We start from the raw sequence: 55,556 nt of genomic DNA, 5'->3' as shown, positions 1-55,556 counted from the left end.
GTCGCAGTCTTCGTTATAATCGCCTGCTTGCTGTGCCCCGCGCTTGCCTATATGCGCCCGGGGCGCCTGACAAACCTCGGCTTCACGAAGCCTGAAAGGATCACCATGTTCGAAAACCTGACCGACCGCCTGTCACAGACGCTGCGCCATGTCACCGGCAAGGCCAAGCTGACCGAAGACAACATCAAGGATACCCTGCGTGAAGTGCGCATGGCATTGCTCGAGGCCGATGTCGCCCTGCCGGTGGTCAAGGATTTCGTCAACAAGGTCAAGGAACGTGCGGTCGGCACCGAGGTGTCTCGCAGCCTGACGCCGGGCCAGGCATTCGTGAAGATCGTCCAGGCAGAGCTCGAAGGCCTGATGGGCGCGGCCAACGAAGACCTCGCGCTCAACGCCGCTCCACCCGCCGTGGTGCTGATGGCCGGCTTGCAGGGTGCCGGTAAGACCACCACCGCCGGCAAGCTGGCGCGCTTCCTCAAGGAGCGCAAGAAGAAGAGCGTGATGGTCGTCTCGGCCGACGTCTACCGCCCGGCGGCGATCAAGCAGTTGGAGACCCTGGCCGGCGACATCGGCGTGACCTTCTTCCCGTCGGACATCAGTCAGAAGCCGGTGGCCATCGCCGAAGCGGCGATCCGTGAAGCCAAGCTCAAGTTCATCGATGTGGTCATCGTCGATACCGCCGGTCGTCTGCACGTCGACGCCGAGATGATGACCGAGATCAAGGACCTGCACGCTGCGGTCAAGCCGATCGAGACCCTGTTCGTGGTCGACGCCATGACCGGTCAGGATGCGGCCAACACGGCCAAGGCCTTCGGCGACGCGCTGCCATTGACCGGCGTGATCCTGACCAAGGTCGACGGCGATGCCCGCGGCGGTGCCGCGCTGTCGGTGCGCGCCATCACCGGCAAACCGATCAAGTTCATCGGTATGGGCGAGAAGAGCGAAGCGCTCGAGCCGTTCCACCCGGACCGCATCGCCTCGCGGATCCTCGGCATGGGCGACGTGCTCAGCCTGATCGAGCAGGCCGAGCAGACCATCGACAAGGCCAAGGCCGACAAGCTGGCCAAGAAGCTGAAGAAGGGCAAGGGCTTCGACCTCGAAGATTTCCGCGACCAGTTGCAACAGATGAAGAACATGGGTGGCCTCGGCGGCCTGATGGACAAGCTGCCGAGCATCGGTGGGGTCAACCTGGCGCAGATGGGCAACGCCCAGGGCGCGGCCGAGAAGCAGTTCAAGCAGATGGAGGCGATCATCAACTCCATGACGCCGGCCGAGCGCCGCGACCCGGAAATGATCAGCGGTTCGCGCAAGCGTCGTATCGCCCTTGGTTCCGGCACCCAGGTGCAGGACATCGGCCGCCTGATCAAGCAGCACAAACAGATGCAGAAGATGATGAAGAAATTCTCCGCCAAGGGCGGCATGGCCAAGATGATGCGTGGCCTTGGCGGAATGATGCCGGGCGGCGGCATGCCGAAGCTGTAAACCCTATTCAGGAGGCCTTGCCTTAAGGGGACGGCCTCCGGAACCCCGCCACCGGCGGGAATACTGCTGCCTTGACTGGCAGCGCAACTGGCGAATCTGAACGGCGGGTCAAGGCCCGACGTAAAAAGGCATTTGCAAAAGTCCGTATATTCCCTGAGAATATGCGGCCTTTTGGGCACCCGTGCCCACTGTGCATTACAGATTTGCAGCACCGACTACAGGAACGATGTTCACATGGTAACCATCCGTCTTGCCCGTGGCGGCTCCAAAAAGCGCCCATTCTACCACCTGACCGTGACCAACAGCCGTAACGCCCGTGATGGCCGTTTCGTCGAGCGTATCGGTTTCTTCAACCCGATCGCTGCTGGCGGCGAAGTTCGCCTGTCCGTTGATCAGGAACGCGCCAACTACTGGCTGAGCCAGGGTGCACAGCCGTCTGAGCGTGTTGCTCAGCTGCTGAAGGACGCTGCCAAGGCTGCCGCCTGAGCAGTATGAACGCGACGCCAGAAAAGGCTGACGACCTGATCGTTGTTGGCAAGATTTTTTCGGTTCACGGCGTTCGCGGCGAGGTGAAGGTGTATTCCTTTACCGATCCGATTGAAAACCTGTTGGATTACCCCCGCTGGATGCTTCGGCACGAAGGCGTGGTAAAGCAGGTCGAGCTGGTCAGCGGTCGTTCCTCGCAAAAGGGATTGGTCGTGAAGCTCAAGGGCCTCGACGATCGTGACGAAGCACGTCTTCTGAGCGGTTACGAGATCTGCATCTCGCGGAGCCTTTTGCCCAACCTGCCTGTCGACGAGTACTACTGGTACCAGTTGGTAGGTTTGAAGGTCATCAATCAAGACGAACATCTGTTCGGCAAGATCGATCATCTGTTGGAGACCGGCGCGAACGATGTAATGGTGGTCAGGCCCTGCGCAGGCAGCCTGGATGACCGCGAGCGCTTGTTGCCCTATACGGAGCAATGCGTGCTGGCAGTCGACCTGGAAGCAGGCGTGATGCGGGTCGAATGGGACGCGGACTTCTAACCGATGGGTAACCTTCGAGTCGAGGTCGTCACGCTGTTCCCCGAGATGTTCTCGGCCATCACTGAGTACGGCATTACCAGCCGTGCGGTGAAACAGGGGTTGCTGCAAGTGACCTGCTGGAACCCGCGGGACTACACCACGGATCGTCACCATACGGTGGATGATCGGCCTTTTGGCGGTGGTCCGGGCATGGTGATGAAGATCAAGCCTCTGGAAGACGCCCTGGCCAGTGCCAGGCAGGCGACCGGAGCAGCGGCGAAGGTGATCTACCTTTCGCCACAAGGCCGCAAGCTGACCCAGCAGGCGGTCAAAGGCCTGGCGCAACAGGAATCGTTGATCCTGATCGCCGGTCGTTATGAAGGCATCGACGAGCGCTTTATCGAGGCTCATGTCGATGAAGAGTGGTCGATTGGCGACTATGTGCTGTCCGGTGGCGAGCTGCCGGCCATGGTGCTGATCGATGCGGTTACGCGGCTGCTGCCCGGAGCTTTAGGGCATGTGGACTCGGCGGAGGAAGACTCCTTCACCGACGGTCTGCTCGATTGCCCGCATTACACCCGACCGGAGGTGTATGCGGATCAGCGTGTTCCCGACGTGTTGCTCAGTGGCAACCATGCACACATCCGGCGTTGGCGTTTACAGCAGTCCCTTGGGCGGACCTATGAACGACGCGCCGATCTTCTGGAAAGTCGCTCACTTTCTGGAGAAGAGAAGAAGCTGCTCGAGGAGTACCTCCGCGAGCGGGACGATAGTTAACGTATCGATGGTAGATCAGACGATTTACCTTAGGAGCACAGCATGACCAACAAAATCATTCAGCAGATCGAAGCTGAGCAGATGAGCAAAGAGATCCCGGCCTTCGCCCCGGGCGACACCATCGTCGTCCAGGTGAAAGTGAAGGAAGGTGAGCGTTCTCGTCTGCAGGCCTTCGAAGGCGTCGTCATTGCCAAGCGTAACCGTGGTCTGAACAGCGCCTTCACCGTGCGCAAGATCTCCAGCGGCGTTGGCGTTGAGCGTACTTTCCAGACCTACAGCCCGCAGATCGACAGCCTGTCCGTGAAACGTCGTGGTGACGTGCGTAAGGCCAAGCTGTACTACCTGCGCGACCTGTCCGGCAAAGCCGCTCGCATCAAGGAAAAACTGTCCTGAGTGCAGTTTGACCGGCGGCTATCGTCGCTATGCGAAAGAAAGCAGCCTTCGGGCTGCTTTTTTGCTTTCCAGAACCTTGCCTTTGCGATGTGAGCTCCATGACCCCACGAGACCAGGAAATCCAGCGCCGCACCGAACTGTCGGTGACCCGCGTGACCAAGGCTGTCTTCCCGTCCACCACCAACCACCACAACACGCTGTTCGGCGGCACCGCGCTGGCCTGGATGGACGAAGTATCATTCATCGCCGCCACGCGCTTCTGCCGTCTGCCGCTGGTGACCGTGTCCACCGACCGTATCGACTTCAAGCATCCGATCGCCGCCGGCTCCATCGTCGAACTGGTTGGTACTGTGTCCAAGGTGGGCAACACCAGTCTGCAGGTCGAGGTGGATGTGTTCGTCGAGAACATGTACCTCGATGGCCGTGAGCGGGCCATCCATGGTGTGTTCAGTTTCGTCGCCATCGATGAGGACAAGAGGCCCGTGCCGGTGTTGCCGGAGGCCTGAAGGGCCGCTACAGACAACCTGTCACGCCCTATGAAACACTAGGCTCATCCACCCTATCCAGCGACTGCGCATGCCCGCTCTTGACCACCCCCTGATCGACCAGTTCCTCGATGCCCTCTGGCTGGAAAAAGGCCTCTCGGACAACACCCGCGTGTCCTACCGCAGCGATCTGGCGCTGTTCAATGGCTGGCTGCAGGAGCATGGCGTGGCGTTGCCCGATGCCGGCCGTGAGCTGATACTCGACCACTTGGCGTGGCGCCTGGACCAAGGCTACAAACCGCGTTCGACGGCGCGTTTTCTTTCCGGGTTGCGTGGTTTCTACCGTTACCTGTTGCGCGAGAAGCTGATCGGCGTCGACCCGACCCTGCAGGTAGAAATGCCGCAATTGGGGCGTCCGCTGCCCAAGTCGCTGTCAGAGGCCGATGTCGAAGCGTTGCTGCAGGCGCCTGACTTGGGCGAGGCCATCGGTCAACGCGACCGGGCCATGCTCGAGGTGCTGTACGCCTGTGGCCTGCGGGTGACCGAGTTGGTCAGCCTGACTCTCGACCAGGTCAACTTGCGCCAAGGCGTGCTGCGGGTGATGGGCAAGGGCAGCAAGGAGCGTCTGGTGCCCATGGGCGAGGAGGCGGTGCTCTGGTTGGAGCGTTATCTGCGTGATGGGCGTTCCGAGCTGCTCAACGGCCGTCCCAGCGATGTGCTGTTTCCCAGCCAGCGTGGCGAGCAAATGACCCGTCAGACCTTCTGGCACCGCATCAAGCATCAGGCCCAGGTGGCCGGGATCGACAAGTCGTTGTCGCCGCACACTCTGCGCCATGCCTTCGCCACGCACCTGCTCAACCATGGCGCCGATCTGCGGGTGGTGCAGATGCTGCTGGGCCACAGCGACCTGTCCACGACCCAGATCTACACCCATGTGGCCCGGGCACGCCTGCAACAACTGCATGCCCAGCACCATCCGCGTGGATGAGCGAAATTCATCGTCCGTCACCTGACGCGCTCGGAGTCGGCCAGGGCCAGCCGGTTGTGGTAGGCTTGAGCGGTTTGCACCAAGGGCCACATGGTCGCCGCGTATTCCCCGCGCATGACACCCCCGTGGCCCGCGTCCGCCTTCAGGAGAACCCATGCGCGTGACCCAGATTTTTGCCGCCGCCGCACTGGCGCTGGTCAGTACTTTTGCCGCCGCGGCAACCACCGATGGCGCCGAGCAGGCGATCCGCAAGACCTTGCAATCGCTGGAACTGCAGGTCCCTGTGGAAAGCGTCGCCAGCAGCCCGCTCAATGGCCTCTACGAAGTCAAGCTCCAGGGCGGTCGTGTGTTGTATGCCAGTGCCGACGGTCAGTTCGTCATGCAGGGCTACCTGTTCCAGATCCAGGATGGCAAGCCAGTCAACCTGACCGAGAAGACCGAGCGTCAGGGCATCGCCAAGCTCATCAACGGCATTCCAGCTGCCGAGATGGTGGTTTATCCTGCCAAGGGTGAGGCCAAGTCGCACATCACCGTGTTCACCGACACCACCTGCCCGTACTGCCACAAGCTGCACGCCGAAGTGCCCGAACTCAACCGCCGTGGTATCGAAGTGCGCTATGTCGCCTTCCCGCGCCAGGGGCTCGGCTCGCCGGGTGACGAGCAGTTGCAGGCGGTCTGGTGCTCCAGCGACCGCCGTGCGGCGCTGGACAAGATGATCGATGGCAAGGAAATCAAGGCCGCCAAGTGCGCCAATCCGGTCAGCAAGCAATTCCAGCTGGGCCAGTCGATCGGCGTCAACGGCACCCCGGCGATCGTCCTGGACGACGGCCAGGTGATTCCGGGCTACCAGCCGGCGCCGCAAGTGGCCAAGCTGGCGTTGGCCGCGAATGGTAACGCAGCCAAGTAATTCAATCAGTACGCCGTCGCCATGGGGAGACGGCTGTTTTCACGGTCGGCAAGCTGCCGGCCGTTCAATGGGGAGTTCACAGTGAAACCGGTCAAAGTAGGCATCTGTGGGTTGGGGACCGTCGGTGGCGGAACCTTCAATGTACTTCAGCGCAACGCCGAGGAGATCGCCCGCCGTGCCGGGCGTGGTATTGAAGTGGCACAGATTGCCATGCGCTCGCAAAACCCGAACTGCCAGATTACCGGTACCCCCATTACCGCTGATGTCTTCGAGGTCGCGAGCAACCCAGAGATCGATATCGTAATTGAACTGATCGGTGGCTACACCATCGCCCGGGACTTGGTGCTCAAGGCCATCGAGAACGGCAAGCACGTGGTCACCGCCAACAAGGCGCTGATCGCCGTGCACGGCAACGAGATTTTCGCCAAGGCCCGCGAGCAGGGCGTGATCGTCGCTTTCGAAGCCGCCGTGGCCGGCGGTATCCCGGTGATCAAGGCCATCCGCGAGGGCCTCTCGGCCAACCGCATCAATTGGGTGGCCGGTATCATCAACGGCACCGGAAACTTCATCCTCACCGAGATGCGCGAGAAGGGCCGTGCCTTCCCGGACGTGCTGGCCGAGGCCCAGGCCCTGGGCTATGCCGAAGCCGACCCGACCTTCGACGTCGAAGGCATCGATGCGGCGCACAAGTTGACCATCCTAGCCTCGATCGCCTTTGGCGTGCCGTTGCAGTTCGACAAGGCCTACACCGAAGGCATCACCCAGTTGACCACCGCTGACGTCAACTATGCCGAAGCCCTGGGCTACCGCATCAAGCACCTGGGCGTGGCCCGCAGCACCGCCAATGGCATCGAGTTGCGTGTGCACCCAACCCTGATCCCGGCCGACCGTTTGATCGCCAACGTCAATGGCGTGATGAACGCGGTGATGGTCAATGGCGATGCCGCCGGTTCCACCCTGTTCTACGGTGCCGGCGCCGGCATGGAGCCGACCGCCTCGTCGGTGGTGGCTGACCTGGTCGACGTGGTCCGCGCCATGACCTCGGACCCGGGGAACCGCGTGCCGCACCTGGCCTTCCAGCCCGATTCGTTGTCGGCCCACCCGATCCTGCCGATCGAAGCTTGCGAGAGCGCCTACTACCTGCGGATCCAGGCCAAGGATCACCCAGGCGTGCTAGCCCAGGTGGCAAGCATTTTGTCGGAGCGCGGCATCAACATCGAATCGATCATGCAGAAGGAAGCGGAAGAGCAGGATGGCCTGGTGCCGATGATCCTGTTGACCCACCGTGTGATCGAACAACGTATCGATGACGCCATCGTTGCCTTGGAAGCCCTGCAGGACGTGGTGGGCAAGGTCGTGCGCATCCGCGTCGAACAGCTGTCCTGAGCGGCAAGTTTCAAGCTTCAAGCGGCAAGCTGGATCGGGACCGTAGCGGTCTCTAGCTCGCCGCTCAAATTTGAACCGATAATCCCGCGGCATGCAGGCAAGTCGCCAGCTACCGGATTTACGCCACACGGCTTTTTCTTGTAACTTGCAGCTTGCAGCTTGCAGCTCAAACCGAAGGTTTGGAAAAATGCGTTATATCAGCACCCGCGGCCAGGCACCGGCCCTGAATTTCGAAGATGTCCTGCTGGCCGGCCTGGCCAGCGATGGCGGCCTGTACGTGCCGGAAAACCTGCCACGCTTCACCCAGGAAGAAATCGCCTCTTGGGCCGGCCTGCCGTATCACGAACTGGCCTTCCGGGTGATGCGCCCGTTCGTTACCGGGAGCATCGCCGACGCCGATTTCAAGAAGATCCTCGAGGAAACCTACGGCGAGTTCGCCCACGCCGCGGTCGCTCCGTTGCGCCAGCTGAACAGCAACGAATGGGTCCTGGAGCTGTTCCACGGTCCGACCCTGGCGTTCAAGGACTTCGCCCTGCAACTGCTCGGCCGCCTACTCGACCACATCCTGGCCAAGCGCGGCGAGCGCGTAGTGATCATCGGCGCGACCAGCGGTGACACCGGTTCCGCAGCCATCGAAGGCTGCCGCCGTTGCGACAACGTCGACATCTTCATCCTGCACCCGCACCAGCGCGTGTCGGAAGTGCAGCGTCGGCAGATGACCACTATCTTCGGCGACAACATCCATAACATCGCCATCGAAGGCAACTTCGATGACTGCCAGGAGATGGTCAAGGCCAGCTTCGCCGACCAGGGCTTCCTCAAGGGCACTCGCCTGGTGGCGGTCAACTCGATCAACTGGGCGCGGATCATGGCCCAGATTGTCTACTACTTCCATGCCGCGCTGCAGTTGGGCGGCCCGGCCCGCTCGGTGGCCTTCTCGGTGCCGACCGGCAACTTCGGCGACATCTTCGCCGGCTACCTGGCACGCAACATGGGCCTGCCGGTCAGCCAGCTGATCGTTGCGACCAACCGCAACGACATCCTGCACCGCTTCATGAGTGGTAACCAGTACGTCAAGGAAACCCTGCACGCGACCCTGTCGCCGTCGATGGACATCATGGTTTCGTCGAACTTCGAACGCCTGCTGTTCGACCTGCACGGGCGCAGCGGCGCCGCGATTGCCGAGCTGATGGACAGCTTCAAGCAAGGCGGTGGTTTCAGCGTCGAGCAGGACCGCTGGACAGAAGCGCGCAAGCTGTTCGATTCCCTGGCGGTGGATGATGCGCAGACTTGCGAAACCATCGCAGAAGTCTTTGCCAGCACCGGCGAAGTGCTCGACCCGCACACCGCGATCGGCGTCAAGGCCGCCCGTGAATGCCGTCGCAGCCTGGACATGCCGATGGTGGTGCTGGGCACCGCGCATCCGGTCAAGTTCCCTGAGGCGGTGGAAAAGGCCGGTGTCGGCAAGGCCCTGGAGCTGCCGGCCCACCTGAGCGACCTGTTCAGCCGTGAAGAGCGCTACACAGTGCTGGCCAACGACCTGAAAGCTGTCCAGGCCTTTGTCAGCCAGCATGGCAATCGCGGCAAGCCGCTGTAAGAAATATGTCGTGTGGAAGAAGCCCGTCCTGTGACGCAATGCTGTTCACTTAAGCTGGAGTGCCTACAGGTGGGGGAGCTACGCAGCCCCATCGCGACACAAGGCCGCTCCCACAGAGGGCTTGCAAGCCGCGCGTTTACGTATCGGCAGCCTCTTGTGGGAGCGGCCTTGTGTCGCGATGGGGCGCGCAGCGGCCCAGCATTACGTCCTGTGACGGGCTTTTTCGTTTGTGCTTGTTGTGTTTTCCGCTGGTTCTTTCGGATTTTTCCTCTGTGAGCCTGTTCGGCGCTCTCCTAAAGTGATGCGCTTTGCCCAGCAGGGCGCGTCTGTTCCGGGGAGATGTTCATGCAGCGGCTCAGCATCCTGATTCATCAAGAGCGCCCCTTTCACCTGATGCTCATGCACCAAGCATTCAATGCCCTGGGCGTTTTCGACGTGCAGGTGTCCGACACCCTGGCACGCACCCGGGAGCTGCTGGTGCGCAAGGCGCGTATCGATCTGCTGGTGCTCGACCACGCCATGCGGCCGGAGGAGGGGCGGGCATTGCTCGAGCTCCTGGCGGCGCAGCAACGGGTGCGGGCGCTTCTTTTTGTCGGTCGGCCGCACGCGAGGGGCTGCGACCTGGGCCAGGAGGCGCGCGGTTTGCGCATGTGGGTGCTGGGCGAGTTGGCTTGGCCTTTGTCGGTCCTCGCCCTGCGGCGCAGGTTGCAGCTCTTTCGCAGTGGTCGTGACAGCACAGATCTGGCAGACAGGAAAACTGTCATATCGGTCGAGCATGCTCACTGAAAGGGCGCGCTGCGACGAACTTTCCGCTGCGTCCGATGGTCAGTTTTGCATCTCCCCAAGCCAAGCGAGTGGTAAGCCGGATGGAAAGAATCTGCAGATTGCTCAATGATGCCTTGACCCCCTACCAGGCCCGGTTGGACGACGAGAATGCCAATGGGCGCCTGTCGCTGCAGGTGTATGACAACCAGGGCAGCCTGGTTCTGAAGCGAGCGGTGATGCCTGGACAACTGCTGGACCAGCGCCTGCTCATTGACCTGGTGGACGGCTTGCACCGTGACTTGCAGATCGCCGAAGGGCGGCTCCAGCCTTGCGTGATCGCCGCGCAGCGGCACCAACAACAGGCTCAGGGAACCTTTGCCTGAGCGCTCCGTCAGACCCGTAAGGACAGTCGTGCGGCGCTTTGCTCCGGTGTTGGCTGGCTGTCGTGCGAGGTTCGTCAGGACTTTCGTTTAGCCCCGGGCGTTCTCCCCAGCGTCCGGGGTTTCTTTTGCCCGTTTCATGGCTGGGGGTGTGTGCGCTGCTTCGTCGAAGAATTGCCGCGCAGCCTCTAGGTAGCCGCTGCGCAGCTCCGGGGCCAGCCAATGGGCGTAGAGGCCGGGCAGGGTGTGGCGACGCAGGGAGCGCAGCAGTTGGTTGATATGACCGATGGCTTCGCGTCCCTGTGGGGTGTCGGAGCAGCCTACGTGGAAGAACTGGTAGCGGGCGACACCCTGGATGGGATGGAAGGCATAGTCCTCGACCGAGCCCCCTTGCTGCTGGATCAGGTAACGCACCTCAGGCCAGTAGCCGAGCACCAGTTGCAAGCGGCCCAACTGCTGCATCTGCAGCAGGCTGGCCACGGCGTCATTGCCGTAGTGCCGTCTGAGAGAGCTGTCCGGCAGGGCGCGCAGGATGTCATCGACCTGGGTGCTGTAGCTGCGTTCGGCGACTATCCCGAGCTTGAGCCGGGTTTGTGCCAGGAGCCCCTTGAGGTCCACCTGTTGTCCATCCAGGTAAGGTTCGAGCATGGCCTGGTCCTGCTTGCGCACCACCAGTCCGCTGCTCAGCACACCGAGGAAGGGCTCCGAGAAATGCACGTAGCGGTCTCGTTCGGGCGTCCATAGCAAGGTGGGATCGCAGGTGAAGCTCGGCTCCTGGAGAATCTGGATGCCACGGGCCCGGTTGACCCGGATGATGCTGGCGTCGTACTGCGGCATGTTGTCGATCAGCATGGGCAGCATGCGGTCGATCACGCCCTGGCCCTTTTCCGAGCCTTCGAAGATGGTGAAAGGCGGCAGGTCGCGTAGCAGCCAGAACAGGCGCTCCTTGGCCTCCGTGGGCGGGCTCAGCAATGCAGGCAGCATGCCGCAGAGCATCGCCATGGCACAGCGGTATCGACCTCTGGAGCGGACGCGCATGGGGAGCGTTCTGGCCAGCGCGGGTCAGACCGCACCCGACTCGCGCAGGCGGGCAATGGCGGCAGCGTCATAGCCCAAGGCGGAGAGCAGGGGCTCGGTGTGCTCGCCCAGCGCCGGACCGACCCATTCGGTAGAGCCGGGCGTCTGCGAGAGCTTGGGCACGATGCCGGGCATCTTGAAGGGCTTGCCATCCGGCAGCTTGGCCTGGAGGAACATTTCCCGGGCCAGGAACTGGGGGTCGTTGAACATGTCTTCGGCCGAATAGATACGGCTGGCGGGCACCTGCGCGTCGTTGAGCACCTGCATCAGTTGCTCCAGCGGCAAACCGTTGGCCCAGCGGTCGATCACGCCGTAGATCTCGTCCCGGCGCAGGTCGCGGCCATCGTTGGTGGCCAGGGAAGGATCGTTGGCCAGGTCGTCGCGACCAATGGCCTGCATGAAGCGCTTGAAGATGGCATCGCCATTGGCGCCGATCTGCACATGCCGGCCATCGGCGCTGGTGTGGATGGAGGAAGGGGTGATGCCCGGCATGATGTTGCCCGTGCGCTCACGGATGAAGCCGAACACGTCGAACTCCGGGACCATGCTTTCCATCATGGCGAAGATCGCCTCGTAGAGGGCCACGTCCACAACCTGCCCTTCGCCGCCATTGACTTCGCGGTGGCGTAGCGCCATCAACGCGCCGATCACCCCCCACAGCGCGGCAATGGAGTCACCGATGGAGATTCCGGTACGCACTGGCGGACGGTCTTCGAAACCGGTGATGTAGCGCAGTCCGCCCATGGATTCGCCGACTGCGCCGAAACCCGGCTGGTCCTTCATCGGCCCGGTCTGACCGAAGCCGGACAGGCGTACCATGACCAAGCGGGGGTTGAGTTCATGCAGCAGGTCCCAACCCAGGCCGAGTTTCTCCAGCACGCCGGGGCGGAAGTTCTCGATCAGGATGTCGGCGTCAGCCAGCAGCCGCTTGAGGATCTCGCGGCCCTCCGGGTGCTTGAGGTTGAGGGTGAGCGACTGCTTGTTGCGTGCCTGCACGAACCACCATAGCGAAGTCCCCTCGTACAGCTTGCGCCACTTGCGCAGCGGGTCGCCGCCGTCGGGCGATTCGACCTTGACCACCTGGGCGCCGAACTCGGCGCAGATGCGGGAGGCAAAGGGACCGGCGATCAGGGTGCCGAGTTCGATGACTTTCAGGCCGGCGAGGGGTTTGCTGGGCGTAGGCATGGGGCGTCCGTGGCAACTGGGCAGAGCGACAGGTTTTATCATAGGTCGTCAATGGCAGATACTGCCGCGACGCAAGGAAGCCAGGATCGGTTAGACTGTGCGACTTTTCTTGCGCAAGAAGTCCGTCCCATGGCCCAGCCGTCCACTACCTACAAATTCGAACTGAACCTGACCGACCTCGATCGCGGTGTTTACGAAAGCATCAAGCAGACCATCGCCCGTCACCCTTCGGAAACCGAAGAACGCATGGCCGTGCGGTTGCTGGCCTATGCCCTCTGGTACAACGAGCGCCTGGCTTTCGGTCGGGGCCTGTCGGATGTGGACGAGGCGGCCCTGTGGGAAAAGAGCCTGGATGACCGCATCCTGCACTGGATCGAGGTGGGGCAGCCGGATGCCGAGCGTCTGACCTGGTGTTCGCGCCGCACCGAGCGTACCAGCTTGCTGGCCTATGGCAGCCTGCGGGTCTGGCAGAACAAGGTAGTCGATGCGGTCAAGGGCCTGAAGAACCTCAATATCGCGGCGGTGCCGCAGGATGTGCTGGAAACCCTGGCCACCGACATGCCGCGGGCGATCAAGTGGGACGTGATGATCAGCGAAGGTACGGTCTTCGTCACCGATGACCGTGGCCAGCACGAAGTGCAGCTCGAATGGCTGCTCGGCGAGCGCGGCTGACCTGAATCCTCCTGATTGTCGAAGACCACCATGCGCATCGAACCCCGTCCCCTGCCGCCGACTCTGCCATTTCTCGGCAACCTGCCACCTTTGCTGACGCGTCTGTACGCCGCCCGTGGCGTCCAGTCCGAAGCCGAACTGGACAAAAGCCTGGCCCGCCTGCTGCCGTTCCAGGAGCTCAAGGGCATCGACGCGGCGGTCGACCTGCTGGTCGACGCGCTGGACCAGCGCCAGCGCATCCTCATCGTCGGTGACTTCGATGCCGATGGTGCCACCGCCAGCACCGTCGGGGTCCTTGGCCTGCGCTTGTTGGGCGCGGCCCATGTCGATTACCTAGTGCCCAACCGCTTCGAGTACGGCTATGGCCTGACCCCCGAGATCGTTCAGGTTGCCCTGGGCCGCGAACCTCAGTTGCTGGTCACGGTGGATAACGGTATCTCCAGCGTCGAGGGTGTCGCCGCAGCCAAGGCCGCCGGGCTCAAGGTGCTGGTTACCGACCACCACCTGCCGGGCGAGCAATTGCCGCAGGCGGACGCCATCGTCAATCCGAACCAGCCGGGTTGTGGCTTCCCGAGCAAGTCCCTGGCCGGGGTCGGGGTGATTTTCTATGTACTCATGGCCCTGCGAGCGCGTTTGCGCAGCCTGGGTCGTTACGAGACCCGCCCACAGCCGAACATCGGTGAGCTGCTTGACCTGGTGGCGCTGGGCAGTGTCGCTGACGTGGTGCCGTTGGATGCCAACAACCGGATCCTTGTGCACCAGGGCCTCGAGCGTATCCGCGCCGGGCGCGCGCGTCCTGGGCTCAAGGCGATCCTGGAAGTGGCCCGGCGCGATCATGCTCGCATCACCTCCACTGACCTGGGGTTCATTCTTGGTCCACGGCTGAACGCGGCAGGGCGCCTGGACGACATGAGCCTGGGCATCGAGTGCCTGCTGTGCGATGACCCGGCTCTGGCCCGGGAAATGGCGACGCAGCTCGATGAATTGAACCAGGACCGCAAGTCCATTGAACAGGGCATGCAGCGCGAAGCCTTGGCCCAGCTCAAGGACCTGCCGCTGGAGTCCATGCCCTATGGCCTATGCCTGTTCGAAGCGGATTGGCACCAGGGCGTGATCGGCATCCTGGCATCGCGTTTGAAAGAGCGTTACCACCGCCCGACCATTGCCTTCGCCGATGCCGGTGATGGCATGCTCAAGGGCTCGGCGCGTTCGGTCCCGGGCTTTCATATCCGTGATGCCTTGGATGCCGTGGCCGCACGCCACCCTCAATTGATAAGCAAGTTCGGTGGCCACGCCATGGCCGCCGGCCTGTCGTTGCCAGCTGACAACTTCCCGGCCTTCGCCCAGGCCTTCGACGAGGAAGTACGGCGTCAGTTGCGCGAGGAGGACCTGACCGGCCGCCTGCTGTCCGACGGCAGCCTGGCGGTCGAGGAGTTTCACCTGGAGCTGGCCAGGGCCTTGCGTCACGCCGGCCCTTGGGGCCAGCACTTCCCTGAACCCCTGTTCCACGGCCTGTTCCAGCTGGTCGAACAGCGGGTGGTCGGCGAGCGCCACCTGAAGGTGGTACTCAAGAGCGAATGTGGCTCGGTGAAGCTGGACGGCATTGCCTTCGGCATCGACCGCGAGGTTTGGCCGAACCCTACGGTGCGCTGGGTCGAACTGGCCTACAAGCTTGATGTCAACGAGTTCCGTGGGCAGGAAAGCGTGCAACTGATGATCGCTCACATGGAAGCGCGCTGACCGAGGCAGGGCAAACTGGTCTAGGCTCAAGAGGACCGGTACTGGACCACGGGCATGCATGAGTGTCCAGGCCGGACCACCATTGGAGTCCCTGGGAGGTGCCCTCATGAGCCTGCTGCTTGAGCCTTACACCCTGCGTCAGCTGACCTTGCCCAACCGTATTGCCGTATCACCAATGTGCCAGTATTCGAGTGTCGATGGCCTGGCCAATGACTGGCACCTGGTGCACTTGGGCAGCCGCGCCGTTGGTGGGGCTGGCCTGGTGTTCACCGAAGCCACTGCCGTGACCGCCGATGGCCGCATCACCGCCGAGGACTTGGGCCTGTGGGACGATGCCCAGATCCCGCCGTTGCAGCGCATTACCCGTTTTATCACCGCCCAAGGCGCCGTTCCCGGCATCCAACTGGCCCATGCCGGTCGCAAGGCCAGTACCCACAGGCCTTGGCTGGGCAAGCATGGCAGCGTCAAAGTCGAGGAGGGTGGCTGGCAGCCGGTGGGGCCGTCGAAGATTGCCTTCGATCCGGAGCATACCGTTCCCCATGAGCTGGATGAAGGCGAGATCGAGGGCATCATCCAGGCTTTCGTGGCCTCTGCGCAGCGCGCGCTGACGGCCGGGTTCAAGGTGGTCGAGGTGCACGCCGCCCATGGTTACCTGCTACATCAGTTCCTTTCGCCCCTGAGCAACCAGCGCCGCGACCGTTATGGCAGCTGTTTCGAAAACCGCATCCGCCTGACCTTGCAGGTCACCGAGGCGGTCCGTGAGGTCTGGCCTGAGGATCTGCCGTTGTTCGTGCGAGTGTCGGCCACCGACTGGGTCGAGGATGGCTGGAACCCGGACGAAACAGTGGAACTGGCGCGGCGCCTGAAGGCCCTCGGCGCGGACCTCATCGATGTGTCTTCCGGCGGTACCTCGGTGCATGCCGAGATTCCCACCGGGCCGGGGTACCAGACGCGCTTCGCCGAGCGCGTGCGCAAGGAGTCCGGGATCGCCACCGGCACCGTTGGCATGATCACCGAGCCGGCCCAGGCCGAACACATCCTGCGTACCGGTCAGGCCGATGTCATCCTGCTGGCTCGTGAGCTGTTGCGCGACCCGTATTGGCCGCTGCACGCCGATGACGACCTGGGTGGCAACAGGGCCACTTGGCCGGCGCAGTACCAGCGGGCGACCAGCCGCGAGAACCCGATTCATGAGTCGGACCTGCGTGATTGAAGGCGCTCGGCGGTAGGCAGCCTGGGTGAGGACGTCGCACACTCACTGATTGATGCTCTTGTCTGCCAGCTCGGCCTTTACGGCTACGCTGGCATGCAGGGCAGGTTAGAGGCTCAGGCCGCGGGAAACATCTGGATGCAAGTGCATTAAGCATGGGTTCAGGCAATGGTCCTAATCTGGGGTTTTCTTTCCCTATGAGGAGGTGTGCAATGAACACCCGAGGTCTGCTCGACCAGTTGCTCAAGTCCGGCCAGGAACTGCTGCAGAACCCACAAAGCAAAGGCGCCGCAGGCAAGGCCTCCGGCCTGGGCGAGTTGCTGGGTGGTGGCAAGAGCGCTGGTGGCCTTGGCAGCTTGCTTTCCGGTGCAGGTGGCGGGGCGCTGGCGGCTGGCGCCATGGGCTTGCTGTTGGGCAACAAGAAGGCGCGCAAGTATGGCGGCAAGGCGCTCACCTATGGTGGCCTGGCTGCGCTTGGTGTGTTGGCGTACAAGGCCTATGGCAACTGGCAGGCCCGCCAGGGCGGCAATGCCCCGACCGAGCCGCAGACCCTGGACCGCCTCCCCACTGCCCAGGTCGAGCAGCACAGCCAGGCCATCCTCAAGGCGCTGGTGGCCGCGGCCAAGTCCGACGGGCATATCGACGAGCGTGAGCGTGAACTGATCGAAGGCGAGTTCGTCAAGCTGGACAATGACAGCGAACTGCAACATTGGCTGCACGCCGAACTGAACAAACCGTTGGATCCGGCCGATGTCGCCCGCGCCGCGCAGACCCCGGAAATGGCGGCGGAGATGTACATCGCCAGCGTGATGCTGGTCGATCAGGAGAACTTCATGGAGCGGGCCTATCTGGACGAGTTGGCCCGTCAGTTGCAGTTGGATCCTGTCCTGCGCCAGGAGCTGGAGAGCCAGGTCAGGATCGCGACTGGTCAATGAGGTGCAAGGGCATGGATGCCCGCTGAAGTCAGCCGCGAATGCGCCAGGTGGCTGGGCTATACTCTGCCCATTTTTCCTGCTCGCATCGAACCCCTGAGGGCTGACCTTGAAGAACTGGACCTTGCGCCAACGGATCCTGGCAAGTTTTGCTGTGATCATCGCCATCATGCTGTTGATGATCGTGGCCGCCTATTCGCGGCTGGTAGCGATCGAGTCCAGCGCGCAGGCGGTAGGTTCCCACAGCATTCCCGGCGTCTACTACAGCTCGATGATCCGGGGGGCCTGGGTCGACAGCTATGTGACCAGCCAGCAACTGGTAGGGCTGAACCACCACCGCGAGATCAGCTCCTCTGACCTGGAACTGTTCAAGAGCTTCGATGACCGTCTCAAACAGCACATGGCCAGCTACCAGGCGACCATCAGTTCGCCCGAGGAGCAGGCCAGCTTCGACGCTTTCGTCCGGCAAGAGGAGGATTACCTCAAGATCCTCGACCAGACCCTGCAGGCCTACCGGCAAAAGGACTACGCCGAAGCCGAGCGCCTGATCGCAGAGTCCCTGACGCCGGCCTGGGAGACTGGGCGCAAGCACCTCAACGGCGTGATCGAGCGCAACCGAGAGACTGCCGGGCAGGCCACCGACGCTATCGTCAGTGCAGTGGGCACCGCCAAGGGCAGCATGATCGTGTCGCTGGTGCTGGCGATCGTCGCTGCGGGGATCTGTGGCCTGGTGCTGCTGCGTATCATCACCGCTCCCATGCGACGCATCGTCCAGGCCCTCGACAAGTTGCGCTCGGGTGACCTGAGCGCGCGCCTGAACTTGGATCGCAAGGATGAGTTCGATGCCATCGAGACCGGCTTCAACGAGATGATGGAGGCCCTGGGCAGCCTGGTATCACAGGCCCAGCGCTCATCGGTCCAGGTAACCACCTCGGTGACCGAGATCGCTGCCACGTCCAAGCAGCAGCAAGCCACGGCCACCGAGACGGCTGCCACCACCACGGAAATCGGCGCCACTTCGCGGGAGATCGCCGCGACCTCGCGGGACCTGGTCCGCACCATGACTGAAGTGACATCCGCCGCCGACCAGGCCTCGATTCTCGCCGGGTCCGGTCAGCAAGGCCTGGCGCGCATGGAAGAGACCATGCACCAGGTGATGGGCGCGGCTGACCTGGTCAACAACAAGCTGGCGATCCTCAACGAGAAGGCGAGCAATATCAATCAAGTGGTGGTGACCATCGTCAAGGTGGCCGACCAGACCAACCTGCTGTCGCTCAACGCCGCCATCGAGGCCGAAAAGGCCGGTGAGTACGGGCGCGGGTTCGCGGTGGTGGCCACCGAGGTCCGGCGTCTGGCCGACCAAACCGCGGTGGCCACTTACGACATCGAGCAGATGGTGCGTGAGATCCAGTCGGCGGTATCGGCAGGGGTCATGGGCATGGACAAGTTCTCCGAGGAAGTGCGGAGGGGCATGTTCGAGGTGCAGCAGGTGGGCGAGCAACTGACCCAGATCATCCATCAGGTCCAGGCCCTGGCGCCGCGGGTGCTGATGGTCAACGAGGGCATGCAGGCCCAGGCCACCGGGGCCGAACAGATCAACCAGGCCCTGGCTCAGCTCAGTGATGCCAGCACCCAGACGGTGGAGTCGTTGCGTCAGGCCAGCTTTGCCATCGATGAGTTGAGCCAGGTGGCTGTCGGATTGCGCGGCGGTGTGTCGCGTTTCAAAGTCTGACCGGCGATGACGGATCTTCACTCCCGCCAAGACCTGGCGTCGGCTGCCAAAGGCGTGCTGTACCTGGTGTTCCAGATCGCCGGCCAGCGTTTCGCCCTGGATGCCCGCGAGGTGATCGAGGTGTTGCCGCGCCGGGCGCTCAAGCCCATTGCCCAGGCGCCGGCCTGGGTGGCCGGGATCCTGGCCCATCGCGGCGCTCTGGTGCCGGTGGTCGACATGAGCAGTTTGAGCTTCGGCCAGCCTGCGCCCCTGCGCACCAGTACGCGGTTGGTGCTGGTGCACTACCGCGCCGACGCCCAGCGTCCGGATCTGCAGCTTGGCCTGATTCTCGAGCAGGCGACCGATACCCTGCGTTGCCATTCCGGAGAATTCCAGCCCTATGGCTTGGACACCGGCGAGGCACCTTACCTGGGGCCCGTGCGCCAGGACAGCGAGGGCATGCTGCAGCGCATCAGTGTCAACGACCTGCTGCCGGATGAGGCCCGTCAGTTGTTGTTTCCCGGCGAGCCCATCCAGGAGCAGGCATGAGCGACGAGCAGCGGTTTTTCCGCTTCCTGCAGGAACGCATCGGCCTGGATGTCGAGTCGGTGGGCGCATCCATGGTCACGCGTGCGTTGCGCCAGCGTTGCAGCGTGCTCGAGGCCAGCGACCTGGATGATTACTGGTGGCACTTGCAGCAATCTGCAGAGGAGCAACAGGCGCTGATCGAAGCGGTCATCGTTCCCGAGACCTGGTTCTTCCGTTATCCCGAATCTTTCTCTGCCCTGGTCGGCCTGGCCCACAAGCGTCTGGCCGAGCTGGGCGGCTCGCGTGCGCTGCGTATCTTGAGCCTGCCGTGCTCGACCGGCGAGGAACCCTATTCGATCGCCATGGCTTTGCTCGATGCTGGCATGAATGGCCAGTCGTTCCGCGTCGATGGCATGGATGTCAGCCCCAGCGCCATCGCTCGGGGCGAACAAGCCATTTACGGGCGCAATGCCTTCCGTGGCTCGGCCCTGGCGTTTCGAGAGAAGCATTTCAGCGACACCGGTGACGGGCATCGCCTGGATGAGCGTGTCCGGCAACAGGTCAGTCTGCAGGTCGGCAATGTCCTGGACCCTGCGCTCGGAGCGCGGGAGGGCATGTATGACTTCGTGTTCTGCCGCAACCTGCTGATCTATTTCGATGTGCCGACCCAGCAGCGAGCCTTCGAGGCACTCAAGCGCTTGACCCATGACCAGGGCGTTCTGTTCATCGGGCCAGCCGAAGGCAGCCTGCTGGCGCGCCTGGGCATGCGTCCGCTGGGTATTGCCCAGTCGTTCGCCTATATCCGCCAGGGTGAAAGCCGGCTCCCGGTTGTCGACAATGCCGGTCATTCTGCGCGTCGTCCTGCCGCTAGCATCGCCCTGCCGCGTCTCGACCCGATAACGGCGCGGCCCTTGCGGCCGCTGCCCAAGCCTGTGGCTGCGCCGCTGCGTCGGGAAAGCGAGACCGAGTTGTTGGCGCATATCGCGCAACTGGCCAATGCGGGCAACAGCGACCAGGCCCGGGAGGCCTGTGAGCGCTACCTGCGACAGTTTTCGCCCAAGGCCCAAGTCTATTACTGGCTTGGCCTGCTCAGCGACACGGCGGGTGATGGACAGGCCGCCATAGGCCATTATCGCAAGGCGCTGTACTTGGAGCCGCAACATCCCGAGGCCCTGGTACACCTGGCGGCGTTGCTGGCGTCCCGGGGCGACGAAGCCGGCGCCCGGCGTCTGCAAGCGCGCGCTGCACGCTTGGGCCGGGAGGCTGAACAATGAGGGGAGAACACCCGGTGCGGTTGGTCAACGACAACGCTGACAGCATCGACGATTGCTGGAACCGCATCGGCGTCCACGGTGACAAGCAGTGCCCCTTGCTGGCCCGGCATATCCATTGCCGCAATTGCGAGGTCTACGCCGCGGCCGCGACCCGCCTGCTCGATCGCTATGCCCTGCTTCAAGATGACCGGGTGGAAGAGGGCGGCCAGGAAGAGGTGGCCGTTGGGCGTTCGATGCTGTTGTTCCGTCTCGGGGAGGAGTGGCTTGCCCTGGCGACATCCTGCCTGGCCGAGATCGCCCCGCTGCAGCCGGTGCATTCGCTGCCGCATCAACGCTCCCGCGTCCTGCAGGGCGTGGCCAATGTCCGTGGCGCCCTGGTGCCCTGTCTGTCCTTGGCCGAACTGCTTGGCCTGGACATCATGCCGGCCGAGCGCAGCGGCGGGCGGGTGATGCCGCGTATGCTGATCCTTGCGGCGCAAGGGGGCGCGGTGGTGATGCCGGTCGACGAGATCGACGGTATCCATGGGTTGGACCCGGCGCGTCTTGGGCTTGAGCAGGGTTCGTCACGCTTCACTGCGGCGGTCCTGCAATGGCGAGGTCGCAGCGTCCGGGTGTTGGATGAGCAACAAGTACTGTCAGCCGTGAGCCGGAGCCTGTCATGACCCCAGAGCAAATGCGCGATGCATCGCTGCTCGAATTGTTCAGCCTGGAGGCCGAGGCCCAGACGCAGGTACTGAGCGCAGGCTTGCTGGCGCTGGAGCGCAACCCGGCTCAGGCAGACCAACTGGAAGCCTGCATGCGGGCGGCCCACTCCCTCAAGGGGGCGGCTCGGATCGTGGGCGTCGATGCCGGTGTCAGTGTCGCCCATGTGATGGAGGATTGCCTGGTCGCGGCGCAAGAAGGGCGTCTGTCGCTGCGTGCGGAGCACATCGACGCCTTGCTTCAAGGCACGGACCTGTTGATGCGTATCGCCACGCCGGGCGATGCCGCCGGTGAAGCGGCGGTTCCTGGGTTTCTGGCGCAGATGGCTGCCTTGCTCGACCCGGGCGCGACCACTCTGTCCGTGCCCCCTGGCCGGGGCCTGTCGTCCAGCCCGGCCGAAGCCGTTGCACCTTCCAGCAGCCAGCCGGCACCTGAGGTGGATGCCGAGCCGGCAACGGTGCGCAAGGGCAAGCGCGCGACCGAAGGGGGCGAGCGGGTGTTGCGGGTAACCGCCGAGCGTCTGAACAATCTGTTGGATCTGTCGAGCAAATCGCTGGTAGAAACCCAGCGCCTGAAGGCCTACCTGGCCAGCCTGCAGCGCCTCAAGCGCATGCATGGCCAGGGCATGCGCGCCCTGGATGGCCTGAAGGCGCAGTTGGAAGCGGGCGGCCAGAGCGCCGAGGTGCTCGATGCCTTGGCCCAGGCGCAGCGCCTGCTCGGCGAAACACAGCAGATCCTGCAACAGCAGGCGGCCGACTTGGACGAATTCGGCTGGCAGGCCAGCCAGCGCGCGCAGTTGCTCTATGACACCGCCTTGGCCTGCCGCATGCGTCCCTTTGCCGATGTGCTGTCCGGGCAGAGCCGCATGGTGCGGGACCTGGGGCGTTCGCTGGGCAAGCAGGTGCGGCTGCAGATCGAAGGGGAGAAGACCCAGGTCGACCGCGACGTCCTCGAGAAGCTCGAAGCTCCTCTTACCCACCTGTTGCGCAATGCCGTGGACCACGGCATCGAGCTACCTGAGCGGCGCCTGCTGGCGGGCAAGCGGGACGAGGGGGTGATCCGCCTGCGGGCTTCCCACCAGGCCGGGCTGTTGGTACTGGAGCTCAGTGACGACGGTGCTGGGGTCGACCTGGAACGCTTGCGCCACAACATCGTCGAACGGGCCCTGTCTCCGGCCGAGACCGTGGCGCAGATGAGCGAGGCTGAGCTGCTCACCTTCCTGTTCCTGCCGGGCTTCAGCCTGCGTGACGAGGTCACCGAGGTGTCCGGGCGGGGTGTCGGGCTGGATGCTGTGCAGCACATGGTGCGCGAGCTGCACGGGTCCATCGAGTTGACCCAGGTTCGCGGCCAGGGCAGTTGCTTTCACCTGGAGGTGCCCTTGACCCTGTCGGTGGTGCGCAGCCTGGTGGTGGAAGTGGGTGGCGAGGCCTACGCGTTCCCCCTGGCGCACATCGAGCGCACCTTGGACGTGCCAGCCGAGGCTATCGTGCAGATAGAAGGGCGCCAGCACTTCTGGCATGAGGAGCGGCACATTGGCCTGGTCGCCGCCAACCAGTTGCTCAACCGTCCTGCGGGCCAGAGCGATGAACAGAATATCCGCGTGGTGGTGATCCGTGAGCGCGATCAACTGTATGGCGTCGCCGTCGAGCGCCTGATCGGCGAACGGGTGCTGGTGGTGATGCCGCTGGATCCGCGCTTGGGCAAGGTCCAGGACATTTCCGCCGGTGCTTTGCTCGACGATGGCGCGGTGGTGTTGATCATCGATGTCGAGGACTTGCTGCGCTCGGTCGAGAAGCTGCTCAGCACCGGCCGTCTGGAGCGTATCGAGCGTGGTGTTCGCAGTGGCAGGGGGGCGGCGCGCAAACGCGTTCTGGTGGTCGACGACTCGCTCACCGTGCGCGAGCTGCAGCGCAAGCTCTTGGGCAACCGCGGCTATGAGGTTGCCGTGGCGGTCGACGGCATGGACGGCTGGAACGCCCTGCGCAGTGAGGATTTCGACCTGCTGATCACCGACATCGACATGCCGCGCATGGACGGCATCGAGCTTGTGACCTTGGTGCGCCGCGACCATCGCTTGCAATCGTTGCCAGTCATGGTGGTGTCCTACAAGGATCGCGAAGAGGACCGCCGCCGTGGACTGGATGCCGGAGCCGACTACTATTTGGCAAAGGCCAGTTTCCATGATGATGCGTTGCTGGATGCGGTTACCGAGTTGATCGGAGGTGCGCAGGGATGAGGATCGCCATCGTCAACGATCTGCCCATGGCCGTGGAAGCCTTGCGTCGTGCGTTGGCCTTCGAACCGGCGCACCAGGTGATCTGGGTAGCCGGCGACGGGGCCGAAGCAGTGCAGCGCTGCACCGAACAGCTTCCGGACCTGATCCTCATGGACCTGATCATGCCGGTCATGGATGGTGTCGAGGCGACCCGGCGGATCATGGCCGAGACGCCCTGCGCCATCGTCATCGTCACGGTAGATCGTAAGCAGAACGTGCACCGGGTGTTCGAAGCCATGGGACACGGCGCCCTCGATGTGGTCGATACTCCAGCCCTCGGTGCCGGCGATGCGCGGGAAGCGGCGGCACCGTTATTGCGCAAGATCCTCAATATCGGCTGGCTGATCGGCCAGCAACGTGGTAACAGCCCCAGGCCCCTGGTGGCTCCCTTACGGGCAGCGGCACAGCGCCGGGGCCTGGTGGCCATCGGTTCGTCCGCCGGCGGCCCGGCAGCCCTCGAAGTGCTCCTCAAGGGCCTGCCCCGGGACTTTCCCGCCGCGATCGTGCTGGTGCAACATGTCGACCAGGTTTTCGCTGCGGGCATGGCAGAATGGCTCAGTAGCGTCTCGGGCCTGGCCGTGCGCTTGGCCCGCGAAGGCGAACCGCCGCAGCCGGGCCAGGTACTGCTGGCTGGGACCAACCACCACATCCGGCTGCTCAAGGGCGGTCAACTGGCCTATACCGCCGAGCCGGTCAACGAAATCTACCGGCCGTCGATCGATGTATTTTTCGAAAGCGTGGCCTGCTGCTGGACGGGCGATGCCGTGGGCGTGCTGCTGACCGGCATGGGCCGGGATGGCGCCCAGGGCCTGAAACTGATGCGCCAGCAGGGTTTCCTGACCATTGCCCAGGACCAGCACAGCAGTGCCGTGTACGGCATGCCCAAGGCGGCCGCGGCAATAGGCGCGGCAATGGAAGTCCGCCCGCTCGAGCGGATTGCGGCACGATTGACGGAAGTTTTCCCCAAATGACGATAGGTATTGAGTCACGCCGCCTGGCCGGCAGTGACCTGGTGAATGCGTATGAATGATTTACCGATCGATGGTTTCAAGACTACCAACGAAAATTCGGCGATGGTCCTGCTGATCGACGATCAGGCGATGATCGGCGAGGCGGTGCGGAGAGGCCTGGCGCACGAAGAGAACATCGATTTCCACTTCTGCGCCGACCCACACCAGGCTGTTGCCCAGGCCATGCGTATCAAGCCGACGGTCATTCTCCAGGACTTGGTCATGCCCGGGCTGGATGGCCTCACGCTGGTCCGTGAGTACCGCAATAACCCGGTGACCCAGGATATCCCGATCATCGTTCTGTCGACCAAGGAGGAACCGCTGGTCAAGAGCGCTGCCTTCGCCGCCGGTGCTAACGATTACCTGGTCAAGTTGCCGGATAATATCGAGCTGGTAGCGCGGATCCGCTACCACTCGCGCTCCTACCTGACCCTGTTGCAGCGCGACGAGGCCTACCGCGCCCTGCGCGTCAGCCAGCAGCAATTGCTCGACACCAACCTGGTGTTGCAGCGGCTGATGCATTCCGATGGCCTCACCGGGTTGTCGAACCGTCGTCATTTCGACGAGTACCTGGAGCTGGAATGGCGCCGTGCCATGCGCGAGCAGAGCCAACTGTCGCTGCTGATGATCGATGTCGACTACTTCAAGTCGTTCAACGACACCTTCGGCCACCTGGCCGGCGACGAGGCCTTGTGCAAGGTGGCCGAGGCCATCCGCAACTCCTGCTCGCGGCCGAGCGACCTGCCGGCCCGCTACGGCGGCGAGGAGTTCGCCTTGGTCCTGCCCGGTACCTCGCCGGGCGGCGCGCGACTGATCGCCGAGAAGCTGCGCCAGACGGTGCTGGCCATGAACATCCCGCACACCGCGCCCGAGGCCGATGCCTGCCTGACCGTGAGCATTGGCCTGGCGACTCAGACACCCGTCATCGGCAGCCATTGCCGGCAACTGATCTCGGCGGCCGACAAGGGCTTGTACCTGGCCAAGAACAATGGGCGCAACCAGGTGGGCGTGGCCTGAGCGAGGCAACCGGCCAGCGTGGGGCGCCGCGCTCCAGAGGACGCTTAAGCAGGCCAGTGTTCTGATCGCCGGGCTGACCAAAACCGCGGGGTTGCGGTATACTCTTGCGCTTTTGAAAGCACAACGCACGAGAGTCCCTAGCCCATGGAAATCAACCCGATCCTGAACACCATCAAGGACCTGACCGAGCGTTCCGAATCCATTCGGGGGTATCTTTGACTACGATCAGAAGCATGACCGCCTGATCGAAGTAAACCGCGAGCTGGAAGACCCGAACGTCTGGAACAAGCCCGAATACGCCCAGGAACTGGGACGCGAGCGCGCCACCCTGGCACAGATCGTCGAAACCCTGGACACGCTGTCCGAAGGCCTGGCCGATTGCCGCGACCTGCTGGACATGGCCGTCGAAGAGAACGACGAAAACGCCGTGGGCGACGTGGTCAGTGAGCTTGAGAGCCTCGAGCAGTCCCTGGCCCAGCTCGAGTTCCGCCGCATGTTCAGCGGCGAGATGGACATGAACAACGCCTACCTGGACATCCAGGCCGGTTCCGGCGGCACCGAAGCCCAGGACTGGGCCAACATCCTCCTGCGCATGTACCTGCGCTGGGCGGACAAGCGTGGTTTCGACACCACCATCATGGAGCTGTCCGAGGGCGAAGTCGCCGGCATCAAGGGCGCCACCCTGCACATCAAGGGCGAGTATGCCTTCGGCTGGCTGCGCACAGAGATTGGCGTGCACCGCCTGGTACGCAAGAGCCCGTTCGATTCCGGCAACCGCCGCCATACTTCGTTCTCGGCAGTATTCGTGTCGCCGGAGATCGATGACAAGGTGGAAATCGAGATCAACCCGTCTGACCTGCGTATCGACACCTACCGGTCTTCCGGCGCGGGTGGCCAGCACGTCAACACCACCGACTCGGCGGTGCGGATCACCCACGTACCGACCAACACCGTGGTCAGCTGCCAGAACGAACGCTCCCAGCACGCCAACAAGGACACCGCCATGAAGATGCTGCGGGCCAAGTTGTACGAGCTGGAGATGCAGAAGCGCAACGCTGCCTCCCAGGCCCTGGAAGACAGCAAGTCGGATATCGGCTGGGGCCACCAGATCCGCTCCTATGTGCTCGACGCGTCGCGGATCAAGGACCTGCGTACTGGCGTCGAGCGCAGCGACTGCGACAAGGTGCTCGACGGTGACCTCGACGAATACCTGGAGGCCAGCCTCAAACAGGGGCTGTAACCTCCACACCGATGCCGCGGGCATGGCGCGTTCCTGTAGGAGCGGGCTTGCCCGCGATCCCTTGCCAGGGCAAGGGACAATGAACCCGTGATGGAAAAGATGACGACATGAGCGACCTCAAACTCGACCCGCAAGACCTGCAACAGGAAGAAAACGCCCTGATCGCCCTGCGCAAGGAAAAACTTGCCGCCGAGCGTGCGAAGGGCCAGGCCTTCCCCAATGACTTCCGCCGCGACAACTACTGCGACGACCTGCAGAAGCAGTACGCCGACAAGACCAAGGAAGAACTGGAAGCTGCAGCGATCCCGGTCAAGGTTGCCGGCCGAATCATGCTCAACCGTGGCTCGTTCATGGTCATCCAGGACATGACCGGGCGCATCCAGGTCTACGTCAACCGCAAGACCCTGCCCGAAGAAACCCTGGCCGCTGTCAAGACCTGGGACCTGGGCGACATCATCGCCGCTGAAGGCACCCTGGCCCGTTCCGGCAAGGGCGACCTGTACGTCGAGATGACCACCGTGCGCCTGCTGACCAAGTCGCTGCGTCCGCTGCCGGACAAGCACCACGGCCTGACCGACACCGAGCAGCGCTACCGCCAGCGTTATGTCGACCTGATGGTCAACGAGGAAACCCGCCACACCTTCCGCGTGCGTTCCCAGGTCATCTCGCACATCCGCAGCTTCCTGGCCAAGCGTGACTTCCTCGAAGTCGAGACGCCGATGCTGCAGACCATCCCTGGTGGTGCCGCGGCCAAGCCGTTCGAGACCCATCACAATGCGCTGGATATGGCCATGTTCCTGCGTATCGCACCGGAGCTGTATCTCAAGCGTCTGGTGGTCGGTGGTTTCGAGAAGGTCTTCGAGATCAACCGCAACTTCCGCAACGAAGGCGTTTCGACCCGGCACAACCCCGAGTTCACCATGCTCGAGTTCTACCAGGCCTACGCTGACTACGAAGACAACATGGACCTCACCGAAGAGCTGTTCCGCGAGCTGGCGCAGTTGGTGCTGGGCAGCACCGACGTGCCGTACGGCGACAAGGTGTTCCACTTCGGCGAGCCGTTCGCCCGCCTGTCGGTGTTCGACTCGATCCTCAAGTACAACCCCGAGATCACCGCAGCCGACTTGCAGGACGTCGACAAGGCGCGTGAGCTTGCCAAGCAGGCCGGTGCCAAAGTCCTCGGTCACGAAGGCCTGGGCAAGCTGCAGGTGATGATTTTCGAAGAGCTGGTCGAGCACAAACTGGAGCAGCCGCACTTCATCACTGAATACCCGTTCGAAGTCTCGCCACTGGCGCGTCGCAACGACAAGAACCCCAACGTCACCGATCGCTTCGAGCTGTTCATCGGTGGCCGCGAGATCGCCAACGCCTACTCCGAGCTCAACGACGCCGAGGACCAGGCTGAGCGTTTCCTGGCCCAGGTCGCCGAGAAGGACGCCGGTGACGACGAAGCCATGCACTTCGACGCTGACTTCGTCCGCGCCCTGGAGTACGGCATGCCGCCGACCGCCGGCGAGGGCATCGGTATCGACCGCCTGGTGATGTTGCTGACCAACTCGCCGTCGATTCGTGACGTGATCCTGTTCCCGCACATGCGCCCACAGGCCTGAGCATCCTGAACAAGCCGCCTCCCGGGGTAATGGCTACTCACTTACGCTGGGGTACCTTCAGGTGGGGCTGCTACGCAGCCCCATCGCGACACAAGGCCGCTCCCACAGAGGGCTTGCAAGCCACGCGTTTACGTATCGGCAAGCCTCTTGTGGGAGCGGCCTTGTGTCGCGATGGGGCGCGCAGCGGCCCCAAGCCATACGATAGATGTCTTAAGTGAGCAGCATTACCTTCCGGGGCGGCTTTTTCTTGCCTACTGGCTTGTAGGAGCGGGCTTGCCCGCGATTGTGCCGGTACAGGTAATCGAAGGCTAAATTGACACGAGGTACTCAATGACACCCGCAATGTCCCAACAAGGCGCGGCCGGCGTGGCCACCGCCGTCGCTGAAAGTGTGCAGTACCAGGGACGCAAGACTAGCCGCCAGGGCAGCGAGCAGCGCCGCCAGCAGATTCTCGATGCCGCCATGCGCATCGTCGTCCGCGACGGCGTGCGCGGCGTACGCCACCGCGCGGTGGCCGCCGAAGCCGGGGTGCCGCTGTCGGCCACCACCTACTACTTCAAGGATATCGAGGACCTGCTGGCCGACACCTTCGCCCAGTATGTCGAGCGCAGTGCTGCGTACATGGCCAAGCTCTGGACCAACACCGAGGTGTTGCTGCGCCAGTTGATGTCCCAGGGCGATGGCAGCGCACAGTCGCGTGCCCAACTGGCCGATGAGATAGCGCGCATGACCGCCGACTATGTCACCCGCCAGTTCAACAACCGCCGTGACTTCCTCATGGCCGAACAGGCCTTCCGCCAGGAGGCGCTGCTGAGCCCGCGCTTGGCCGAGTTGGTGCGCGCCCATGAGCAGATTCTCCTGCACGGCGCCCGGCAGATGCTTCAGGTGGTTGGTTCGCGCCAGCCTGAGCAGGATGCCTTGGTGTTGACGGCAATTATCGAGCAGATGGAATATCAGGTCCTGCTCAAGGACGCGAATTCACAAGCCGATGGGCAGATGCTCGCTATCCTTACTCGATACCTGCACCTGGTGCTGGCTTCGGCGTGAGGTGCGACTGATTCTTTCAAGGAGAACCTGATGAAAGCCTGGCGTGTGCTGTTGACCCTGTCATTCCTGCTGCTCGGCGGTTGTCTGGTGACCTTCAACGAGCCGCTGCCGAGCAACGAGGCAGCGCCCACGACCCTGCTCGGCCAGTGGAGCAGCAAGGATGCCTGGGGCGAGCCCCTGGAGCTGAGCATCAGCCGAATGGGCGGCGATGCCTACAAGGCGGTGGCCCGGGGCAAGGGCAAGTCGCCTGAGGAGTATGTCTTTACCGTCTCCCACCATGGCAATCGCTGGTACCTGTCGGCCGGTGTGCCGAAGCGGCTGGGGGGCAACTTCCTGATCGGTGGTTTCGAGGTGATCGACAGCAACGAGCTGGTGCTCTACAACCTCGATGTCGACCAGGTCCAGCAGGCGGTGGAGAAGAAGGAACTGACCGGACGCAGCACCGAGGGGCTGCAGGAGAACGGCAGGGGCGTGTTGATCGACAGCCCTTCGGAGCGGGTCCTGGCCTATCTGGATGATCCGGCCAATTCCGACCTGTTCATTGAAGTGGCGCGCTTCCAGCGGGCCAGCAAGTAAGCGATTCGACTCAAGGAGTGTGGGGTGGACGAGTACCAGCAGACGATACGTGCGTTATCCGACCGGATTGTCGCGGCGCAGACGCCCATCCGTGTACTCGATGCGGTGAAGTGGGATGACAGTATCCGTCAGGGTTTCCTCAAGGCCAGGGGCAAGGAACCACCCGCGGTGGACCGTGCCTATTACCAAGGGCGTCCGCTGTCGTTCGACTCCGGCGCGGTGAAGTCGGAATTCCAGAGCATCGAGCGTGACATCACGCGCCAGCTCGGTCAGTTCAACCCAGTGGGACAGATCATGCGGCGCATGTGCAAGGAGTACCGCATGGTGGTGCGCATGCTCGAGGCGCGTGGTACCGAGGACTTCGGCCTGATCTCCCAGGATCTCTACGGTGCGGCCTCCGATGCCTTCCACGCTGGCGATCCGACCCTGGCCGATCTCGGTCTGATGCTGTCGGACTACCTGAACAACATCGATGGCCGCGGCGACCTTAAGGACGAACCCAAGAGTCTCACGGCCAAGGAAGCGGTGGCATTGCTCCAGCACCGTCTGAACCGGGTGTTCGGCGAGGCCGAGGAGACCATCCGCGTGTTCGAGTCCGACGGTATCGTCGCCGATGCTGCGGCGGGCGCCGACTACATCAAGATCCGCGCCGATGCCATGTTCAACAACCGTGATGTGCGCGCCCTGGAGGTCCACGAAGGCCTGGTGCATGTCGGCACCACGCTCAACGGCCTGAACCAGCCGATCTGTACCTTCCTGGCCAAGGGCCCACCCTCGTCGACCGTGACCCAGGAAGGCTTGGCCATTCTCATGGAAGTCATCGCCTTCGCCTCCTACCCCAGCCGCCTGCGCAAGTTGACCAACCGTACCCGAGCCATCCACATGGTGGAGGAGGGGGCTGACTTCATGCAGGTCTACGAGTTCTTCCGCGGCCAGGGCTTCGAAGCGGCGGAAAGCTATGGGAATGCGAGCCGGGTGTTCCGTGGCTCGGTGCCCAACGGTTTGCCATTTACCAAGGACTTGTCTTACCTCAAGGGTTTCATCATGGTTTACAACTACATTCAGTTGGCCGTGAAGAAGGGCAAACTCGAGCAGATTCCCTTGCTGTTCTGTGGCAAGACCACCCTGGAAGACATGCGTACCCTGCGCCAACTGGTCGACGAAGGCCTGGTGGAGCCGCCCAAGTACCTGCCGGAGCAGTTCCGCGACCTCAACGCGCTGTCGGCCTGGATGTGCTTCTCCAACTTCCTCAACCACCTGAGCCTGGATCGCATTGAAGCCGACTACGCGAACATTCTCTGAGGCCTGCCGACGATTGGCCGTACCAGGTCTGCTGCTGTTGAGCCTGTTCCTGGGGCCAGCCGGATGCAGCAGCCTGCTGTTCTATCCCGAGCCCGGCCAACCCTTTACCCCTGAACGGGCGAAACTGGCCTTTCGTGAACTGACCCTGACCGCCGCTGATGGCACGCGCCTGCATGCCTGGTGGCTGCCGGCCAAGGCCGGGGTGGCCGTCAAGGGCACGGTGCTGCACCTGCACGGCAATGGCGGCAACCTGGCCTGGCACCTGGGAGGGAGCTACTGGCTGCCGGAGCAGGGATACCAGGTATTGATGATCGATTACCGTGGCTACGGGTTGTCCCAGGGCAAGCCGACCCTGCCGGCGGTCTACCAGGATATCGGGGCGGCGCTGGACTGGTTGGCGCAGGCCCCGCAAGTGCAGGGTAAGCCGCTGGTGCTGCTCGGGCAGAGCCTCGGTGGCGCCATGGGCATCCATTACCTGGCGGCACACCCTGAGCAGCGCCAGCGCTTCCAGGCGCTGGTGTTCGATGGCGTGCCGGCCAGTTACCGGGAGGTCGGCCGTTTCGCCCTCAGCACCTCCTGGCTGACCTGGCCGTTGCAGGTGCCACTGTCCTGGCTGGTGCCCGATGGCGACAGTGCGATCCGTTCGATCGAGCGGATCGATAACCCGCCGAAACTGTTCTTCCACAGTATTGATGACCCCATCGTGCCCATGGACAACGTCATCAGCCTGTACCGGCACGCACCGCCGCCGCGGGTGCTGCAACTGACCCGAGGCGGCCATGTGCAGACTTTCGCCGACCCGACCTGGCGTCAGGTGATGCTGCGTTTTCTGGACGACCCCGCGCATTTCAACGGGCTCCGGCGCTTGGCCGAAGTCCCTAACTACCCTGACGAGAAAAACAAGCAATGAGCGAAGAACGCAACGCCATCCCGCTGATCCTGACCGGCATTGGCAGCATCATCGTGACGGTGGGGACCCTCTGGTACTACGGTTATCTGCATTTCGCCAAGCCGGAGGATGCTCTGCTGCTGTCGGACTTCACCATGCTCAAGACGGTACCGGGCGAGGACTACAAGGTCTCGCTCAACCCAGCGCCGCAGGTGGCGCAGTGCATCGATGGCGTACTGGTATTGTTCGACACCCAGCAGAAGGGCCTGACCGGCGTGTTGGTGGACAACAAGAAACAGGCCGTGCGCTGCATGGGGCAGGAAACACCGCAGCAGGTGCAGTGACTGTAGCGGCCCAGGCGAGTGGGCTGGCAGCGACAACGAAAATGAAAACCCCGCCATCAAGGCGGGGTTTTCGTTTGCAGCTACAGCCTTAGCGGGCTTGGCTCACCGAACGCGGCGCCACTGGCTGGTTGTCGTTGGAAATGGTCACTTCCACTCGACGGTTCTGGGCTCGGCCCGAGTTGCTCGAGTTGTCGGCGACCGGATACTCCTTGCCGTAACCCTGGGCGACGATGCGCGCCGGGTCTACGCCGGCACGTACCAGCGCCATGCGCACCGAGTTGGCGCGGCGCTCGGACAGGCCCTGGTTGTAGCTGGCAGAGCCGACGCTGTCTGTGTAGCCCTCAACGATCACCTTGCGCTCCGGGTTCTCCTGGAGGAACTGCGCCAGCTTGGTGATATTGGGTAGGGCGCTGCTTTTCAGTTCAGCCTTGTTGAAGTCGAACAGCACGTCACCGAAGGTCACCAGGGTGCCGCGATCGGTCTGCTTGGCGTTGAGGCTGTCCTGAAGTTTCTTGATCTGCGCGTCGCGGGCGTCGAGGCGGGCCTGGGCGCGCTGGGAGGCAGCATTCTTCAGGTCGCCTTCAGCGGTGCGTAGGGCGATGGTCTGCTTGGCCAGTTCGACACGCTGGTTGGTCAGGTAGGACAGTTGGTCGACTTTCTGCTCGTCTTCGCGATCCATGTAGGCCTTATCGGCCTTGTTCAGCCAGTCTTGGGCGTCCTTGGTTTCAAGGGCGGCGAGCTTGCTGGCCTGCGGGTCGCTTTGCAACGCGGAGAAATTGGTGCGGGCCGATTCCAGGTTCGGGTTGGGCTGGTGCGAGCAGGCAGCCAGGCCGACGGTCAGGGCCAGCAGGGCGGGAATCATGACGTGTTTACGCATAGTGGTTCATCCTTTGATCGATAACGAATGCACGGGTTGGCGGGGCGGGCTTATTCAGCGCTGCGCATGCCTTCCTCTCGCAGGTCCTGGACGCCCTGGCGAGCGTCTTGCACGGCCTTCTCGGCCTTGGCTGCCTGCGCCTTGCGTTCGGCGACGCGGGCGTCCCACTCGGCCTGTTCGGCCAGACGCCTGGCTTCGTCATACTTCTTGTCGTGCATGGCGATCTCGGCCTGCTTGAACTTGTCCTGGGCCGCTTTCATTTCCACGGCCGCAAACTCGGTGCCGCCGGCACTGACCGCAGAATTCACCGCCGATTGCGTTACGGCGTACTGTTCTGTGGGCGGGTTGCCAGCACAGCCGGCCAGTACCAGGCTGCTGCCCAGGGCCAGCGCGGCAAGCTTGAGCCCGCGCAGATGAGTGGACGAGATTTTCGCGGTACGGCTCTTCATGATGGTCAACTCCATTGGAACACTCCTGATAAACGACGATGTCCGTAGCAGTCCATCGCTGTTTCCCTGTCGTTTTGCGAGCGCGGCAACGCCCGTATTTACAGGGTTTTACCGTGATGGCTATTGGCTGTGACCGAAGCGTTTTTTGAATAGTTCAGAAAAAAGTTCATTTGGAATGGATTTTTTTCTGACTGATTGGTCAGCGCTTTTGACCCGGAACTTTCCTTGTTCGGCGATGTATGGTGGGCACTCCGAGGGGAGTGCCCAGGGGCTGCAAGGCGTTGAGCAGAACTTAATGCGCGCTGTCGTCGCTTGCCTCACTGAGGTCATGCAAGTAGCGCTTCGATAGGGCCAGGAAGCGCGGAGTAGGGCCGATGTCTTCGTACAAGGGGTCGCCTTCTTCATCGGTGGCGATCACCTGTTGACCCTTGATATAGGGGAAGCTGGCTTCCAGTTCCTCGAGGGCGGCGGCGACCAGTTCGCCAAGCAGTTCCTCGGGCTGGCGCTTGGGGTACATCTCGGCCAGTGCGGCGAGGCGTGCTTGGGCTTCCATATCCAGGTGCAGGACATGACCGGTTGGGCTCAGGCGTCCCTTGGCATTCTGTTCCCAGTGCTGGGCAAGTTCGCGGATCTTCATGATGACCTCTGTCAAAGCCACGTTCAGGGGCATTGCGTCAGACGCGGTGGCTGGGTGAGCCTTCCTTCACTTTAGCTGCTTTCGCTGCTCCGGGTTGCCTTGAAAGGGGCGGTCGGAGTGGGCACTCTGTGGCAACAAGAGCTGTTCCCTGAGCTGGTGCGCGGCAGTCCGCGCTGGAGAGAAGGCCCGATGACCGATATTGATCTGCGCTTGCGAGAGGATATTCATCTGTTGGGGGAGTTGCTCGGCGAGACCATTCGCCAGCAGCATGGCGAGGCGTTCCTGCAGAAGATCGAGGATATTCGCCACAGTGCCAAGGCTGACCGCAGCGGCAGTGCCGAGCAGTTGAGTTCGACCCTCGATGAGCTTGCCGAAGAGGACCTGCTGCCGGTGGCACGGGCATTCAATCAGTTTCTCAACCTGGCCAATATCGGCGAGCAGTACCAACTGATCCGTCGTCGCGATGAGCACCAGCCGGAGCCCTTCGAGGCGCGGGTGCTGCCAGAGCTGCTGGCGCGCCTGAAGCAGGCCGGGCACAGCGATGATGCCCTGGCCCGGCAACTGGGCAAGCTGGACATCCAACTGGTGCTGACTGCCCACCCCACCGAGGTGGCGCGTCGGACCCTGATCCAGAAGTACGACGCGATTGCCGCGCAGTTGGCCGCGCAGGATCATCGCGACCTGACTGCCGCCGAGCGCGAGCAGGTGCGAGAGCGCCTGCGCCGGCTGATCGCCGAAGCCTGGCACACCGATGAAATCCGCCGCAGCCGGCCCACCCCAGTGGATGAGGCCAAATGGGGCTTCGCGGTGATCGAGCATTCCCTATGGCATGCCATCCCCAGCCACCTGCGCAAGGTCGACAAGGCGTTGTTCGACGCCACCGGCCTGCGCCTGCCGCTGGAGGCCGCGCCCATCCGCTTCGCCTCGTGGATGGGCGGTGACCGTGACGGCAACCCCAATGTCACCGCTACCGTGACCCGCGAGGTCCTGCTGCTGGCGCGCTGGATGGCTGCCGACCTGTTCCTGCGCGATATCGATTACCTCGCCGCAGAGTTGTCCATGCAGCAAGCCAGCGCCGCGCTTCGGGAACAGGTGGGTGACAGTGTTGAGCCTTACCGCAGCCTGCTCAAGCAACTGCGTGAGCGCCTGCGTGCGACACGCAGTTGGGCCCAGGCCTCGCTGGCTGCGACGCAACCGGCCAGCACCGATGTGCTCAGCAACAACCACGACCTGATCGCGCCCTTGCAGTTGTGCTATCAGTCCCTGCATGAGTGCGGCATGGGGGTGATCGCCGATGGCCCCTTGCTCGATTGCCTGCGCCGGGCGGTGACCTTCGGCCTGTTCCTGGCGCGCCTGGATGTGCGCCAGGATGCCGCCCTGCATACCGCCGCGTTGAGCGAGATCACCGATTACCTGGGCCTGGGGCGTTATGCCGACTGGGATGAGGAGCGGCGCATTGGCTTCCTCCAGGACGAACTGAAAAACCGTCGGCCTTTGCTGCCGGGGCATTTCCAGCCGCAAGCCGAAACCGCCGAGGTGCTGGCGACCTGTCGCGAGATCGCGGCGGCGCCCGCGGCGTCGTTGGGGTCCTATGTGATCTCCATGGCCGGTGCTGCCTCTGATGTGCTGGCGGTGCAGTTGTTGCTCAAGGAGGCTGGGGTGACCCGGCCGATGCGTGTGGTGCCGCTGTTCGAGACCCTGGCCGACTTGGACAACGCCGGGCCGGTGATGGAGCGGCTGTTGGGCCTGCCGGGTTACCGCAGCGGCTTGCACGGGCCACAGGAAGTGATGATCGGCTACTCGGACTCGGCCAAGGACGCTGGCACCACGGCCGCCGCCTGGGCCCAGTATCGAGCCCAGGAGAACCTGGTGCGCATCTGCCGAGAACATCAGGTCGAACTACTGTTGTTTCATGGTCGTGGCGGCACTGTCGGCCGTGGCGGCGGCCCAGCCCATGCGGCGATCCTCTCGCAGCCTCCCGGGTCGGTGGCGGGGCGCTTCCGCACCACCGAGCAGGGTGAGATGATCCGCTTCAAGTTCGGCCTACCGGGCATTGCCGAGCAGAATCTCAACCTCTACCTGGCCGCCGTGCTGGAGGCGACCTTGCTGCCGCCACCGCCGCCACAACCGGCTTGGCGCGAATTGATGGACCAACTGGCCGCCGATGGCCTCAAGGCCTACCGTGCGGTGGTGCGGGAGAACCCGGATTTCGTCGAGTACTTCCGCCAATCGACTCCGGAGCAGGAGTTGGGGCGCCTTCCGTTGGGCAGCCGCCCGGCCAAGCGGCGTGCCGGGGGCATCGAGAGTCTGCGCGCCATCCCCTGGATCTTCGGCTGGACCCAAACGCGCCTGATGCTGCCGGCCTGGCTGGGCTGGGAAGCGGCATTGGGCAATGCGCTGAGCAGAGGCCAGGGCACGCTGCTGGCCGAGATGCGCGAGCAATGGCCATTCTTCCGCACCCGCATCGACATGCTGGAAATGGTGCTGGCCAAGGCCGATGCCGAGATCGCCCTGGCCTACGACGAACGTCTAGTGCAACCGGAACTGCGACCTTTGGGGGGGCATCTGCGCGACCTATTGTCGCAGTCCTGCCAAGTAGTCCTGAGCCTGACCGGGCAACGGGTGCTACTGGCGCACAGCCCGGAGACGCTGGAATTCATCCGTTTGCGCAACACCTATCTGGACCCGCTGCACCGCCTTCAGGCCGAACTGCTGGCACGTTCGCGCAGTCGCGAAGCCGCTCTGGATAGCCCGCTGGAGCAGGCCTTGTTGGTCACCGTGGCGGGTATCGCCGCCGGGTTGCGCAACACCGGTTGAGGTTGTCCGAGCGACTGCTGTCATCCTTGGGGGCAGTGTCCCCAAGGCGTCCGGGTGGGCGGGTTGCGCTGGGTGCAACCTGCCCGACGGCTAGCCGCAAAAGGGGGATTCTTCCTCCCTTGGAATGCTTGTATGGCTGCCGGGCGCTGTGTATCTTGAGCAGCCTTTTGACCGATTTGTGGTCATTACCCGTTTTTCCGGAGTTGGCCCTGAGCGCCGAATCCATTGATTTACATACAAAAAATTGAGGAGCACAAGATGCGCGTAATTCTGCTGGGAGCTCCCGGGGCCGGTAAAGGTACTCAGGCAAAGTTCATCACCGAAAAGTTCGGTATTCCACAGATTTCCACTGGCGACATGCTGCGTGCCGCGGTCAAGGCCGGTACGCCGCTGGGCCTGGAAGCCAAGGCGGTCATGGACGCTGGCAAGCTGGTCTCCGATGACCTGATCATCAACCTGGTCAAGGACCGCATCGCCCAGCCGGACTGCGCCAATGGCTTCCTGTTCGACGGTTTCCCGCGCACCATTCCCCAGGCTGAAGCCCTGGTGACCGCAGGCATCGAACTGGATGCAGTGGTCGAAATCGCTGTCGAAGATGAAGAAATCGTCCAGCGCATTGCAGGCCGCCGCGTTCACGAAGGTTCTGGGCGTGTCTACCACGTTGTCTATAACCCGCCGAAAGTGGAAGGCCAGGATGACGAAACTGGCGAGCCGCTGGTTCAGCGCAAGGACGATACCGAAGAAACCGTGCGTCACCGCCTCTCGGTCTACCACGAGCAAACCAAGCCGCTGGTAGCGTTCTACCAGAAGCTGTCGGCCGCCAACGGCAAGCCGCAGTACAGCCATATCGAAGGCGTCGGCTCGGTCGAAGCCATCACTGCCAAGGTACTGGCAGCCCTGAGCTGATCCGTATCCGCCAGTGCAGACAACGGCCCGCTTGCGGGCCGTTGTCGTTTATACTGCCGCTCTTTTTTCTTTCGCCTGGAACCGCTTTCGATGACCACCCTGCTGGCCCTGGATACCGCCACTGAAGCCTGCTCCGTCGCCTTGCTGCACGAGGGGCGGGTCACCAGCCATTACGAGGTGATCCCGCGCCTGCATGCGCAGAAGCTGCTGCCAATGGTCCAGCAGTTGCTGGCCGATGCCGGCGTCGCCTTGAGCGCGGTGGATGCCATTGCCTTCGGTCGTGGCCCCGGGGCATTCACCGGTGTGCGTATTGCCATCGGCGTGGTCCAGGGCCTGGCTTTTGCTCTTGAGCGCCCGGTGCTGCCGGTGTCCAACCTGGCCGCCCTGGCCCAGGGCGCGCTGCGCGAGCGTGGCGCGCAGCAGGTGGCCGCTGCCATCGATGCGCGCATGGACGAGGTGTACTGGGGGTGTTACCAGGCACATGAGGGCGAGATGCGCCTGGTCGGCCAGGAGGCGGTGCTGGCGCCGGAACGCGTGGCCCTGCCGCAGGGCAGTGGCGCCGACTGGTTTGGTGCCGGGACCGGCTGGGGTTATGCCGAGCGCCTGGCGGTGACGGTGGCTGCCAGTGATGCCAGCCAGTTGCCCAATGCCCTCGACATCCTGAGCCTGGCCGGTTTTGCCTGGGCGAGGGGCGAGGCCATTGCCGCAGACCAGGCCCAGCCGGTCTACCTGCGTGACAATGTCGCTACACCCAAGGCCCGCTGAGTGCTGTTCGTCGGCTATCGCCAGACACGATAAAACCTTTTGCCCGAACTGTGGTCCAGTTATCAATCGGGCATTAGCGAAGGATCTCTGATGCTGGTAACTTGCCATCATTGTTCCTGAGTAGCCCATCATGCGTATCGACGGCTTTTCCTCGCAGTCCTATCCGATCAAGCGGGCTCCGCGCCAGGCACCGGTGCGTGACGAAGCCGTGGAAGACGCAGAGCTGGTCGAAGAGGCGGAAGCCGCCCAGGCGACCCGTGGCAGCCGGCGTGGCGCTGGCCTGCCTGCCCGGCAACAGGACATGATCTACCCACGTGCCCGCGATCGGCGTACCGCCTTGGCGCTGGCCAGCTACCTGAGCACCGCTGGCTTCGTCGACTGGGAGATGGAAGTGCTGGGGCTGGACCTGTACATTTGATGGATGAGCTCATCCACACTGCCTTATTTTCTTGGTTGTCCGTCCTGGAGTGAAAACGCCTGGCGCGATTACCTCTATCCCGCCGATGCCCGCCCCACCGAGTTCCTCGGTCTCTACAGCCAGGTCTTCAACGCTGTCGAGGGCAACACTACCTTCTATGCCCGTCCCGCCCCCGCGACTGTCGAGCGTTGGGCCCAGGTGATGCCAGCGCATTTCCGCTTTACCGCCAAGTTCCCTGGCGATATCAGCCATAGCGCGGACCTGCGTGAGCACCTTGCTGCCGCGACCGATTTCACTCGTCTGCTCGCCCCCTTGGGACAACGCGTGTCCCCTTACTGGCTGCAGTTGCCGGCGGTCTTCGGGCCTTCACGCTTAGGCGAGTTGTGTCATTTCCTGGATGAGATCGGCGTGCCGGTCGCCGTCGAGGTACGCAACAACGCTTTCTTTGCCCGTGGCGAGGAGGAGCGCCAGCTCAATCGTCTGCTTCACGAGCGAGGGGTCGAGCGCATCTGTCTGGATCCGCGTGCGTTGTTCAGTTGCACCTCGCGTGATCCCGGCGTCCTGCACGCCCAGGCCAAAAAACCCAGGGTGCCGCCGCGGCCAGCAGCGTTCAGCCAGCATCCGCAGGTGCGTTTCATCGGGCATCCGGAGCTGGAAGCCAATGAACCCTTCATGACACCCTGGCTGGACAAGGTCGCTGCCTGGATCGAGGAGGGGCGCAGCCCCTATGTTTTCCTGCACACGGCCGATAATCGATTGGCCGCAGCCCTGGCCCAGCGCTTTCACCAGCGACTGATGGAGCGCTTGCCAGGGCTTGCCGCGTTGCCGGAATTGCCGCGCGCTCCCGAGGTCGAACAACTAGGGCTGCTTTGACGACCGTTCCATCTGCCGGAGGTGATGACCATGGATGTGCAAACCCTACGAGCCGAGTCCTTCAAGGCGTTGCATGAGCGAGAGCAGGCTTTTGTCATCGCCAATCCCTGGGATGCAGGCTCCGCCAAGCTTTTGGCCAGTCTCGGCTTCGAGGCGTTGGCGACCACCAGCGCCGGGCTGGCCTTTTCCTTGGGGCGGCCCGATGCCGAAGCGGCGATGACCCTGGATGAAACCCTGGACAACGCCCGGACAATCGTCGATGCCACGCCACTGCCAGTGGCTGCCGACCTGGAGAATGGCTTCTCGGACCTGCCGGAGGGCTGTGCCCAGGCCATACTGCGGGCCGCCGAGGCAGGCCTGGTCGGCGGTTCGATCGAGGATGCCAGTGGCGACGCCAACGCACCGATCTATGACTTCGGCCTGGCAGTGGAGCGGGTCAGGGCGGCGGTGCAGGCCGCCCGCAGCTTGCCTTTTCCGTTTACCCTCTGTGCCCGTGCCGAAAACCTGCTGCATGGACGCCTGGATCTGGATGACACCGTTAAACGCTTGCAGGCCTTCGCCGAGGCTGGCGCCGATGTGCTCTATGCGCCAGGCCTGCGTGATGTCGATGAGATCCGTGCGGTGGTGCAGGCCGTGGCTCCCCGACCAGTGAACGTGCTGATGGGGCTGAGCGGCGTGCCCCTGGGGGTGAACCAGTTGCAGGACCTGGGCGTACGGCGCATCAGTGTCGGCTCGTCGCTGGCCCGGGCGGCTTATGGGGCCCTCTACCGCGCCGCTGGGGAAATCCGTGAAAAGGGTACGTTCAGCTACGGCGAGCAGGCCCTGCCGTTTGCCCAACTCAATGATCTGTTCCGCCGCTGAGCCGGCAGCATGCGCACATTCCTGGCGGTACTGACCTGTTTACTGCTTGCGGGCGGCTTGGCCTGGCATTTCGGCTGGCGTCCGCCGGATGCCTGGAACCCATGGGCTGTGCTGGATGTGCGCCAGCCGCCGAACCTGTTGACGCCTTACAAACTATCCCGCCTGCGCGATGATCCGCAGCTCTGCGCGCAAACCCTTGCGACTTCAACCTTGCGTTACAGGGAGCAGGCCGATAGCCCGGCCTCGGCCAACTGTCCGTTGAGCAACGTCCTGCGCATCGAAGCTGGCCAGGCGCGCCTGAGCAGTAGCTTCCTCGCCAGTTGCCCTTTGGCGGTGGCTTACGCGTTGTTCGAGCAGCACGGCCTGCAACCGGCGGCACAGCGTGCTTTTGGCAAGGCCGTGATCCAGGTTGACCACCTTGGCAGTTTCGCCTGCCGCAACGTTTATCATCGCAAGCAAGGCCGTCTCAGCCAGCATGCCACGGCCAATGCCCTGGACATCAGCGGCTTTCGCCTGGCCGACGGCCAGCGCATCGTGCTGGCGCGGGACTGGCAGGGGCAAGGGGCCAAGGCGGACTTTCTCAGGGAGGTGCACAAGGTGGCCTGCGAAAGTTTCAGTACGGTGCTGGGGCCTGACTACAACGCCGCGCACCACAACCATTTTCACCTGGACATGGGCTTCTGGCAGGTCTGCCGCTGATCTCAGACGTGAACGCGTACGTTGTTCAGCACCACTGGGCGGGCCCAGCGGGTGTCGAAGTCCAGGGCGGTTTGCTGGGCGGCCAGGGTGCTTTCGTCGAACGGCTCAGGGGCATTGTCCAGCAGGTCCATCTCGAACTCGGCGATCGGCAGGAACAGGGGCTGGGGAGCAGGGCCCGGGCCAGGCTCGGGCAGCGGGTGGCCCTGGCTCATGACCACGGGGCGCAGCCAGCTGTTGTTCAGGTCGAGTTGGCGTTGTTGCTCAATCAGGTCGGCGGTGCTGAAGGGGTCGGGTGCCTTTTCCAGCAACTCCATTTCGAACTCCGCCTTGGGCAGGAACAGCGGTTCGGGAGGGGCCACTTCAGTATCGCGCACCTCGCACAGGCGCTGGGTGTGGATCTGCGCCAGGACCCGCGCCCCACCCAGGGGCTCGCCAGTGACCTTGTCATATTCTTCGACGGCCTGGCTGCTGCTTTCGGCGTCTTGTCCTTGCTGCTCGGCCAGGGCGCGGGCGAAGAAGTCCTGCCACAGGTGGCTGACGCCGCCCAATGCCTGGGTATTGTGCCGGGCATAGTCGCCGACGGGCGAAAGGTAGGCCGGGCCGAGTTGAAGAGTGTCTGTCATGGCAGTCGCGGGTGATGCGCTCTGGCAGAATAGCGGATACTGCGTGTATCGGCGGTGGCCGGGGTTTCATTAATTTTTTGAGTGCGTGAACTGATGGTGGAGCAAGAGCAGGGTGGTGGTATCCGGGTCGAGGCATTGACGCCCGAGTTCCAGGAGCGTGCCGGGGAATGGGCGCAGCGCCTGGGCCTGCCGCTGGATGACGCCGAGGCTGGGTTTGCTGTGCAGGTCGGTGCCGAGGGCTTGCAGATCCAGCAACTGGGGCCACAGGCGCCTGGCCCGGTGCGGGTGGACTTCGTCGAGGGCCAGGCGGCGCACCGGCGGCTGTTCGGCGGTGGCAACGGGCAGATGATCGCCAAGGCCGTGGGCATCGCCCAGGGCGTGCGCCCGCAGGTGCTGGACTGCACGGCAGGCTTGGGCAAGGATGCGTTCGTGCTGGCCAGCCTGGGCTGCCAGATGACCCTGATCGAGCGTCAACCGCTGGTTGCGGCCTTGCTCGAGGATGGTCTGGAACGGGCACGCGAAGATGCCGAGGTCGGTCCCATCGTAGCGCGCATGCGTTTGCTCACCGGCAACGCCATCGAGCGCATGCGTGACTGGCAGGGCGATCCGCCCCAGGTGATCTACCTGGACCCGATGTTCCCCCACCGCGACAAGAGCGCATTGGTGAAAAAGGAGATGCGTGTGTTCCGGCCGCTGGTCGGCGATGACCTGGACGCCCCGGCGCTGCTTGAGGCTGCCCTGGCGCTGGCCAGCCACCGGGTAGTGGTCAAGCGGCCGCGCAAGGCGCCGATCATCGAGGGACCCAAGCCGAGTCATAGCCTGGAGGGCAAGTCGAGCCGCTACGACATCTACCCGAAGAAGGCGCTCAAAGGCTGAGGCCCTATATATGCGATGACCCTTGTAGGAGCGTGCCTTGGCCGCGATCGGGCGCGCAGCGGCCGTAAGTCCAGCAGCCCCGACCAGCCTGACACGCTGCGAATACAGATTTTCGCGGCCAAGGCACGCTCCTACAGGTTGCGCAGGGGCTCGATCAGTAGCGGTAAGCCCGTAAAAACAACGCCACCACTTCCTTCACGTGCGCCTCGGCTTCTTCGCCTTGCAGGGCCTCGGCGCATCCCAGCAGCAGCCGGTAGTCGGGCGCGCCTTTGACCAGGCAGAAGAAATGCTCGGCAGCCCGCGCTGGGTTGTCGATGTGTAGCAGCCCTCGCTGGTCGACACTGCGCAGCAGTTCTTCCATCTCTCCCAGCACACGCTTTGGCCCGGCTTCGTAGAAGTACTGGCCGAAGCCTGGGTCTTGGTTGCCCAGGGCAATGATCAGACGGCTGAGCTTGACGGCCTCATCGCTGCTGATCAGCGCCTGGAAGCCCCGGGCGATATTCAGCAGCACCTGTTCCAGCGGAACGTCCTCGTGTAGTTCGAAGATCAGCTCGGGCAATTGGGTTTGGCAGGTGGCCATGACCGCGGAGCTGAACAGTGTCTGTTTGTCGGTGAAGTGGCTGTAGACCGTGAGTTTGGAAACACCTGCCGCCGCAGCGACCGCATCCATGCTGGTGTTGGCGTAGCCGAGGCTGAGAAACAGCGCCTTGGCGGCTTCGAGGATGGCATCACGCTTGGCCAGGTCCTTGGGCCGGCCAGGGCCGATGGGTGCGTCGTTGGGCATGGGGCTCTGCATGTGGTTGAAAAGATCGCTCATCTTACCGGGTTGCTAAGCATCCGGCTGCATGAAGCGCCAGATCGTTAATACGCATTTTCTCTCGGACGGCTGCTTCCCCGCTCCGGTTCCCTGACTTAATATACTCGTCAGTATAAATATTCGAAGCGTCCGTTCGCGAAAGGTCACTCACCATGTTGCGCCATGCCTTGCCCATCGCCTTGTCCGCAGCTGCCGTCCTGCTGCTCGCAGCCTGCAGCCAGGAAACCACGCCACCCGCCGCGCCACGTCCGGCCCTGGTGGTCCAGCCGCAACCTGCCAGCGCCGCTGCGGACAGTTACCCGGGCGAGGTGCGTGCGCGCTTCGAGCCGGAGTTGGCCTTCCGCATCGCTGGCAAGGTCAGCAAGCGCCTGGTCGAGGAGGGGCAGCGGGTCAAGGCCGAGCAGCCGCTGGCCGAGCTGGACCCCCAGGATGTGCGCCTGCAACTGGAGGCTAATCGTGCCCAGCTGGCTGCCGCCGAAGCCAACCTCAACCTGGTGCGCGCCGAGCGTGACCGCTACAAGAAGCTGCTCGACCGGCAGATGGTCAGCCACTCCCAGTACGACAATGCCGAGAACCTCTATCGAGCCGGCATGGCCCGCCTCAAGCAGGCCCGGGCCGAGTTCGACGTGGCCGGCAACCAGGCCGAATACGCTGTGCTGCGCGCGCCCCAAGACGGAGTGATCGCCAAACGCCAGGTCGAGGTCGGCCAGGTGGTCGCCGCCGGCCAGACGGTGTTCACCCTGGCCGCCGATGGCGAGCGTGAGGTGGCCATCGGTATTCCGGAGCAGCAGTTCGGTCGTTTCACGGTCGGCCAGGCGGTGAATGTCGAGCTCTGGTCACAGCCGGACCAGCGTTTCGACGGACGCATCCGTGAGCTGTCGCCGGCGGCCGATCCGCGCTCGCGCACGTTTGCCGCACGTATCGCGTTTACCTCGGGCAAGGTGCCAGCCGAGCTGGGCCAGAGCGCCCGGGTATTCATCGCCCATGCTGAACGCATCCCCCTGTCGGTGCCGCTGTCGGCTGTTACTGCGGAGAACGGCCAGGCCTATGTCTGGCGGGTGACCGCCGACAACCGCCTGGAGCGGGCCGTGGTGCGGCTCGGGGCCTATGGCGCAGACAGTGTCCCAGTGCTCGAAGGGCTCAATGCTGGCGACTGGGTGGTCGCAGCGGGTGGCCATGTGCTGCAGGAAGGTCAGCAAGTACGGCCCGTGGACCGTACCAACCGTGTGGTGAACCTGGCGGTCAAGGAGTAAGTCCCGATGGGTTTCAACCTTTCCGCCTGGGCGCTGCGTAACCGCCAGATCGTACTGTTCCTGATGATCCTGCTGGCTGCTATCGGCGCTATGTCCTACACGAAGCTGGGGCAGAGCGAAGACCCGCCCTTTACCTTCAAGGCCATGGTGATCCGCACCTTGTGGCCTGGCGCCAGCGCCGAGGAAGTGTCACGCCAGGTCACCGAGCGCATCGAGAAGAAGCTGATGGAGACCGGCGAATACGAGAAGATCACTTCCTTCTCCCGCCCCGGTGAATCGCAGGTGACCTTCATGGCCCGCGACTCGATGCATTCGGCGGATATCCCCGAGCTCTGGTACCAGATCCGCAAGAAGGTCGCGGACATTCGCCATACCCTGCCACCAGGGATCCAGGGGCCATTCTTCAACGATGAGTTCGGTACTACCTTCGGCAATATCTACGCCCTGACCGGGGATGGCTTCGACTATGCGGTGCTCAAGGACTACGCCGACCGCATCCAGATCCAACTGCAACGGGTCAAGGATGTCGGCAAGGTCGAGTTGATCGGACTGCAGGACGAGAAGATCTGGATCGAGCTGTCCAACGTCAAGCTGGCCACCCTCGGGGTGCCCCTGGCCGCAGTGCAGCAGGCCCTGGAGGAGCAGAACGCGGTGAGCACCGCAGGCTTCTTCGAAACCGCCAGCGAGCGCCTGCAACTGCGGGTCAGCGGGCGCTTCGACAGTGTCGAGCAGATCCAGCAGTTTCCTATTCGCGTCGGCGACCGTACGTTCCGTATCGGCGATGTGGCCGAGGTTCATCGCGGTTTCAACGACCCACCTGCGCCGCGCATGCGCTTCATGGGTGAGGACGCCCTTGGCCTGGCGGTGTCGATGAAGGAGGGGGGCGACATCCTGGTGCTGGGCAAGGCCCTGGAAACCGAGTTCGCCCGTCTGGCCCACAATCTGCCGGCCGGCATGGAGCTGCGCAAGGTTTCCGACCAGCCGGCGGCGGTGAAGGCCGGGGTGGGCGAATTCGTCCAGGTGCTGGTCGAGGCATTGGCCATCGTCTTGCTGGTGAGCTTCTTCTCCCTGGGGATGCGCACCGGCCTGGTGGTGGCACTGGCCATCCCGCTGGTGCTGGCGATGACCTTCGCCACCATGCATTACTTCGGCATCGGCCTGCACAAGATCTCTCTGGGCGCGTTGGTGCTGGCGCTCGGCCTGCTGGTGGACGACGCGATCATTGCCGTGGAGATGATGGCGATCAAGATGGAGCAGGGCTTCGACCGTCTGAAGGCGGCCAGCTATGCCTGGACCAGCACGGCCTTCCCGATGCTCACCGGTACCTTGATCACCGCGGCGGGTTTCTTGCCGATCGCTACGGCGCAGTCGAGCACTGGCGAGTACACCCGCTCGATCTTCCAGGTGGTGACCATCGCCTTGCTGGCGTCATGGATTGCCGCCGTCGTGTTCGTCCCTTATCTGGGGGAGCGCCTGTTGCCGGACCTGGCCAAGCGCCATGCCGCACGCCACGGCACTGGCGAGCATGCGCCCGACCCATATGGCACGCCATTCTACCAACGGGTACGGCGTGTTGTGGAATGGTGCGTGCGGCGGCGCAAGACGGTGATCTTGCTGACCATCGCCGTCTTCGTCGGCAGCATCCTGCTGTTTCGTTTCGTGCCGCAGCAGTTCTTCCCGGCCTCGGGCCGTCCAGAACTGATGATCGATCTGAAGCTGGCTGAGGGGGCTTCGCTGAGCAACACCGCCGAACAGGTCAAACGCCTCGAGGCCTTGCTCAAGGAGCGCGCTGGCATCGACAACTATGTGGCCTACGTCGGTACTGGTTCGCCACGTTTCTACCTGCCGCTGGACCAGCAACTGCCCGCCGCCAGCTTTGCCCAGTTCGTGGTCCTGGCCAACAACCTCGAGGACCGCGAGGCCCTGCGCAGTTGGTTGATCGCCACGTTGGACGAGCAATTCCCTGACTTGCGCTCACGCGTCACACGCCTGGAGAACGGCCCACCCGTGGGCTATCCGGTGCAGTTCCGGGTCACCGGCGAGCATATCGAGGAGGTCCGCGCCCTGGCGCGTCAGGTGGCGGCCAAGGTGCGCGAGAATCCTCATGTGGTGAACGTGCACTTGGACTGGGAGGAGCCGAGCAAGGCGGTATTCCTGGACATCGACCAGGACCGCGCCCGCGCCCTGGGCGTGAGCACCGCCCACCTGTCGAGCTTCCTGCAGAGTTCTCTGACCGGCTCGAGCGTCAGCCAGTACCGCGAAGACAATGAACTGATCGAGATCCTCCTGCGCGGCACGCACCGCGAGCGTAGCGAACTGGATAACCTAGGCAGTCTCGCCGTGCCCACCGATAACGGCCAGAGCGTGGCGTTGTCGCAAGTGGCAACGCTGGAATACGGCTTCGAGGAAGGCATCATCTGGCACCGCAATCGCCTGCCGACCGTTACGGTCCGCGCCGATATCTACGGCAAGGAGCAGCCGGCGACGTTGGTGAAGCAGATCTTGCCGACCCTGGAGCCGGTGAGGGCGATGCTGCCTGATGGCTACCTGCTGGAAGTCGGCGGTACCGTGGAAGATGCCGAGCGTGGGCAGAAGTCGGTGAACGCGGGCATGCCCTTGTTCATCATCGTGGTGCTGAGTTTGCTGATGGTGCAGCTACGCAGCTTCTCGCGCACGGTGATGGTGTTCCTCACCGCGCCCTTGGGGTTGATCGGGGTCACGCTGTTCTTGCTGGTGTTCCGCCAGCCGTTCGGCTTTGTCGCCATGCTGGGCACCATCGCCCTGGCGGGGATGATCATGCGCAACTCGGTGATTCTGGTCGACCAGATCGAACAGGATATCGCCGCCGGGCTGGACCGTTGGCAGGCGATCATCGAGGCCACGGTGCGGCGCTTCCGGCCCATCGTGCTCACCGCCCTGGCGGCGGTGCTGGCGATGATCCCGCTGTCGCGCAGCGTGTTCTACGGGCCGATGGCGGTGGCGATCATGGGTGGCCTGATCGTGGCCACGGTATTGACGCTGCTGTTCCTGCCGGCGCTGTATGCGGCGTGGTTCAGGGTCAGGAAAGACTGAACGCTCTATAGGGGAGGGCGTTGCCCTTCTGTCACGACACAAGGCCGCTTCCACAGGATTGCGTCCAGCTCAGGAGCTGCGCAATACCTATGGAAGCGGCCTTGTGTCGCGATAGGGCTGCAAAGCAGCCCCGATTGGGCTCAGAGCGCGCCGAAGACCTTCTTGGCCAGGCTGGTCGCTGCCGCCGTCGGGTTCTCGCGGATGCTTGCTTCCTGCTGGGCGATCATCTTGAACAGGCCATCGAGCGCTTGCTCGGTGACGTAGCTCTCGACGTTGGCGCTTTTCGCATCGACGACGCCGAGGCCTGCGGCCTGACCCGCGAAGTTGTTGTATTGCTGGACCACGCCGACCTTGTCGGTGGCTTCCTTGACGATGGGCAGGAACTTGGCACGGATCTGCTCGCGGCTGCTCTTGTCCAGGTACTGTGTCGCCGAGTCGTTGCCGCCGCTGAGAATGCCTTTGGCATCCGCCACGGACATGTTCTTCACCGCATCGACCAGGATCGCCTGGGCCTGGGGCACGGCGGCTTCGGCGGCCTGGTTCATGCTGGCTTCCAGTGCCTCTACTTGGGCGCCCTTGCCGAACATCTTCATGGCCTTGGCCGCCTTGCCGAGGTTGCCTGGCAGTTCGATGCGCACATCAGGGTTATTGCTGAAACCGCCGGGTGTGCCCAGTTGCTTGACAGCAATCTGCGCGCCTTGGGTCAGGGCATCCTTCAAGCCGCCAGTGGCGTCTTTCTGGGACAGGTCGCCGAGCGAGAGGGCCAGGGCACTGGCCGACAGCAAAAGGCCGGCACACAGGGTTGTGAAGCGCAGGGAGGAGCGAATCATGACTGCATCCTTAGTATGAGAAATGAACAGGTATCAACGAACCGGGTCGACCTTGATCCGGACGGGTTGCGGGTCATTGCCGTCGAGTTGCACCGCATGCTGCTCGGTATTGATGAACAGCAGCCTGCCGTCCAGTTCGATACGCGCGCTGATCGCATAGCGATGGCCCGGCTTGACTTGGGCCGGGTCGTAGGTCAGATGGAACGGCAAGGGTACATTGCCCTTCACCGGACCGTTCTGGCTGGCCAGGGTCACGGCTGGGGCGTCCATCAGCGAGACGTCCTGCAGGCTGACGTTCAGGGTCGCAGCGGGCGGCAGGGCGATACGCTGAAGGTAGAAGACTTCGCCATCGAGGCTGGCCTTGTTGGTGGTCGGGGAGCTGCTGCATGCGGCCAGCAGGCTGCCGATCAGAGCGAGTGCGAGTTTTTTCATGCGGGATTTCCCTGTCTGGTGGACTCGGCCGCTGGTTCGGCCGGTTCGTCGTGGCGGTGCAGGGCGACCTGGCGGATCGACAGGCGCAGCTCTGCTGACAGCACACGTTTAGCCGCGCCTTCGGCCAGCTCGCCGAGCTTTTCATGGTAGCCGAGCTTGCCGGCCGTGTCGGGGCGCAGTACGCCTTGGCGCACCAAGGTTTGGATGAAGTGGCGGAACAAGGACTTGTCGAAGAACTCCGGGGCGTTGAGACCGTGGAGGATCGACAGGCGCTGGGCCATCATCACGCAAAGGTCTTCCAGCTCTTCGGCGGTCAGGCTGTGTTGGCCGCTGTTGAGCAGCAGCGAGGTGGCCATGTAGAAGCGCTGCAAGGTCTGGGTGATGTTGCGTGCCAGCAGGGTCAGCAGAACGAACTGCCGCGAGCTTGGCGCCGGGCGTAGGTACACGTCGTTCTCGAAACGCAGCAGGCCTTGCTCCACCAGCGCGACCAGCCATTGGTCGATGGCTTCGTCCAGCTGATCCGGGCTCCAGCGCAGGAACAGCTCGGCCTGCAGGTAAGGATACAGGGCGTGGGTGTACTGGCCGACCAGCTCGCGGCTCATCCGCGAACTGCTCTGGAAGAAGCTGGCCAACAGGGCGGGCAGGGCGAAGATGTGCAGGATGTTGTTGCGGTAGTAGGTCATCAGCACCGCATTGGCTTCGTCCAGGTAGAGGATGCGGCCGAGGGCATCCTTCTGCTCCGCCACCAGACCCATGCCCTTGACGTGGCCGATCAGGCCCAGAGCGTCACCTTCGGGCAGAGTGGTGTGGGGTGAGTAGGGCACTTTGCGTAGCAGCGCCAGGTACAGGTCGAGCACTCGGGTCAGGGCGCTCTCGTCGAGGGCCATGCGGCTGGTGGAGAGCAGGGCCAGCGCCACCAGGTTGACCGGATTGATCGCCGCCGCTTCGTTGAGGTGGCGGGCCACGGTTTCGCCCAGGTTCGAAGTGGTCTCGTTGAGCCAGGCTGGGCGGAACTGCGGGCCCAGTGCCTGTTCGCGCCAGCCGGGTTGTTGCTGGTCGAGGAAGCCGGCCAGGCGGATCGGTTCGCCGAAGTTCACATACACCTGGCCGAAGCGCTGTTTCAGCGCGCCGATGACTTTGAAAATATCGAAGATCGACTCTTTCTTCTTGCTCGCCCCGCGCAGTTCACCCAGGTAGGTGCGGCCTTCGAGCACCCGCTCGTAGCCGATGTACACCGGAACGAAGACGATCGGTGTGCGCGATGAGCGCAGGAAGCTGCGCAAGGTGATGGCCAGCATGCCGGTCTTGGGCTGCAGCATCCGGCCTGTGCGCGAACGCCCGCCTTCGACGAAGTACTCGACCGGAAAGCCTTTGGTGAACAGGGTATGCAGGTATTCGTTGAACACGGCCGTGTACAAGGGGTTGCCCTTGAAGGTACGGCGCATGAAAAAGGCCCCGCCACGGCGCAGCAAGCCGCCGATCACCGGCATGTTGAGGTTTATCCCGGCGGCGATGTGCGGCGGGGTCAGGCCATTGCGGAACAACAGGTAGGACAGCAGCAGGTAGTCGATGTGGCTGCGGTGGCAGGGTACATAGATGACCTCATGGCCGGGGGCGATGCCTTGCACCTGCTCGATATGGTTGACCTTGATGCCGTCGTAGATCTTGTTCCAGAACCAACTGAGCACCACTTCGAGGAAGCGGATCGCGGTGTAGGTGTAGTCCGAGGCGATTTCGTTGCCATAGCGCAGCGCCTGGGCTTCGGCCTTGGCCAGCGGGATGTTCTCGCGCTCGGCCTCGTCGGCGATGGCCTGGCGCACCAGCGGGTCATGCACCAGGCCCTTGACCAGATTGCGCCGGTGCGAGATGTCCGGGCCGATGACGGCGGTCTTGAGGTTGCGAAAGTGCACTCGTAGCAGGCGCTGGGCCATGCGCACGGTGCGCTCGTGGCCCTTGTTGTGTTGCACCAGCTCGCGCAGGTGGATCGGGGCGGAGAACTGCACGCGGGTCTTGCGGCCGAGGATCAGGATGGTCAGCAGCCGGCGCAGGCGCCCGGTCACTGCCCAGCTGTCGGCGAACAGCAGTTTCCAAGGGCTCGACTCGCTGGCTGGCGACTGGCCCCAGAACACGCTGACGGGAATGATCTGCGCATCCTCTTCGGCATGCTGGCTCACCGCGCCGACCAGGCGTTGCAGGGTCGGGGGCGCGCCGCGCTTGTCTTGACGGCCGAGCCAGTCTGGCTCCGGGGTCAAGTAGAAGAACGCCGCAGGCTCCTGCAGGTGCCCCAGGGAGACGGGTAAGACCGGGCGTGGCAGCCCCGCCTTGGTGCACTCTCGGTCGAGCACTGCCAGGTCGGTGAGCGATGGTGAAGGCAGGGCATAGAACACCGGACGGCTGCGGTCGAGGTTGAGGCTCAGGGAAGACTGGTTGATGGTCTCGGAGCGCACCCACAGGTACAACAGGCGACGCAGGGCGCCGAAGATCAGACGGCGCAGGGGGGAACGGGTCATACGGTGTGTGCTCTGGATGAGAATTTCGAGTAGAAGCTCGGTGGATTAGTGTGCCGTATCCGCGCAAGTTCAGCAAAAAGCGCCCAAGTCATAAAAAATCTTTGTCCCCTGTCATATACTCGGTCCGCAGCTTGCAGGATATTTCTGCAAGCTGCGTCGGCACGGGGTGGTGACCTCGTGTCTGCACGGCGATCTTCAAAATAAAAATCCGGAGTAGTTCAGATGTCGTCTCGTGAGACTGGGAATGTGAAATGGTTCAACGATGCCAAGGGCTATGGCTTCATTCAGCGCGAAGGTGGGGCGGACGTGTTCGTCCATTACCGGGCCATCCGTGGTGAAGGGCATCGCACCCTGATCGAAGGTCAGTCGGTGGAATACAGTTTGGTGCAGGGCCAGAAAGGCCTGCAGGCCGAGGATGTGGTTGGCCTCTAAGGCCTTCAGCGTCAAGCCTCAAGCTGCAAGTTGACCGTGGAACTTGCAGCCTGACGCTGATGGTTTCGGGTTTTAGCTGGTGCGCCAGGTGATTTCCTGCTCGCCGTCGGCGCTGATGCGGATCCAGCGATCGGCATCTTCTTCCCCTTCTTCCTCGACCCAACTGCCCGGCGCACAGCGCACTTCGACACCCAGTGCAGCATAGGCTGCGCGGGCGCAGGCGGTGTCGTCTTCCCACGGTGTCTGGTCGCTTTCCAAGAACAGGCTGTTCCATTTCCCCACAGCCTTGGGTACCCAGGTGACTGGAATGTTACCGGCCGTGCACTTCCAGGTCTGTCCTTTCTGCTTCCATTCGCTGCAGGGACCCACTGCCTTGCCGAGCCAGTCGGCAATCTGCTTGTGGTCGACGTCGGTGTCCTTCAGGTAAATCTCGATATCAGGTTGGCGCATGGGAACTCCGCTGTGCTCAGTGGCGCACAAAATAATCGTAACGCATGGAAACCGTGACTTCGAACGGCTCGGCCTGGTCGATGACTCGGGCGCGCCGTTCGGCGCTGGCGCGCCAGCCATGTGGCGTCATGGCCAGCAGGTCGGCACGGGCCTTGGGGGCGGCCAGGCTCAGACGGAAGTTCAAGGTTTCGCTGTGGGTGTGCTCCATACCCTCGGGGACCAAGGCCAGGTGTTTGTCGTCGGCGTAGGGGCGCACTTCATCGTAGAGCACTTGGCGCAATTCGATCAGGTGGTCGCTGGTCGGGCCGACGCGCATCAGGCCACCGCCCGGGCTGAGCAGGCGGCGCGCCTCCTGCCAGTCCAGCGGGCTGAAGACGCTGGCGATGAACTGGCAACTGGCATCGGCCAGGGGGACCCGGGCCATACTGGCGACCAGCCAGCTCACTCTCGGGTCGCGGCGGCAAGCACGCTTGACCGCTTCGCGGGAAATGTCCAGGGCATAGCCATCCGCCTGGGGCAGGGCCTGGGCGATCTGCGCGGTGTAGTAGCCTTCGCCGCAGCCGATATCCAGCCAGCGACCTGGTTGGCGCTCGGCCGCCAAGGCGGCCAGGCGCTGGGCCACCGGGGCATAGTGGCCCGCCTCGAGGAAATCGCGGCGGGCCTCGACCATTGCCTGGTTGTCACCCGGGTCGCGGCTGTTCTTGTGCTGCACGGGCAGCAGGTTCAGATAGCCTTGGCGCGCACGGTCGAAGCGGTGCCCGGCCGGGCAGGCCACGCCATTGTCGAGCCTGGTCAGGGCGGAGTGGCACAAAGGACAGGTGAGCATCAGGCGAGCAACCGGACGAGGGTCTGGTAGTAGATCTCGGTCAGCACATCGAGGTCGCTGGCCAGGATCCGTTCGTTGACTTGGTGGATGGTAGCGTTGACTGGACCGAGCTCGACCACCTGGGTACCCAGGGTGGCGATGAAGCGTCCATCGGAGGTACCGCCGCTGGTCGAGGCCTGGGTCTGGCGGCCGGTCACCGACATGATGCTGGCCGATACCGCATCGAGCAATTCGCCCGGCTCGGTGAGAAACGGCAGGCCCGACAATGCCCAGTCGATGGACCAGTCCAACTGGTGTTTGTCGAGGATCGCGCTGACACGCTGCTGCAGACCTTCGACTGTCGACTCGGTGGAGAAGCGGAAGTTGAACAGGGCGGTCAGTTCGCCGGGGACCACGTTGGTGGCACCGGTGCCGGAGTTCAGGTTGGAGATCTGGAAACTGGTTGGCGGGAAGAAGGCGTTGCCCTCATCCCAGTGCTCCGCGGCCAGTTCGGCCAGAGCAGGGGCGGCCAGGTGGATTGGGTTGCGCGCCAGGTGCGGATAGGCCACATGGCCTTGGATGCCGCGCACGGTCAGCTTGGCGCCGAGGGAGCCGCGGCGGCCGTTCTTGACCACGTCACCGACCAGGCTGGTGCTCGACGGCTCGCCGACGATGCACCAGTCCAGGCGCTCTTGACGGGCGGCCAGGCGTTCGACCACGGCCTTGGTGCCGTGATGGGCCGGGCCTTCCTCGTCGCTGGTGATCAGGAAGGCGACCTTGCCGCGGTGGTCGGGATAATCGGCGACGAAGCGCTCACAGGCCACCACCATGGCGGCCAGGCTGCCCTTCATGTCGGCTGCACCGCGACCGCAGAGCATGCCTTCGGCGTCGATCAGCGCATCGAACGGCTCATGCTGCCAAGCCTGCACCGGGCCAGTCGGCACCACGTCGGTGTGACCGGCGAAGCACAAGACCGGACCGTCCTGGGTTCCATGAGTTGCCCAGAAGTTGTCCACGTCTTCGATGGGCATCGGCTCGAGCGCGAAGCCGGCATCGCCCAGGCGTTGCATCATCTGTTTCTGGCAATCGGCGTCGACCGGGGTCACTGAGGGGCGACGGATCAGGTCGCAGGCCAATTGAAGGGTGGGCGAGAGGTCGGCTGGTGCCGTCATGAAGGACTCCGGGGCAAGGCAAGGCGGGAAATCAGGGGCGTTATCTTATAGCAATTGAGCGAGTGAAGGCAGGGCGGTTGAGCCCGTGCCTTCAATGATCGGGCCAGCGGCGCAGGCTGTCACGGCACAAGGACTCAAGCCGCTTGTGTCTCCTGCACACTGTCAATCGGCTTGGGCAGCGACGACAGCAATGCCATGACCAGTGCGGCCAGGTAAGGCAGCGATTGCACCAGCAGCATGGCCACCCAGAACCGCATGTCGGCACTGGGCAGCCCTTGCACCAGGTAGATCCCGGCCGCCGCCCCCCAGAGCAAGAGCATGATGAACAGCTCTTCTCGCGCTTCGGAGATGGCCACCAGCACGCCATGGCTGTCGGCGTTCTTCGGTGTGCGGATGAACGGCATGCTGCTGGTGAAGAAGCCGTAAAGCACAGCCTTGGCGATGGTGTGCGACAACGCCAGCCCGGCCAATGCG

At 63.4% G+C, this 55,556-nt stretch carries 55 protein-coding genes and 1 pseudogene (1 of these 56 only partly in view); 41 read left to right on the top strand and 15 right to left on the bottom strand.

The genetic code is table 11. The features are described 5' to 3' along the window. Nucleotides 1–105 precede the first annotated feature (105 nt). From ffh to ACYU03_RS20135, 12 genes are all read left to right on the top strand, one after another. Nucleotides 106–1,482 (top strand): signal recognition particle protein, encoded by a 1,377-nt coding sequence (gene ffh, locus ACYU03_RS20190; protein ID WP_461886392.1) that lies wholly within the window; start codon nucleotides 106–108, stop codon nucleotides 1,480–1,482. 234 nt (nucleotides 1,483–1,716) lie between these two features. After that, on the top strand, nucleotides 1,717–1,968 hold the full coding sequence (rpsP, locus tag ACYU03_RS20185; RefSeq protein WP_196177750.1) for a 30S ribosomal protein S16: 252 nt from the start codon (nucleotides 1,717–1,719) through the stop codon (nucleotides 1,966–1,968). 5 nt (nucleotides 1,969–1,973) lie between these two features. After that, nucleotides 1,974–2,510 carry a ribosome maturation factor RimM gene (gene rimM, locus ACYU03_RS20180; protein WP_461886391.1) on the top strand — a complete coding sequence of 179 codons (537 nt, stop codon included), beginning with the start codon at nucleotides 1,974–1,976 and terminating at the stop codon, nucleotides 2,508–2,510. A 3-nt stretch (nucleotides 2,511–2,513) separates the two neighbouring features. Further along, nucleotides 2,514–3,266 (top strand): tRNA (guanosine(37)-N1)-methyltransferase TrmD, encoded by a 753-nt coding sequence (trmD, locus tag ACYU03_RS20175; RefSeq protein WP_461886390.1) that lies wholly within the window; start codon nucleotides 2,514–2,516, stop codon nucleotides 3,264–3,266. 42 nt (nucleotides 3,267–3,308) lie between these two features. Further along, complete coding sequence (rplS, locus tag ACYU03_RS20170) at nucleotides 3,309–3,659, top strand: 50S ribosomal protein L19 (RefSeq protein ID WP_461886389.1); 351 nt, start codon at nucleotides 3,309–3,311, stop codon at nucleotides 3,657–3,659. A gap of 98 nt (nucleotides 3,660–3,757) precedes the next feature. Continuing rightward, complete coding sequence (locus tag ACYU03_RS20165) at nucleotides 3,758–4,165, top strand: acyl-CoA thioesterase (RefSeq protein ID WP_461886388.1); 408 nt, start codon at nucleotides 3,758–3,760, stop codon at nucleotides 4,163–4,165. A 70-nt stretch (nucleotides 4,166–4,235) separates the two neighbouring features. Continuing rightward, complete coding sequence (xerD, locus tag ACYU03_RS20160) at nucleotides 4,236–5,132, top strand: site-specific tyrosine recombinase XerD (RefSeq protein WP_461886387.1); 897 nt, start codon at nucleotides 4,236–4,238, stop codon at nucleotides 5,130–5,132. 154 nt (nucleotides 5,133–5,286) lie between these two features. Then, nucleotides 5,287–6,039, top strand: coding sequence for a thioredoxin fold domain-containing protein (locus ACYU03_RS20155; protein WP_461886386.1), 753 nt, complete (start codon nucleotides 5,287–5,289; stop codon nucleotides 6,037–6,039). A gap of 81 nt (nucleotides 6,040–6,120) precedes the next feature. Continuing rightward, entirely contained in the window at nucleotides 6,121–7,425 is a 1,305-nt protein-coding gene (locus ACYU03_RS20150) for a homoserine dehydrogenase (RefSeq protein ID WP_461886385.1), read from the top strand. A 187-nt stretch (nucleotides 7,426–7,612) separates the two neighbouring features. After that, complete coding sequence (gene thrC / locus ACYU03_RS20145) at nucleotides 7,613–9,022, top strand: threonine synthase (RefSeq protein WP_461886384.1); 1,410 nt, start codon at nucleotides 7,613–7,615, stop codon at nucleotides 9,020–9,022. 345 nt (nucleotides 9,023–9,367) lie between these two features. After that, complete coding sequence (locus tag ACYU03_RS20140; RefSeq protein ID WP_461886383.1) at nucleotides 9,368–9,808, top strand: histidine kinase; 441 nt, start codon at nucleotides 9,368–9,370, stop codon at nucleotides 9,806–9,808. Between the two features lie 80 nt (nucleotides 9,809–9,888). Next, nucleotides 9,889–10,170: a DUF3509 domain-containing protein gene (locus tag ACYU03_RS20135; RefSeq protein WP_461886382.1), complete on the top strand. Its 282-nt coding sequence runs from the start codon at nucleotides 9,889–9,891 to the stop codon at nucleotides 10,168–10,170. 87 nt (nucleotides 10,171–10,257) lie between these two features. On the opposite strand, the gene ACYU03_RS20130 is transcribed toward ACYU03_RS20135, so the two are convergent. Further along, the gene (locus ACYU03_RS20130; RefSeq protein WP_461891510.1) at nucleotides 10,258–11,169 is read right to left on the bottom strand and encodes a TIGR02285 family protein; all 912 of its coding nucleotides are present in this window, start codon (nucleotides 11,167–11,169) and stop codon (nucleotides 10,258–10,260) included. Nucleotides 11,170–11,229: 60 nt separating this feature from the next. After that, nucleotides 11,230–12,429 (bottom strand): CaiB/BaiF CoA transferase family protein, encoded by a 1,200-nt coding sequence (locus ACYU03_RS20125; RefSeq protein ID WP_461886381.1) that lies wholly within the window; start codon nucleotides 12,427–12,429, stop codon nucleotides 11,230–11,232. Between the two features lie 129 nt (nucleotides 12,430–12,558). On the opposite strand from ACYU03_RS20125, the gene ACYU03_RS20120 reads away from it, so the two are divergent. The 3 genes from ACYU03_RS20120 (at nucleotide 12,559) to ACYU03_RS20110 (ending at nucleotide 16,054) form a co-directional block, all read left to right on the top strand. After that, nucleotides 12,559–13,101 (top strand): YaeQ family protein, encoded by a 543-nt coding sequence (locus ACYU03_RS20120; protein WP_461886380.1) that lies wholly within the window; start codon nucleotides 12,559–12,561, stop codon nucleotides 13,099–13,101. A 30-nt stretch (nucleotides 13,102–13,131) separates the two neighbouring features. Next, nucleotides 13,132–14,841 (top strand): single-stranded-DNA-specific exonuclease RecJ, encoded by a 1,710-nt coding sequence (gene recJ / locus ACYU03_RS20115; RefSeq protein ID WP_461886379.1) that lies wholly within the window; start codon nucleotides 13,132–13,134, stop codon nucleotides 14,839–14,841. A gap of 106 nt (nucleotides 14,842–14,947) precedes the next feature. Beyond that, complete coding sequence (locus tag ACYU03_RS20110; RefSeq protein WP_461886378.1) at nucleotides 14,948–16,054, top strand: NADH:flavin oxidoreductase/NADH oxidase; 1,107 nt, start codon at nucleotides 14,948–14,950, stop codon at nucleotides 16,052–16,054. Between the two features lie 42 nt (nucleotides 16,055–16,096). Here the strand turns inward: ACYU03_RS20110 and ACYU03_RS20105 are convergent. Next, nucleotides 16,097–16,159, bottom strand: a pseudogene (locus ACYU03_RS20105) (toxin-antitoxin system HicB family antitoxin); the annotation flags it as partial. 104 nt (nucleotides 16,160–16,263) lie between these two features. On the opposite strand from ACYU03_RS20105, the gene ACYU03_RS20100 reads away from it, so the two are divergent. The 15 genes from ACYU03_RS20100 (at nucleotide 16,264) to ACYU03_RS20030 (ending at nucleotide 32,508) form a co-directional block, all read left to right on the top strand. Then, a complete protein-coding gene (locus ACYU03_RS20100) occupies nucleotides 16,264–16,986 on the top strand; it encodes a tellurite resistance TerB family protein (RefSeq protein WP_461886377.1) in 723 nt (240 codons plus the stop codon). Nucleotides 16,987–17,092: 106 nt separating this feature from the next. Further along, nucleotides 17,093–18,715 (top strand): methyl-accepting chemotaxis protein, encoded by a 1,623-nt coding sequence (locus ACYU03_RS20095; RefSeq protein ID WP_461886376.1) that lies wholly within the window; start codon nucleotides 17,093–17,095, stop codon nucleotides 18,713–18,715. A 6-nt stretch (nucleotides 18,716–18,721) separates the two neighbouring features. Then, nucleotides 18,722–19,243, top strand: coding sequence for a chemotaxis protein CheW (locus tag ACYU03_RS20090; protein WP_461886375.1), 522 nt, complete (start codon nucleotides 18,722–18,724; stop codon nucleotides 19,241–19,243). Continuing rightward, nucleotides 19,240–20,496: a CheR family methyltransferase gene (locus ACYU03_RS20085; RefSeq protein WP_461886374.1), complete on the top strand. Its 1,257-nt coding sequence runs from the start codon at nucleotides 19,240–19,242 to the stop codon at nucleotides 20,494–20,496. Before ACYU03_RS20090 ends, ACYU03_RS20085 begins: the two co-directional genes overlap by 4 nt. Then, entirely contained in the window at nucleotides 20,493–21,158 is a 666-nt protein-coding gene (locus ACYU03_RS20080) for a chemotaxis protein CheW (protein ID WP_461886373.1), read from the top strand. Before ACYU03_RS20085 ends, ACYU03_RS20080 begins: the two co-directional genes overlap by 4 nt. Beyond that, a complete protein-coding gene (locus ACYU03_RS20075; RefSeq protein ID WP_461886372.1) occupies nucleotides 21,155–23,434 on the top strand; it encodes a response regulator in 2,280 nt (759 codons plus the stop codon). The genes ACYU03_RS20080 and ACYU03_RS20075 overlap by 4 nt, the downstream gene beginning before the upstream one ends. After that, a complete protein-coding gene (gene cheB, locus ACYU03_RS20070) occupies nucleotides 23,431–24,444 on the top strand; it encodes a chemotaxis-specific protein-glutamate methyltransferase CheB (protein ID WP_461886371.1) in 1,014 nt (337 codons plus the stop codon). Before ACYU03_RS20075 ends, cheB begins: the two co-directional genes overlap by 4 nt. A 51-nt stretch (nucleotides 24,445–24,495) precedes the next feature. Beyond that, a complete protein-coding gene (locus ACYU03_RS20065) occupies nucleotides 24,496–25,500 on the top strand; it encodes a diguanylate cyclase (protein WP_461886370.1) in 1,005 nt (334 codons plus the stop codon). Nucleotides 25,501–25,644: 144 nt separating this feature from the next. Next, nucleotides 25,645–26,740, top strand: a protein-coding gene (prfB, locus tag ACYU03_RS20060) for a peptide chain release factor 2 (protein WP_461886369.1) whose coding sequence is annotated in 2 segments (ribosomal slippage) — nucleotides 25,645–25,716 and nucleotides 25,718–26,740 — 1,095 coding nt in all. Because the reading frame shifts where the segments join, the coding sequence is not laid out codon by codon here. A gap of 107 nt (nucleotides 26,741–26,847) precedes the next feature. Next, on the top strand, nucleotides 26,848–28,350 hold the full coding sequence (lysS, locus tag ACYU03_RS20055) for a lysine--tRNA ligase (RefSeq protein WP_461886368.1): 1,503 nt from the start codon (nucleotides 26,848–26,850) through the stop codon (nucleotides 28,348–28,350). Nucleotides 28,351–28,692: 342 nt separating this feature from the next. Then, nucleotides 28,693–29,397 (top strand): TetR/AcrR family transcriptional regulator, encoded by a 705-nt coding sequence (locus ACYU03_RS20050; RefSeq protein WP_461886367.1) that lies wholly within the window; start codon nucleotides 28,693–28,695, stop codon nucleotides 29,395–29,397. Nucleotides 29,398–29,427: 30 nt separating this feature from the next. Beyond that, on the top strand, nucleotides 29,428–29,973 hold the full coding sequence (locus ACYU03_RS20045; protein WP_461886366.1) for a hypothetical protein: 546 nt from the start codon (nucleotides 29,428–29,430) through the stop codon (nucleotides 29,971–29,973). A gap of 24 nt (nucleotides 29,974–29,997) precedes the next feature. After that, nucleotides 29,998–31,275, top strand: coding sequence for a flavohemoglobin expression-modulating QEGLA motif protein (locus tag ACYU03_RS20040; RefSeq protein ID WP_461886365.1), 1,278 nt, complete (start codon nucleotides 29,998–30,000; stop codon nucleotides 31,273–31,275). Continuing rightward, nucleotides 31,247–32,185, top strand: a complete 939-nt coding sequence (locus ACYU03_RS20035) for an alpha/beta hydrolase (protein ID WP_461886364.1) — start codon at nucleotides 31,247–31,249, stop codon at nucleotides 32,183–32,185. Before ACYU03_RS20040 ends, ACYU03_RS20035 begins: the two co-directional genes overlap by 29 nt. Then, on the top strand, nucleotides 32,182–32,508 hold the full coding sequence (locus tag ACYU03_RS20030) for a hypothetical protein (protein ID WP_461886363.1): 327 nt from the start codon (nucleotides 32,182–32,184) through the stop codon (nucleotides 32,506–32,508). Before ACYU03_RS20035 ends, ACYU03_RS20030 begins: the two co-directional genes overlap by 4 nt. Nucleotides 32,509–32,596: 88 nt before the next feature. On the opposite strand, the gene ACYU03_RS20025 is transcribed toward ACYU03_RS20030, so the two are convergent. The 3 genes from ACYU03_RS20025 to ACYU03_RS20015 form a co-directional block, all read right to left on the bottom strand. Next, complete coding sequence (locus ACYU03_RS20025) at nucleotides 32,597–33,385, bottom strand: OmpA family protein (RefSeq protein WP_461886362.1); 789 nt, start codon at nucleotides 33,383–33,385, stop codon at nucleotides 32,597–32,599. Nucleotides 33,386–33,435: 50 nt separating this feature from the next. Continuing rightward, entirely contained in the window at nucleotides 33,436–33,849 is a 414-nt protein-coding gene (locus ACYU03_RS20020) for a DUF4398 domain-containing protein (RefSeq protein ID WP_461886361.1), read from the bottom strand. Nucleotides 33,850–34,126: 277 nt separating this feature from the next. Continuing rightward, the gene (locus ACYU03_RS20015; RefSeq protein WP_461886360.1) at nucleotides 34,127–34,471 is read right to left on the bottom strand and encodes a pilin assembly protein; all 345 of its coding nucleotides are present in this window, start codon (nucleotides 34,469–34,471) and stop codon (nucleotides 34,127–34,129) included. A 189-nt stretch (nucleotides 34,472–34,660) separates the two neighbouring features. Here ACYU03_RS20015 and ppc point away from each other — a divergent pair, with 189 nt between their 5' ends. From ppc to ACYU03_RS19980, 7 genes are all read left to right on the top strand, one after another. Further along, on the top strand, nucleotides 34,661–37,288 hold the full coding sequence (gene ppc, locus ACYU03_RS20010) for a phosphoenolpyruvate carboxylase (RefSeq protein WP_461886359.1): 2,628 nt from the start codon (nucleotides 34,661–34,663) through the stop codon (nucleotides 37,286–37,288). A 258-nt stretch (nucleotides 37,289–37,546) separates the two neighbouring features. After that, nucleotides 37,547–38,194 (top strand): adenylate kinase, encoded by a 648-nt coding sequence (adk, locus tag ACYU03_RS20005; RefSeq protein WP_461886358.1) that lies wholly within the window; start codon nucleotides 37,547–37,549, stop codon nucleotides 38,192–38,194. Between the two features lie 90 nt (nucleotides 38,195–38,284). Then, on the top strand, nucleotides 38,285–38,959 hold the full coding sequence (tsaB, locus tag ACYU03_RS20000; protein ID WP_461886357.1) for a tRNA (adenosine(37)-N6)-threonylcarbamoyltransferase complex dimerization subunit type 1 TsaB: 675 nt from the start codon (nucleotides 38,285–38,287) through the stop codon (nucleotides 38,957–38,959). A 130-nt stretch (nucleotides 38,960–39,089) separates the two neighbouring features. Continuing rightward, nucleotides 39,090–39,377 (top strand): hypothetical protein, encoded by a 288-nt coding sequence (locus ACYU03_RS19995; RefSeq protein WP_461886356.1) that lies wholly within the window; start codon nucleotides 39,090–39,092, stop codon nucleotides 39,375–39,377. Between the two features lie 3 nt (nucleotides 39,378–39,380). Continuing rightward, nucleotides 39,381–40,250, top strand: a complete 870-nt coding sequence (locus ACYU03_RS19990; protein ID WP_461886355.1) for a DUF72 domain-containing protein — start codon at nucleotides 39,381–39,383, stop codon at nucleotides 40,248–40,250. A gap of 30 nt (nucleotides 40,251–40,280) precedes the next feature. Beyond that, entirely contained in the window at nucleotides 40,281–41,111 is an 831-nt protein-coding gene (locus tag ACYU03_RS19985) for an isocitrate lyase/PEP mutase family protein (protein ID WP_461886354.1), read from the top strand. A gap of 9 nt (nucleotides 41,112–41,120) precedes the next feature. Beyond that, on the top strand, nucleotides 41,121–41,810 hold the full coding sequence (locus ACYU03_RS19980; RefSeq protein WP_461886353.1) for an extensin-like domain-containing protein: 690 nt from the start codon (nucleotides 41,121–41,123) through the stop codon (nucleotides 41,808–41,810). A 2-nt stretch (nucleotides 41,811–41,812) separates the two neighbouring features. Here ACYU03_RS19980 and ACYU03_RS19975 read toward each other — a convergent pair whose 3' ends face one another. Continuing rightward, a complete protein-coding gene (locus tag ACYU03_RS19975) occupies nucleotides 41,813–42,433 on the bottom strand; it encodes an energy transducer TonB (protein WP_461886352.1) in 621 nt (206 codons plus the stop codon). A 93-nt stretch (nucleotides 42,434–42,526) separates the two neighbouring features. Between ACYU03_RS19975 and ACYU03_RS19970 the strand changes: the two genes are divergently transcribed. Then, nucleotides 42,527–43,309 (top strand): class I SAM-dependent methyltransferase, encoded by a 783-nt coding sequence (locus ACYU03_RS19970; protein ID WP_461891509.1) that lies wholly within the window; start codon nucleotides 42,527–42,529, stop codon nucleotides 43,307–43,309. 154 nt (nucleotides 43,310–43,463) lie between these two features. On the opposite strand, the gene ACYU03_RS19965 is transcribed toward ACYU03_RS19970, so the two are convergent. Then, nucleotides 43,464–44,105 carry a TetR/AcrR family transcriptional regulator gene (locus ACYU03_RS19965; RefSeq protein ID WP_461891508.1) on the bottom strand — a complete coding sequence of 214 codons (642 nt, stop codon included), beginning with the start codon at nucleotides 44,103–44,105 and terminating at the stop codon, nucleotides 43,464–43,466. 173 nt (nucleotides 44,106–44,278) lie between these two features. On the opposite strand from ACYU03_RS19965, the gene ACYU03_RS19960 reads away from it, so the two are divergent. Both ACYU03_RS19960 and ACYU03_RS19955 read left to right on the top strand, forming a co-directional pair. Beyond that, nucleotides 44,279–45,379, top strand: coding sequence for an efflux RND transporter periplasmic adaptor subunit (locus ACYU03_RS19960; RefSeq protein ID WP_461886351.1), 1,101 nt, complete (start codon nucleotides 44,279–44,281; stop codon nucleotides 45,377–45,379). 6 nt (nucleotides 45,380–45,385) lie between these two features. Continuing rightward, the gene (locus ACYU03_RS19955; protein WP_461886350.1) at nucleotides 45,386–48,451 is read left to right on the top strand and encodes an efflux RND transporter permease subunit; all 3,066 of its coding nucleotides are present in this window, start codon (nucleotides 45,386–45,388) and stop codon (nucleotides 48,449–48,451) included. A gap of 140 nt (nucleotides 48,452–48,591) precedes the next feature. Here ACYU03_RS19955 and ACYU03_RS19950 read toward each other — a convergent pair whose 3' ends face one another. The 3 genes from ACYU03_RS19950 to plsB are packed head-to-tail and all read right to left on the bottom strand — an operon-like array spanning nucleotide 48,592 to nucleotide 52,223. After that, nucleotides 48,592–49,281 carry a DUF4197 domain-containing protein gene (locus ACYU03_RS19950; RefSeq protein ID WP_461886349.1) on the bottom strand — a complete coding sequence of 230 codons (690 nt, stop codon included), beginning with the start codon at nucleotides 49,279–49,281 and terminating at the stop codon, nucleotides 48,592–48,594. Nucleotides 49,282–49,314: 33 nt separating this feature from the next. Continuing rightward, complete coding sequence (locus ACYU03_RS19945; RefSeq protein WP_461886348.1) at nucleotides 49,315–49,713, bottom strand: YbaY family lipoprotein; 399 nt, start codon at nucleotides 49,711–49,713, stop codon at nucleotides 49,315–49,317. Next, complete coding sequence (gene plsB / locus ACYU03_RS19940) at nucleotides 49,710–52,223, bottom strand: glycerol-3-phosphate 1-O-acyltransferase PlsB (RefSeq protein WP_461886347.1); 2,514 nt, start codon at nucleotides 52,221–52,223, stop codon at nucleotides 49,710–49,712. The genes ACYU03_RS19945 and plsB overlap by 4 nt, the downstream gene beginning before the upstream one ends. A 222-nt stretch (nucleotides 52,224–52,445) precedes the next feature. Here plsB and ACYU03_RS19935 point away from each other — a divergent pair, with 222 nt between their 5' ends. Then, a complete protein-coding gene (locus ACYU03_RS19935) occupies nucleotides 52,446–52,655 on the top strand; it encodes a cold-shock protein (protein ID WP_461886346.1) in 210 nt (69 codons plus the stop codon). A 72-nt stretch (nucleotides 52,656–52,727) separates the two neighbouring features. Here the strand turns inward: ACYU03_RS19935 and ACYU03_RS19930 are convergent, their stop codons facing one another. From ACYU03_RS19930 to ACYU03_RS19915, 4 genes are all read right to left on the bottom strand, one after another. Further along, nucleotides 52,728–53,105 carry a hypothetical protein gene (locus ACYU03_RS19930; RefSeq protein WP_461886345.1) on the bottom strand — a complete coding sequence of 126 codons (378 nt, stop codon included), beginning with the start codon at nucleotides 53,103–53,105 and terminating at the stop codon, nucleotides 52,728–52,730. A gap of 16 nt (nucleotides 53,106–53,121) precedes the next feature. Next, the gene (locus ACYU03_RS19925) at nucleotides 53,122–53,931 is read right to left on the bottom strand and encodes a putative RNA methyltransferase (RefSeq protein WP_461886344.1); all 810 of its coding nucleotides are present in this window, start codon (nucleotides 53,929–53,931) and stop codon (nucleotides 53,122–53,124) included. Next, nucleotides 53,931–55,082: a succinyl-diaminopimelate desuccinylase gene (dapE, locus tag ACYU03_RS19920; protein WP_461886343.1), complete on the bottom strand. Its 1,152-nt coding sequence runs from the start codon at nucleotides 55,080–55,082 to the stop codon at nucleotides 53,931–53,933. Before dapE ends, ACYU03_RS19925 begins: the two co-directional genes overlap by 1 nt. A 134-nt stretch (nucleotides 55,083–55,216) precedes the next feature. Next, a protein-coding gene (locus ACYU03_RS19915; protein ID WP_461886342.1) for a glycosyltransferase crosses the window boundary here: on the bottom strand, nucleotides 55,217–55,556 show its 3' end. The gene runs 2,252 nt beyond the window's last position; 340 of the gene's 2,592 nt are visible here — the last part of the coding sequence; its start codon lies off the right edge, out of view; it ends in the stop codon at nucleotides 55,217–55,219.

It is taken from the genome of Pseudomonas sp. X10 (genome assembly GCF_054889225.1).
This window is presented reverse-complemented; position numbering and strand designations above follow the sequence as displayed.

Coding starts and splice junctions, on each gene's coding strand:
- ACYU03_RS19950 (WP_461886349.1), bottom strand. CDS start 49,281: ATGATTCGCTCCTCCCTGCGCTTCACAACCCTGTGTGCCGGCCTTTTG.
- ACYU03_RS20120 (WP_461886380.1), top strand. CDS start 12,559: ATGGCCCAGCCGTCCACTACCTACAAATTCGAACTGAACCTGACCGAC.
- ACYU03_RS20045 (WP_461886366.1), top strand. CDS start 29,428: ATGAAAGCCTGGCGTGTGCTGTTGACCCTGTCATTCCTGCTGCTCGGC.
- ACYU03_RS20020 (WP_461886361.1), bottom strand. CDS start 33,849: ATGGAGTTGACCATCATGAAGAGCCGTACCGCGAAAATCTCGTCCACT.
- ACYU03_RS20165 (WP_461886388.1), top strand. CDS start 3,758: ATGACCCCACGAGACCAGGAAATCCAGCGCCGCACCGAACTGTCGGTG.
- ACYU03_RS20130 (WP_461891510.1), bottom strand. CDS start 11,169: ATGGCGATGCTCTGCGGCATGCTGCCTGCATTGCTGAGCCCGCCCACG.
- ACYU03_RS19985 (WP_461886354.1), top strand. CDS start 40,281: ATGGATGTGCAAACCCTACGAGCCGAGTCCTTCAAGGCGTTGCATGAG.
- ffh (WP_461886392.1), top strand. CDS start 106: ATGTTCGAAAACCTGACCGACCGCCTGTCACAGACGCTGCGCCATGTC.
- ACYU03_RS19955 (WP_461886350.1), top strand. CDS start 45,386: ATGGGTTTCAACCTTTCCGCCTGGGCGCTGCGTAACCGCCAGATCGTA.
- ACYU03_RS19965 (WP_461891508.1), bottom strand. CDS start 44,105: ATGCAGAGCCCCATGCCCAACGACGCACCCATCGGCCCTGGCCGGCCC.
- ACYU03_RS20080 (WP_461886373.1), top strand. CDS start 20,493: ATGAGGGGAGAACACCCGGTGCGGTTGGTCAACGACAACGCTGACAGC.
- ACYU03_RS20140 (WP_461886383.1), top strand. CDS start 9,368: ATGCAGCGGCTCAGCATCCTGATTCATCAAGAGCGCCCCTTTCACCTG.
- ACYU03_RS20155 (WP_461886386.1), top strand. CDS start 5,287: ATGCGCGTGACCCAGATTTTTGCCGCCGCCGCACTGGCGCTGGTCAGT.
- ACYU03_RS20085 (WP_461886374.1), top strand. CDS start 19,240: ATGAGCGACGAGCAGCGGTTTTTCCGCTTCCTGCAGGAACGCATCGGC.
- recJ (WP_461886379.1), top strand. CDS start 13,132: ATGCGCATCGAACCCCGTCCCCTGCCGCCGACTCTGCCATTTCTCGGC.
- ACYU03_RS20100 (WP_461886377.1), top strand. CDS start 16,264: ATGAACACCCGAGGTCTGCTCGACCAGTTGCTCAAGTCCGGCCAGGAA.
- xerD (WP_461886387.1), top strand. CDS start 4,236: ATGCCCGCTCTTGACCACCCCCTGATCGACCAGTTCCTCGATGCCCTC.
- ACYU03_RS19935 (WP_461886346.1), top strand. CDS start 52,446: ATGTCGTCTCGTGAGACTGGGAATGTGAAATGGTTCAACGATGCCAAG.
- ACYU03_RS19930 (WP_461886345.1), bottom strand. CDS start 53,105: ATGCGCCAACCTGATATCGAGATTTACCTGAAGGACACCGACGTCGAC.
- ACYU03_RS20075 (WP_461886372.1), top strand. CDS start 21,155: ATGACCCCAGAGCAAATGCGCGATGCATCGCTGCTCGAATTGTTCAGC.
- ACYU03_RS20090 (WP_461886375.1), top strand. CDS start 18,722: ATGACGGATCTTCACTCCCGCCAAGACCTGGCGTCGGCTGCCAAAGGC.
- ACYU03_RS20110 (WP_461886378.1), top strand. CDS start 14,948: ATGAGCCTGCTGCTTGAGCCTTACACCCTGCGTCAGCTGACCTTGCCC.
- ACYU03_RS19925 (WP_461886344.1), bottom strand. CDS start 53,931: ATGCTCACCTGTCCTTTGTGCCACTCCGCCCTGACCAGGCTCGACAAT.
- ACYU03_RS20030 (WP_461886363.1), top strand. CDS start 32,182: ATGAGCGAAGAACGCAACGCCATCCCGCTGATCCTGACCGGCATTGGC.
- ACYU03_RS20065 (WP_461886370.1), top strand. CDS start 24,496: ATGAATGATTTACCGATCGATGGTTTCAAGACTACCAACGAAAATTCG.
- rimM (WP_461886391.1), top strand. CDS start 1,974: ATGAACGCGACGCCAGAAAAGGCTGACGACCTGATCGTTGTTGGCAAG.
- rplS (WP_461886389.1), top strand. CDS start 3,309: ATGACCAACAAAATCATTCAGCAGATCGAAGCTGAGCAGATGAGCAAA.
- ACYU03_RS20125 (WP_461886381.1), bottom strand. CDS start 12,429: ATGCCTACGCCCAGCAAACCCCTCGCCGGCCTGAAAGTCATCGAACTC.
- ACYU03_RS19945 (WP_461886348.1), bottom strand. CDS start 49,713: ATGAAAAAACTCGCACTCGCTCTGATCGGCAGCCTGCTGGCCGCATGC.
- tsaB (WP_461886357.1), top strand. CDS start 38,285: ATGACCACCCTGCTGGCCCTGGATACCGCCACTGAAGCCTGCTCCGTC.
- ACYU03_RS19995 (WP_461886356.1), top strand. CDS start 39,090: ATGCGTATCGACGGCTTTTCCTCGCAGTCCTATCCGATCAAGCGGGCT.
- ACYU03_RS20135 (WP_461886382.1), top strand. CDS start 9,889: ATGGAAAGAATCTGCAGATTGCTCAATGATGCCTTGACCCCCTACCAG.
- ACYU03_RS19970 (WP_461891509.1), top strand. CDS start 42,527: ATGGTGGAGCAAGAGCAGGGTGGTGGTATCCGGGTCGAGGCATTGACG.
- ACYU03_RS19980 (WP_461886353.1), top strand. CDS start 41,121: ATGCGCACATTCCTGGCGGTACTGACCTGTTTACTGCTTGCGGGCGGC.
- lysS (WP_461886368.1), top strand. CDS start 26,848: ATGAGCGACCTCAAACTCGACCCGCAAGACCTGCAACAGGAAGAAAAC.
- plsB (WP_461886347.1), bottom strand. CDS start 52,223: ATGACCCGTTCCCCCCTGCGCCGTCTGATCTTCGGCGCCCTGCGTCGC.
- ppc (WP_461886359.1), top strand. CDS start 34,661: ATGACCGATATTGATCTGCGCTTGCGAGAGGATATTCATCTGTTGGGG.
- ACYU03_RS20050 (WP_461886367.1), top strand. CDS start 28,693: ATGTCCCAACAAGGCGCGGCCGGCGTGGCCACCGCCGTCGCTGAAAGT.
- ACYU03_RS20015 (WP_461886360.1), bottom strand. CDS start 34,471: ATGAAGATCCGCGAACTTGCCCAGCACTGGGAACAGAATGCCAAGGGA.
- rpsP (WP_196177750.1), top strand. CDS start 1,717: ATGGTAACCATCCGTCTTGCCCGTGGCGGCTCCAAAAAGCGCCCATTC.
- adk (WP_461886358.1), top strand. CDS start 37,547: ATGCGCGTAATTCTGCTGGGAGCTCCCGGGGCCGGTAAAGGTACTCAG.
- dapE (WP_461886343.1), bottom strand. CDS start 55,082: ATGACGGCACCAGCCGACCTCTCGCCCACCCTTCAATTGGCCTGCGAC.
- thrC (WP_461886384.1), top strand. CDS start 7,613: ATGCGTTATATCAGCACCCGCGGCCAGGCACCGGCCCTGAATTTCGAA.
- ACYU03_RS19975 (WP_461886352.1), bottom strand. CDS start 42,433: ATGACAGACACTCTTCAACTCGGCCCGGCCTACCTTTCGCCCGTCGGC.
- ACYU03_RS20025 (WP_461886362.1), bottom strand. CDS start 33,385: ATGCGTAAACACGTCATGATTCCCGCCCTGCTGGCCCTGACCGTCGGC.
- ACYU03_RS19960 (WP_461886351.1), top strand. CDS start 44,279: ATGTTGCGCCATGCCTTGCCCATCGCCTTGTCCGCAGCTGCCGTCCTG.
- trmD (WP_461886390.1), top strand. CDS start 2,514: ATGGGTAACCTTCGAGTCGAGGTCGTCACGCTGTTCCCCGAGATGTTC.
- ACYU03_RS19990 (WP_461886355.1), top strand. CDS start 39,381: ATGAGCTCATCCACACTGCCTTATTTTCTTGGTTGTCCGTCCTGGAGT.
- cheB (WP_461886371.1), top strand. CDS start 23,431: ATGAGGATCGCCATCGTCAACGATCTGCCCATGGCCGTGGAAGCCTTG.